The organism is Halobacillus massiliensis (genome assembly GCF_900166625.1).
Classification (GTDB): Bacteria; Bacillota; Bacilli; order Bacillales; family Halobacillaceae; genus Halobacillus_A; species Halobacillus_A massiliensis.
Map to the genome: position 1 here is coordinate 3,402,838 of NZ_LT800499.1, position 42,264 is coordinate 3,445,101.

At 41.3% G+C, this 42,264-nt stretch carries 36 protein-coding genes and 1 riboswitch (1 of these 37 only partly in view); of the genes, 16 read left to right on the forward strand and 20 right to left on the reverse strand.

Annotated elements, in window-relative coordinates; all coding sequences use genetic code 11:
• Positions 1–1,304, reverse strand: the 5' portion of a protein-coding gene (locus B7E06_RS17045; protein WP_082235135.1) for a Glu/Leu/Phe/Val family dehydrogenase. The gene continues 73 nt to the left of window position 1, outside the view; the window shows 1,304 of its 1,377 coding nt (coding positions 1–1,304); its start codon is at positions 1,302–1,304; its stop codon lies beyond the left edge, outside the window.
• Positions 1,305–1,528: 224 nt separating this feature from the next.
• Here B7E06_RS17045 and B7E06_RS17050 point away from each other — a divergent pair, with 224 nt between their 5' ends.
• Positions 1,529–2,590, forward strand: coding sequence for an NAD(P)/FAD-dependent oxidoreductase (locus B7E06_RS17050; protein ID WP_082235136.1), 1,062 nt, complete (start codon positions 1,529–1,531; stop codon positions 2,588–2,590).
• Between the two features lie 359 nt (positions 2,591–2,949).
• Here the strand turns inward: B7E06_RS17050 and B7E06_RS17055 are convergent, their stop codons facing one another.
• The 3 genes from B7E06_RS17055 to cypC all read right to left on the reverse strand — a co-directional run bounded on the left by B7E06_RS17055 (position 2,950) and on the right by cypC (position 6,259).
• Positions 2,950–3,900, reverse strand: a complete 951-nt coding sequence (locus B7E06_RS17055) for an ATP-grasp domain-containing protein (RefSeq protein WP_082235137.1) — start codon at positions 3,898–3,900, stop codon at positions 2,950–2,952.
• Positions 3,901–4,593: 693 nt separating this feature from the next.
• Positions 4,594–4,950, reverse strand: a complete 357-nt coding sequence (locus B7E06_RS17060) for a DUF2512 family protein (RefSeq protein ID WP_082235138.1) — start codon at positions 4,948–4,950, stop codon at positions 4,594–4,596.
• 64 nt (positions 4,951–5,014) lie between these two features.
• Positions 5,015–6,259 carry a CYP152 family fatty-acid peroxygenase CypC gene (gene cypC, locus B7E06_RS17065; protein ID WP_143414515.1) on the reverse strand — a complete coding sequence of 415 codons (1,245 nt, stop codon included), beginning with the start codon at positions 6,257–6,259 and terminating at the stop codon, positions 5,015–5,017.
• A gap of 158 nt (positions 6,260–6,417) precedes the next feature.
• On the opposite strand from cypC, the gene B7E06_RS17070 reads away from it, so the two are divergent.
• The gene (locus tag B7E06_RS17070) at positions 6,418–7,797 is read left to right on the forward strand and encodes a DUF2254 domain-containing protein (protein WP_082235140.1); all 1,380 of its coding nucleotides are present in this window, start codon (positions 6,418–6,420) and stop codon (positions 7,795–7,797) included.
• A gap of 279 nt (positions 7,798–8,076) precedes the next feature.
• Here the strand turns inward: B7E06_RS17070 and B7E06_RS17075 are convergent, their stop codons facing one another.
• Positions 8,077–8,700 carry a flavodoxin family protein gene (locus B7E06_RS17075; protein ID WP_082235141.1) on the reverse strand — a complete coding sequence of 208 codons (624 nt, stop codon included), beginning with the start codon at positions 8,698–8,700 and terminating at the stop codon, positions 8,077–8,079.
• A gap of 135 nt (positions 8,701–8,835) precedes the next feature.
• Between B7E06_RS17075 and B7E06_RS17080 the strand changes: the two genes are divergently transcribed.
• The 6 genes from B7E06_RS17080 to B7E06_RS17100 all read left to right on the forward strand — a co-directional run bounded on the left by B7E06_RS17080 (position 8,836) and on the right by B7E06_RS17100 (position 13,637).
• Positions 8,836–9,948 carry an oxidoreductase gene (locus B7E06_RS17080; RefSeq protein WP_082235142.1) on the forward strand — a complete coding sequence of 371 codons (1,113 nt, stop codon included), beginning with the start codon at positions 8,836–8,838 and terminating at the stop codon, positions 9,946–9,948.
• Between the two features lie 402 nt (positions 9,949–10,350).
• Positions 10,351–12,372, forward strand: coding sequence for a bifunctional metallophosphatase/5'-nucleotidase (locus B7E06_RS17085; protein ID WP_082235143.1), 2,022 nt, complete (start codon positions 10,351–10,353; stop codon positions 12,370–12,372).
• A gap of 114 nt (positions 12,373–12,486) precedes the next feature.
• Positions 12,487–12,675 carry a hypothetical protein gene (locus B7E06_RS17090; protein ID WP_082235144.1) on the forward strand — a complete coding sequence of 63 codons (189 nt, stop codon included), beginning with the start codon at positions 12,487–12,489 and terminating at the stop codon, positions 12,673–12,675.
• Between the two features lie 161 nt (positions 12,676–12,836).
• Positions 12,837–13,286, forward strand: a complete 450-nt coding sequence (locus B7E06_RS17095; RefSeq protein ID WP_082235145.1) for a sigma-70 family RNA polymerase sigma factor — start codon at positions 12,837–12,839, stop codon at positions 13,284–13,286.
• A complete protein-coding gene (locus tag B7E06_RS21605; RefSeq protein WP_143414516.1) occupies positions 13,286–13,438 on the forward strand; it encodes a YvrJ family protein in 153 nt (50 codons plus the stop codon). The genes B7E06_RS17095 and B7E06_RS21605 overlap by 1 nt, the downstream gene beginning before the upstream one ends.
• On the forward strand, positions 13,428–13,637 hold the full coding sequence (locus B7E06_RS17100) for a helix-turn-helix domain-containing protein (protein WP_179134080.1): 210 nt from the start codon (positions 13,428–13,430) through the stop codon (positions 13,635–13,637). Before B7E06_RS21605 ends, B7E06_RS17100 begins: the two co-directional genes overlap by 11 nt.
• Positions 13,638–13,672: 35 nt before the next feature.
• On the opposite strand, the gene B7E06_RS17105 is transcribed toward B7E06_RS17100, so the two are convergent.
• Positions 13,673–15,121 carry a carbon starvation CstA family protein gene (locus B7E06_RS17105; protein ID WP_082235147.1) on the reverse strand — a complete coding sequence of 483 codons (1,449 nt, stop codon included), beginning with the start codon at positions 15,119–15,121 and terminating at the stop codon, positions 13,673–13,675.
• A 969-nt stretch (positions 15,122–16,090) separates the two neighbouring features.
• On the opposite strand from B7E06_RS17105, the gene B7E06_RS17110 reads away from it, so the two are divergent.
• Together B7E06_RS17110 and B7E06_RS17115 are read left to right on the forward strand one after the other, a co-directional pair.
• On the forward strand, positions 16,091–16,900 hold the full coding sequence (locus tag B7E06_RS17110) for an alpha/beta fold hydrolase (protein ID WP_245807761.1): 810 nt from the start codon (positions 16,091–16,093) through the stop codon (positions 16,898–16,900).
• A 24-nt stretch (positions 16,901–16,924) separates the two neighbouring features.
• A complete protein-coding gene (locus tag B7E06_RS17115; protein WP_082235149.1) occupies positions 16,925–17,980 on the forward strand; it encodes an SDR family oxidoreductase in 1,056 nt (351 codons plus the stop codon).
• Positions 17,981–18,018: 38 nt separating this feature from the next.
• On the opposite strand, the gene B7E06_RS17120 is transcribed toward B7E06_RS17115, so the two are convergent.
• The 7 genes from B7E06_RS17120 to B7E06_RS17150 form a co-directional block, all read right to left on the reverse strand.
• Complete coding sequence (locus B7E06_RS17120; protein WP_082235150.1) at positions 18,019–19,194, reverse strand: MFS transporter; 1,176 nt, start codon at positions 19,192–19,194, stop codon at positions 18,019–18,021.
• Positions 19,195–19,332: 138 nt separating this feature from the next.
• The gene (locus tag B7E06_RS17125) at positions 19,333–20,058 is read right to left on the reverse strand and encodes a metallophosphoesterase family protein (RefSeq protein WP_082235151.1); all 726 of its coding nucleotides are present in this window, start codon (positions 20,056–20,058) and stop codon (positions 19,333–19,335) included.
• Between the two features lie 64 nt (positions 20,059–20,122).
• Positions 20,123–21,052, reverse strand: coding sequence for an aminoglycoside phosphotransferase family protein (locus B7E06_RS17130; protein ID WP_082235152.1), 930 nt, complete (start codon positions 21,050–21,052; stop codon positions 20,123–20,125).
• Between the two features lie 342 nt (positions 21,053–21,394).
• Positions 21,395–22,837, reverse strand: coding sequence for an NAD(P)H-binding protein (locus tag B7E06_RS17135; protein WP_245807762.1), 1,443 nt, complete (start codon positions 22,835–22,837; stop codon positions 21,395–21,397).
• A 98-nt stretch (positions 22,838–22,935) separates the two neighbouring features.
• The gene (locus B7E06_RS17140) at positions 22,936–24,516 is read right to left on the reverse strand and encodes a long-chain-fatty-acid--CoA ligase (protein WP_082235154.1); all 1,581 of its coding nucleotides are present in this window, start codon (positions 24,514–24,516) and stop codon (positions 22,936–22,938) included.
• A 136-nt stretch (positions 24,517–24,652) separates the two neighbouring features.
• Positions 24,653–24,949 carry a hypothetical protein gene (locus B7E06_RS17145; RefSeq protein WP_082235155.1) on the reverse strand — a complete coding sequence of 99 codons (297 nt, stop codon included), beginning with the start codon at positions 24,947–24,949 and terminating at the stop codon, positions 24,653–24,655.
• A 115-nt stretch (positions 24,950–25,064) separates the two neighbouring features.
• A complete protein-coding gene (locus B7E06_RS17150; RefSeq protein ID WP_082235156.1) occupies positions 25,065–25,562 on the reverse strand; it encodes a GNAT family N-acetyltransferase in 498 nt (165 codons plus the stop codon).
• Between the two features lie 179 nt (positions 25,563–25,741).
• Here B7E06_RS17150 and B7E06_RS17155 point away from each other — a divergent pair, with 179 nt between their 5' ends.
• Positions 25,742–26,122 carry a RidA family protein gene (locus B7E06_RS17155; protein WP_082235157.1) on the forward strand — a complete coding sequence of 127 codons (381 nt, stop codon included), beginning with the start codon at positions 25,742–25,744 and terminating at the stop codon, positions 26,120–26,122.
• 456 nt (positions 26,123–26,578) lie between these two features.
• On the opposite strand, the gene B7E06_RS17160 is transcribed toward B7E06_RS17155, so the two are convergent.
• Positions 26,579–26,809: an excisionase family DNA-binding protein gene (locus B7E06_RS17160; protein ID WP_082235158.1), complete on the reverse strand. Its 231-nt coding sequence runs from the start codon at positions 26,807–26,809 to the stop codon at positions 26,579–26,581.
• A gap of 73 nt (positions 26,810–26,882) precedes the next feature.
• Between B7E06_RS17160 and B7E06_RS17165 the strand changes: the two genes are divergently transcribed.
• Entirely contained in the window at positions 26,883–27,338 is a 456-nt protein-coding gene (locus B7E06_RS17165; RefSeq protein ID WP_082235159.1) for a hypothetical protein, read from the forward strand.
• A gap of 27 nt (positions 27,339–27,365) precedes the next feature.
• Here the strand turns inward: B7E06_RS17165 and B7E06_RS17170 are convergent, their stop codons facing one another.
• Positions 27,366–28,442, reverse strand: coding sequence for a sensor histidine kinase (locus B7E06_RS17170; RefSeq protein ID WP_082235160.1), 1,077 nt, complete (start codon positions 28,440–28,442; stop codon positions 27,366–27,368).
• 140 nt (positions 28,443–28,582) lie between these two features.
• On the opposite strand from B7E06_RS17170, the gene B7E06_RS17175 reads away from it, so the two are divergent.
• Complete coding sequence (locus tag B7E06_RS17175) at positions 28,583–29,323, forward strand: spore coat protein (RefSeq protein WP_082235161.1); 741 nt, start codon at positions 28,583–28,585, stop codon at positions 29,321–29,323.
• A gap of 7 nt (positions 29,324–29,330) precedes the next feature.
• Here B7E06_RS17175 and B7E06_RS17180 read toward each other — a convergent pair whose 3' ends face one another.
• Positions 29,331–30,236 (reverse strand): CBASS cGAMP-activated phospholipase, encoded by a 906-nt coding sequence (locus tag B7E06_RS17180; RefSeq protein WP_082235162.1) that lies wholly within the window; start codon positions 30,234–30,236, stop codon positions 29,331–29,333.
• Between the two features lie 141 nt (positions 30,237–30,377).
• Here B7E06_RS17180 and B7E06_RS17185 point away from each other — a divergent pair, with 141 nt between their 5' ends.
• Positions 30,378–30,812: a universal stress protein gene (locus tag B7E06_RS17185; protein WP_082235163.1), complete on the forward strand. Its 435-nt coding sequence runs from the start codon at positions 30,378–30,380 to the stop codon at positions 30,810–30,812.
• Positions 30,813–30,860: 48 nt separating this feature from the next.
• Here the strand turns inward: B7E06_RS17185 and B7E06_RS17190 are convergent, their stop codons facing one another.
• On the reverse strand, positions 30,861–32,177 hold the full coding sequence (locus tag B7E06_RS17190) for an aspartate aminotransferase family protein (RefSeq protein WP_082235164.1): 1,317 nt from the start codon (positions 32,175–32,177) through the stop codon (positions 30,861–30,863).
• Between the two features lie 81 nt (positions 32,178–32,258).
• A complete protein-coding gene (locus B7E06_RS17195; RefSeq protein WP_082235165.1) occupies positions 32,259–33,632 on the reverse strand; it encodes a YjiH family protein in 1,374 nt (457 codons plus the stop codon).
• A 320-nt stretch (positions 33,633–33,952) separates the two neighbouring features.
• Positions 33,953–34,056: riboswitch (SAM riboswitch) on the forward strand.
• Between the two features lie 71 nt (positions 34,057–34,127).
• Between B7E06_RS17195 and B7E06_RS17200 the strand changes: the two genes are divergently transcribed.
• The gene (locus tag B7E06_RS17200) at positions 34,128–35,990 is read left to right on the forward strand and encodes a bifunctional homocysteine S-methyltransferase/methylenetetrahydrofolate reductase (RefSeq protein ID WP_082235166.1); all 1,863 of its coding nucleotides are present in this window, start codon (positions 34,128–34,130) and stop codon (positions 35,988–35,990) included.
• Positions 35,956–39,411: a methionine synthase gene (gene metH / locus B7E06_RS17205; protein ID WP_082235167.1), complete on the forward strand. Its 3,456-nt coding sequence runs from the start codon at positions 35,956–35,958 to the stop codon at positions 39,409–39,411. The genes B7E06_RS17200 and metH overlap by 35 nt, the downstream gene beginning before the upstream one ends.
• 622 nt (positions 39,412–40,033) lie before the next feature.
• On the opposite strand, the gene B7E06_RS17210 is transcribed toward metH, so the two are convergent.
• Entirely contained in the window at positions 40,034–41,335 is a 1,302-nt protein-coding gene (locus tag B7E06_RS17210) for a Zn-dependent hydrolase (protein WP_082235168.1), read from the reverse strand.
• Positions 41,332–42,264: metal-dependent hydrolase family protein (locus B7E06_RS17215; protein ID WP_082235169.1), on the reverse strand; the 933-nt coding region annotated here is incomplete at its 5' end. The genes B7E06_RS17210 and B7E06_RS17215, both read right to left, overlap by 4 nt.

The following is a 42,264-nucleotide window of genomic DNA, read 5'->3' on the forward strand; positions in this document are numbered from 1 at the left end:
AAAGGAAAAGGATCTCCAAAAAACTGTGGAAGAATTGTATCCAACGTGTTCTGCATTCTTTCAAAAAGCAATTCATAAATCTGCTCTTCTTTATAAAATTGAGTCTCTCTTCCTTGAATCCATTCCAGGTAAGAGACAATGACCCCGCCCGCATTTGCTAAAATATCGGGGATAATTAATGTCCCGCTATCACTAAGATATTTATCAGCCTCTTCGGTTATTGGAGCATTGGCCCCCTCTACAATAATAGGCGCTTTAATTTTTTTCATGTTATCTTTATGAATTTGGTTTTCAAGGGCAGCCATAATAAGGACATCTACGTTAATTTCCAGCAGCGAATCTCTTTCTTTGAGATCTGCCTTTATTTTATGTTCCGATAAGTCTTCCTTCGTTTTTGGCAAGTCTCCATCATGATCCCTGGCGAACTTTACAAGAGCCGGAATATCTAATCCATCTGAGTTATAGAGCATCACATTACTGTCACTGACTGCAACTACTTCATTTTGAAGGTAATTACATTGAAAGGCCTCAAGGGCAGCGACTGATCCTAAATTTCCGAACCCCTGGACAGCTACTTTCATTTTCTTATCTTTCAACTTTAGGGCGTTTTCTGCGAAACTGTTGTCCTGTTCCTGCAGCCATTTCTCCTGCTCGTTTAAGAAGTCGTGCATAATATAACGGAAAGTAAAGTAAACACCTTTTCCAGTAGCGCTCTTTCTTCCTAAAGAACCACCATTAATAATACTTTTACCTGTAAAACTGCCGCGATATGGTTCTCCCGGATGAGTGTTTTTATACTCTGCCATCATCCAGTCCATTTCCCGTTCTCCTGTTCCTGCATCAGGTGCTGGAATATCTTTATCCGGCCCTAATATATCGTTAAAATACTGAACATATTTCTTGCAGATGAGATTGAGTTCTTTCACAGAATACTTTTTAGGATTAATGATCACTCCGCCTTTACCTCCTCCAAAAGGAAGCTCGTGAAGTGAATTTTTTAAAGTCATCAGCCGGGCTAAATTAGAAACCTCGCTTTCATTTACACTTTCATGGAAACGTATGCCGCCTTTATAGGGACCGAGTGTATCATTATGCTGTACCCGGAAGGCAGGAATTCTGACGATTGTTCCATTCTCAAGAGCCACCCGCAAATAGGATTTATGTACATGGTTTGGGGTGGAGAGGAGAGCAACTAATGATTTAAAGGCCTGCTCACGAGTCTGGGCTTTTAAATCCGGCAGAAAGCTTTCGTCCTTTAAGAGAGATGTTAATGAATTTTCGATTACTGTATTTCGCTCACTCATGTTTTGACCTCCTAAGTCATATGTCCTATTCATACTAACCTCTTCCCTTTATTTGAAGATTCAAACTAATGTTTTGTTATTAAAAAAACTGCATTTTTCCTAGTGTTATTATTATTTTTTTGGTAGTCTATTAGTGGTAAATCATCAGTAAGCGTTTTCTATGGATAAGCCTGCTTTTAGTTTCGCATGATATAATAAAGCCCCTTAAAGGATGGTGTTTTTCAATGAAACGACTAGTCATATTAGGAGGCGGATACGGCGGGGTAAAAATGCTGTTAAGCCTGTTGGATTCAGGGATACCAAAAGATGTACATATTACATTGATTGACCGGAATCCATATCACTCCATTAAAACAGAATTCTACGCCATTGCAGCTGGGACGGAAGCAGATAAGAGCGTTCGTATGGAATTCCCTGCGCATGATCAAGTCAGGTATGTGTTTGAAGAGATTAATAAAATTGACGTAGAAAATGACCAAGTTTATATTAAGGATTTTAAAGAAACGGTACCGTTCGATTACTTACTGATCGGCCTGGGCTGTGAGGACAACTATCACGGCATTGACGGAGCTGACGAATTTACGGAAAGTGTGCAGACCTTCTATAAAGCAAGAAAAGCAGGTCTTGCTGTAGGTAACTTGAAAGCTTATGGCAAAGTAACAGTGGTAGGGGCCGGATTAAGCGGGATTGAAGTCGCTTCTGAAATCCGCGAAAGCCGTTCTGATTTGAACATCCGCTTATTAGACAGAGGAGCAACAGTACTGCGAGCTTTTGATAAAAAAATTCAAAATTATGTGGAAGAGTGGTTCGCGAGCAATGATGTAGAAGTGATCCACAATGCGAATGTCGGGTATGTAGAGAAAGACGGTGTATGTAACAACGGAGTCTGCTATATTAACGACGTTACCATTTGGACAGCAGGAGTACGACCAAATTACCTCGTTCGTGAACTGCCGTTTGAAAAAGACGAACAGGATAAAATTATCGTTAATGACTTCTATCAGACCCCATCCCACACAAACGTTTATGTAGTTGGGGACTGCGCTTCCTCTGAATTCTCTCCAAGCGCTCAATTAGCGGGCCAGCAGGGAGAGCAGATCGCTGAAATACTTCACTCAATATTTAAAGGGAAAGAACCAGATAAACCAAAAGAAATCAAATTAAAAGGAACACTCGGCTCTCTTGGTAAATCAGACGGCTTTGGTAACATGATGCAGCAGCCGATGACCGGCCGCCTTCCGCGCCTGGCTAAATCTGGTGTATTATGGCTTAATAAACGACATTAAAATATGTTGAGCTTACGTATATAGTAGAGGTATAATATTAAAAAGACTGAATGCAAGAGCACTCAGTCTAAGACAACTATAGAAGCCGTGCAAATAAACGGCTGACCATATATCTATTGGAAAAAGTAACATCCTATCCTTTACCAGGGGCCTGGACGGTTACTTTTTTCTTGTTTCTTTAATGATCGCAATTACGATCTTGATGACCCCTATCAAGACTAAATTTGAAGTTAAAAGGATCATCAGCACTTCATAGTTTGACAAACAACCACCTCCCCTCCTAGGGAGATGGCCAGCCGTCATAACGGCTTTTTATTTTATAGCTGTAATTCTATTTTACAATGGTAGAAGCTGTAAATCTATCGGACAGCCGCTTGTTTTTCAAGCTCTTGATTTAAATAGAGCGCTAGTTCTTTCATTCCATATACCCCTGCCAAACGCTCGGCATCAGAATTGTAATTCGTGTTTGTATTGACATCATAGGTATATAAATTCCCTTCCTTATCCTGTATAGCTTCGATTCCTGCCACTTGGATTCCATTCTCTTTAAGAAATTTCTCATACTTCTTTATCAGCGGGTTATAATAGCCGTCGAGAATTTGAAATTTCGCTCCCTTTGCCATTTCCGGCTTATCTGTCGGGCAGTAAGAATCATCAATCGTGCAAGCATCGGCCGGGCACAGTTCAAATCCTTCCGATGTGTCTACTTTCACAGCATAGACAAATCGGCCGCCGATAAATTCATGACGGACTATATAAGGTTCAGGTGCCTGAATGTACTGCTGAATCAATGTGATTCCATCCACCGGCTCTTCATAAGATTCACCCTTCACATATTCCTCTAAAGCTTTTAATGAATGAAACAGCTGAACTCCTTGTCCTTTTCCAGCTCGATTATGCTTCGTAATAAAAGAGGATTCATTTAATTGTTCGGCGGCTTTTAAAATGTGCTTTCTACCGACAGCACTGACTGTCTTTGGTGTCAAAATCCCTTCGCTGTTTAGCGCCATATACTGATTAACTTTACTAACTTCCAGACGGAGGGCACGGCTTCCATTAACAACTACGCGGTTATGACGTTCAAGCCAGGCGAGCACGGCTTCTGTGAATTCAGGAGCAAAGCGATGGTCTCTCGTATGGGAAGACGCGCTGATACGATTATAAAAAATCCCTTCGGGCGGCTTACTATTTAAATCAATCGTTCCTTCATCCAGATGCCACAGCTCATAAGGAAGTTCCAGTTCTTCCAGCCATGATGTCAGATGAGAAGTCCAGTCATCATTTTCATGAATAACATAAATTTTCGACATATCGTGTTCCCCTCTCCAAGATGAGATATTCGTTGGGTTCATTGTAACACATAAAACCGAGTGATCTTCTATGATTTAAAGTGGGAGTGAGATGACTGTTCCGTTTATAATAAAAGGAGAAACGAAGCTGAGAATTAGCTCGCTTTCCGAGGGAAGCTGATGAGCTAGCTCGTTCCACTCACGGATCTCACCTTAGCTCTATCTCCCTGCAGGAGTCTCGCCATTTCCCAGCCTCTTTAAATTTAATGGGAGAAACGGAACACTGTAGTTTCAATAACCATTTTCCAAGAAATAGTCTTCTCTAACTAAATGTTTCCGTTTCTCCTAATTAACGTAAAGGGCCGGGGGAAACGGCGAGACTCCTATGGGAGGATAGAACAAGGTGAGACCCCGAGGCCTAAAAGCCCGAGGAAGCTCACCGTTCGCCCATGGAAAGCGAGTTGTTTCCCCAGGCCCGGTTCTCTTATTTCAGGCATACGGAACCAGATTCTCTTGTTAGTAAGAACAAAGAAGCCTTTATCAGAGTCCAGACCATGATTGTTTACCCTGAAGGTGCTCGCATTCACACATGGAAAGTGAATTGTTCCCCCGCCCGGTTCTACTTTTGAAAGCAGACGAAACTCCTATATCTGAACAAGCAATAAATAATAGATGATTTACAACCATCAAAAAACCCAGACAGCTGTCTGGGTTTTAAGCAGTCGTTTCTGAAAGCTTTCTGTTAGTGATTAAATGAAGATGAAGAAAATATTCGCTAACTCCAATAACAGCTGAAACAATGAGGGCGCCTGCAAAGCTTACATAAGCGCCGCTAAACAAGTTCGAAAGCCCCCAAACGAGAAATAGAGTCACAATAAAATCAAGAAATACGCTCGACCACAGATTTCCTTTTCTCAGTAATACATATTCCATTCCTACTCCAATGATAAGCAGCACAACCGCAAGCACTATTGGCTGCCATAGAGCTGTATAGTTTACAGTGTCTAAGAAATACATCGACAAAATAAGCACGCTTGGCAAGGTGAATATTTTAACTAAAATACTTGTCATGACATTTCCTGCCTTTCTGAAAAATAATAGCGTCTGTTAGTATTTGTAACAGACGCTAAACTATTCAGACCCCTTTAATATTGGTTAAGACCACACCGCTTTTAGGAATGGCAGGTATCCGGCTCACATCATATTCGAGATCCTGATTTTCAGCAATTTTGTACTCTATATCATTGGTTAAAAACTTGGCACTGGATTTAATGGCTTCCACAGTGATCCATTCCCCCGGGCATCTGTGTCCTTTAAAATGCTCTCCACCTCCTTGCGGGACTAAATCATAAAGGCTCCCGTTCCATCCGTAGAACCTTTCAGGATAAAATTCATAAGGTGATTCCCAGAGCGTTTTATCGTGATTGACGCCATGCAGATCAATGAAAACCATCTGACCTTTTTTGAAAGGGTAGTCATTCCAAATGAAATCGCGGCGGGCAATCGCCCCAAGAAAAGGAGCAAAAGGAAAGTAGCGCCGCACTTCCTGTGCAAACATCCCTATATATTCATCATCAGCTACCTTTAACTTATCTGTCAGCTCCGGCTCTTCAAGTAATGCCAGAGCCGCATACGTAATGTATAGCGAAACAGCGACAGTCGGTCGCAGCACGTTCAATAACTCGATCGCAGCCATCCGGGCATCAAGAGGTTCTCCTTCTAAGTTTCTGTGAAAGGCCATCTCATAAGCCGCACTTCCTTTTGGTGCTTCGATTTTGCCTTCCCGTATGTTTAAGATGGTCTCTTCTATCCAATTTTCGGTCTTTTTCCTGTCCATTCTTCCCTGCCAGTGACGAGGTCCTACTCCACCAAAAGAATCGACAAGGGCCCAGAGCTGTTCCGCTCGCTTTTTAACTTCTTTTTCTTGTAAAGGTACACCGGACCATTCACAAATTGACCGGCAGAGCACTTCCTTAGCCTCATCCATAAGAACGATGGATCCCTCCCATTGTTTAGCCTGCTGCTGCCATGTTTTTGTTACAATTTCGCCAAAAATTTTTATCCTTTCTTTTGTCATAAGACTCATAAAAAGTAATTTTCGGTGTTCATGAGTGTTTCCATCCATTGTTTGAATGGCATGTTTCCCAAAAAGGGACTTTTGAATTCTCTTAGGAATCGCTTTCTCTCTCTGAAACTTTTCGTTATCATAAAACAACCGGGCTCCTTCTTCGCCCGTCAGGCAAATTACTTTCTTCCCTAAAACTCTTGTCTGAAAAATATCTGTTTCCAGCTGTTCAAAGCGCTTAGGTAAAAATGTATACCCCTCACGAAGGATGTTCATGGTCTGATCCATTCCTGCGTCTTTTGGTATTGTCTTCATTCTTCCCTTCCTTTCTATCACCAATTATTATCTACTTATTTTCCTTCCCATACGTTTTCCTAAACTTTCCTATTAGAAAAAGAATGAGTTTACGACGTCTCGATGAGGGTTAAACTGACTTTATCCAACAATGAATTCACCAGCACGGAGGTCAGCTTATGAAGGAAAAGCTATTAAACATATTGCCCGTTCACATGCGTAAATATTTTCAAATGTCCAGTCGCCAGCGTAAGTACGAGCTGCAAATGACATTATGGTCCGTTCCGCTTATTTATATAGGCGGGACGATTCTTATTGTTATATTTACTTTATTTTTAGATCTACAAGTAAACATGTCCCGTTATGTCCACACGTGGTTAAGTGCCAGCGGAGCGGCCACCCAGACACTCGTCAGTACGTTAATCGGCGGTATTCTGACATTAAGTGCATTTACACTCAACTCTCTGCTCATTGTATTAACCAACTTCAGCGCTCAGTTCTCACCGAGAATGATGTTTAATTTTATTTCGGATAAAACCACTCAGCATATGCTGGGAATTTTTCATGGCAGCTTTATTTATGTATTATTTATCTTTCTTTTCCTGACAAATAATGAAAATGAATACTATTCAGCAATTCCAATCATGGCCGTCTTTTTAGCTGCCTTGACACTGGTAACCTTTATCTTCTTTATCAATCACGCGTCAAGCTGGATGCAAGTCCATAACTTTACGTATTCGATGAAAAACACTTCAAAACAGATCATTAAAGAAACATTAAAATATGAACTGGAAGAATTTCGCGGATCTCATTCAGGTGATATTATGAGTGAGTATTATTCTTCCAAGAAAGTTGCGGTCATTCCAAAATCAAGCTATATTCAAATGATTCATTTTAAAGATATGATTGATCAGGCCCAAAAAGATGATGTAATCGTCAAGCTCTATAGAAAAATAGGAGATTTCAGCTTAAAGAACAACCGCTTATTCGCAATCTGGGGCCCTGGTACAGAAAAAGTATCCACAGATAAATATTTAAAGATGATAGAATTTGGTCATAAAAAAACAGAAATCCAGGAGATGAAAATGGGGCTCACGAAACTGAGTGAGGTCGCCGTTAAAGCTCTGGGTGCCTCAGATCCGGAAACGGCTCTGACTACTCTTCATCATATTTCCGATATTTTATTAACCATTAATGATGATATCAGCCCTACTCCATATCTTCTGGATAGTGAGCAGCAGACACGTGTGATCATGGAAGTTGAAGACTTTGAGTATTATCTCCACAAAGGGCTTGGTAAGATTCGCCATTATATGGAGAGTGATTATACGATGATTACAGAACTCATTTCAGTCATCAACCTGATGGCCGAATCCATCTCTGAGGATAAATTTGATATTTTATGGGACTTTGCGAGTAACACTGCCGACCATACGTTAGATCACTTTATATATGATATTGACCGTAAGTATTTGCTTGAAGAGCTTCATGAACTGGCTCTCCTCACTGGTCATGAAAAAGATTTTTATTTAGTAGAAGAAAAGCTGATGAATCAGTAAAATTCAAAGGACAAACTGTTAGGAGATCCTTAGCTTTCAAAGGGCGAAAGGTGAGCTTCCTGTGGTATTTGCTTTCCTGAAGGCATGGTTTTTTATTTCTCACAGAAGACTCTAGTTCCCTGTATCTGAATTTGGAGGATAGGGCCAGGGGAAAGACTCGCTTTCCATGGGCGAACGGTGAGATCCGCGAGTGTAACGAGCTAGCTCACCGAAATTCCGCTAAAAAGCGAGCGACCCCCCAGCCGCTTTTCTCCGTTATGATTAGACTCCTAACCTTAATTACATGGTATTCCCTACTGCCGGAATCGAGTTTTCTTTAAAGATTCGTGCAAGGTGCATTGTATTATAAGCAAGCATTTCCACATGTTTCTTAGTAAACTCATTCTCCTGTCCGCCTTCATCCATATAAGAAGGTCCCGGGCCCGCTTCACCAACCCAGTAAGTATCCACATTTGGCGGAATGACAAACCCAATATGCGAAAGGGCATATAACATGGAGGAAGCCGCATTTTTAGCTCCATCTTCATTTCCTGTGACGACTGCCCCTCCTACTTTATTGTAAAAGATGGACTGATCTTTATCATTTGTCTCACTACTGCTGCCGTACAGCCTTTCGATCGCTACAGTAATCTGACTGCTTTTTTCTCCAAGCCACACAGGAGAACAGAGAATAACGATATCTGCATCCACTACTTTCTCTAATAGAAGCGGCCACTCATCTCCCTCGCCCATATCTTTATCGATGCCATACGGGATATGATAATCGGCCAATCTTACAATTTCACTCTCTACCCCTTCTTTTGAATAAATATCGATCACTTCCTGAGCGAGTCCTTCCGTATTGGAGGTACTCTCAGAAGATTTTAAAGAACCATTTAAGAAAAGTGCTTTAATATCAGCCACGTATATTTCTCCTTTCTTTGCTAGATATAGTTTTTATTCCCTGCTCTCACTCACAAAAACATATCAGCCATTTTTAATTTAGGACACGCAGGGTATGGAACACATATGGTGATTTATTAGAAGGAGGAAAATGAAATGAACTATAATCAGCTATTTTCTGAAAGTAAACTTAATCAAAGCGAGTTATCAAATCGTTTGATTGTTGCCCCGATGACTAGAATCAGTGCGGAAGATGACGGAAGGGCCAACATTACGATGAAAAAATATTATGAGAGATTTGCTATAGGAGGCTTCAGTGCCGTTATTTCGGAAGGTATCTATCCAGATGACGCTTACAGCCAGGGGTACTATAACCAGCCAGGCTTAGCGAATGGCAGTCATACCGAGTCATGGAAGCCGATTGTAGAAGTTGTTCAGGATAAAGGGGCTCTCTTTATCGCTCAGATCATGCACGCCGGCGGTCAAAGTCAGGGGAACAGCTATACAGACGAAACGATTGCTCCATCCCCTGTAACACCGAAAGGAGAGCAGCTTGGGTTTTACGGCGGAGAAGGCTCTTTTTCCCAACCAAGAGGAATGACTATAGAAGAGATTGAAAAAGCGAAAGAATCGTTTAAGGAAAGTGCCTTAAGGGCGAAAGAGGCTGGTTTTGATGGAGTAGAAATCCACGGAGCCAACGGTTATCTGCTTGACCAGTTTTTAACCGATTATTTAAATAATCGTGAAGACCAATACGGCGGTACAGTTAACAACCGTGTACGCTTAATGACAGAAGTGATTGAGCTTGTTAGAGAAGCTGTTGGAGAAGACTTTATTTTAGGTGTTCGGCTTTCACAGGCCAAAGTATCTGACAGTTCTCACAAATGGGAAAAAGGGGAAAGTGAAGCAGAACAGATTTTTAAAGCAATCGGAGATACTCCGCTTGACTATATTCATGTAACAGATCAGGATGCTTTAGAGTCTTCATTTGGTGCTGGAACTAAAACATTGGCACAGGCAGCCAGGAACTTCAGCGGCCACCCCGTTATTGCGAATGGACAGCTGGGTAACCCAGATAAAGCCGAACAACTGTTAAAAGAAGAACATGCGGATTTCGTGGCTCTGGGAACAAGCGCTCTCGCCAATCCCGATTTCCCAAATAAGGCAAAATTCGGAATGGACATGGAAGAATTCGATTTTAAAAAGACTCTCCTTCCAAAGGCCTATATTAAAGAACATGAAGTGGAAAAAGAACTTGTACAATACTAGAAAACTCTATATTAAAGGCAGGGGCGAAGTCCGCTCCTGCCTTACTTTTAGTAAAAAGTCTTTCCATAACCTACTTAAATATCTTCCTTATAAATTTATTTGAAAGTTTGCTGGTAATTCTACGCGCAATTCTTTGCTTTATCCTGCCCTTTCTTACAGCATCGACATCGTTCCATATTCTTAAAAACTTATATAAGCCTGATTTAGCCCCCATAATCCTCCTCCTATCTTTTGAAGCTTAGTATTGTTTATCCTTTTCTTCACTTCTCCTAACTGGTACTAATGACACTATTAGACAAATTTCCTATGACAATAAAATTAGATAGATTGATTGATACATAGATTGTCAACTTTTTGTTACATTTGTAATAGTTAAATAATATTTTAAAAGGAGAGGAATTTATGAAAAGAAAGCAGCTTTTGACCGCTTTAGCAGCTCCAATATTGGCATTGTCTTTATTTCAGGCAGATAAGGCAAGTGCGGATACAAATCTTGATACGATAAACATGACGAATACGGAACTGATGATTGAGCAAAACATAATGAATGAAAATGTACATAATAACTCAGAAATTACGAGAAAAGAAATCAAACAGATGCTTCAGCGTGCAGGGGAAATGAAAGGAGTTCATCCTAAAGATATCTTCTTCTCTGATAACTCCGGCAAAGGAAAAGGAGCCAATCCAAACGCTCAAATCACAAAATTAGATATGGCTAAAGTTTTTACACTTGCTATGAATGATGGGAAAACTCCCAAAGTCGATACTGAAGTATTAAATAATTTTAGCGATGTAGAATCTATTCCTGAAAAAGCAAAACCTTATGTAGCTTATGCTGTCCTGGCCGGTGCTTTTGATATTGATTTTGAAGAGGATTTTAACCCGAATGAACCAATGTCCCGTGAAGAAATCGCCAAATCTTTCAAACCGCTGGTTTTTGACGTTATTGATATTTTATCTACGAATGATGTTCATGGAAATCTAGAGCAAAATACGAGTGAGCAAGGCGGTATGCCTTTAGTAGGCGGCATTGTAGATGACTTCCGCTCGGTCAATGACGATGGTACCATTGTTGTTGACGCAGGAGATTCGATGCAGGGTACTTTAATATCAAACGCATTTGAAGGGTTGTCCACAATTGAAACGATGAATGCGATTGATTATGATGTCAGTGCTATAGGAAACCATGAGTTTGACTGGGGAATTGATGTATTAAGAGATCGTATAGAAGATGCTGAATTTCCATTTTTAGCAGCAAATATATTTGAGGAAGAAACGGGAGATCGTCCAGAATGGGCAGAGCCTTATACTATGATTGAAATCGGCGATTATAAAGTAGGAATTTTAGGTTTTTCAACTACAGAAACACCTGAGTCCACCCTTTCTACACATGTGGAAGGATTAGAGTTTTTAGATCCAGCTCCTATTTCTGAAGAACTGTCTGCTGAACTGAAGGAAAAAGGAGCAGACATCGTCATGGTCAATTCTCACCTGCCAGGCTGGCAAGAGCCATCTGGTCAAATTATGGGTGAATTAGCTGATTTTGCAGCAGCTGAGAATGGCATTGTAGATGCTCTCGTTGGGGGGCATTCCCATGAAAGAGTTGCCGGCCATGTGAACGAAATTCCTGTCGTTGAGGCCGAAAGATATACGAGAGCCATGGGTCATATTCAGCTCTTCGTCGATCGAAAAACTAAAGAAGTCTACCATTCTGAAGTGGACTTACTGGAAACATATGCTCCATTAGCAGGAGAAAATAAAGAAGTGCGTCAGATCGTAAATAACTACAATGCCCAAGTGGAAGAAGTTAAAAATGAAGTAGTCGCGACTACTGAAGGCCCAATTACAAGAGATCGTAAATATGGAAACCTTGGAGTCAGCAAGCTTGGCAACATGATTACGGATGCTATGCGTGAAAGAGCTGAAGCCGATATTGCCTTCCAGAACAGCGGCGGTATCCGAACAGATATTGACGCCGGCGAAATTACTTACGGTGAAGTGTTTGAAGTTCTTCCTTTTGATAATTATAATGTCACCGCAGAAATGACAGGAGAACAAATAAAAGATATTTTAGAAGGTCCGGCTGAGGACGATTGGAACTTTATGCAAATCCAATTCTCCGGAATGAACGTCGTTTACGATCCTTCCCAATCTGACGGAGAACGCGTTACTTCTATTGAATTATGGGACGGCACACCTGTTTATGAAAAAGGAGAAACTATTGACGGAACCTTTACTGTCGTTACTAACAACTTCTTATCTACAGGTTCAGGTGACGGTTATTATACCTTTGGTGAAGTAGAATGGGAAGCTGATCCTGACTTCCAGCGCGAATTGTTTGCGGATTACTTAAGAGAGATTCGTGACCGTGGAGAAACAATCAATCCAGATGAACTCTTTGACGGAAGACTCATCCAGGAATAATTGAAAAACCGGCCGTGCCCATAAGCACAGCCGGTTTTTTTGTTTAATAACTTTCATTGTTTAAAGCTAACAGTTGAGTTATGGTAAGGAATATATTCAATAAAGGAGTTTATTATGAAGAAGTGGCAAGTTTACGTGTACCCTCCATTAACAGGAGTGCTTACTGTCATATTATATCTGCTTTTGCAGACCGCCCGAAATGCGGTTTTCCAGTGGCCTGCCGCGATTGGCCTTTTTATGGGGATTACATTCATGCAAATCATCCTCTATCGCCGGGCATATAAAAAAACACAAAGTTCTTAATTTTGCTGACTTCACTTTTAGACGAGGACTTAGAAAGTGCTTTTTACATATCCTTTTTTAATAAAAGGGTATTTTTTTAAACAAAAATGCGAACACTAGTTCGTAAGTAGGTTGTGAAATTTTGACAAAACCCCTTATTCTTAAGTAAGGAGGGTTGGAAGATGAAAAAGCCTTACCAAAACAAAAGCCCGCTTTATAGAACTGATAAACATGTAACCTTATCGCCTTCGCCCCGTCAAGATAAGGTTGAAGCCAAATTTGTCACCTATTTAAATACAGCTTTATGGCGGGCTGCCAAAGATCAGCAAAAAAAGATGGGAACATGGAAAGATATACACTTACAGAACGAATATCAAATAGACAGTTGTTCCGCTGTGTATGAAGAAGCAGTTTCCTATGAAACATTGTTTGAAATGGTTGAGAGTAAAAAATTATACCACGGCCTTAAACAGCTTTCACACAGACAAAAGTTTATTATGTATAAGCATGCGGTTGAACTTTACACATTTAAAGAGATTGCTGACCAGCTGGGGGTTTCTCAGCAATCTGTTTCTAAGTCTTATCAGCGCGCACGTTTGAAACTTAAAAATACTCAAGGAGGCCAATTATAATGCAACTTGACTTATGGGTTTCTGCTGTGGAGAGTTTCGGGTTTCCCATTGGTGTCGCTTCATTCATTTTATACAGATTGGACAAAAGCATTAACCGGATGGAGGATGCTGTAAAAGAGTTAATTCATGAGGAGCAGGAAGATGAAAAATAAATTATATGACTTGCTGCTGCTGGCTCAAAAAGAAGATGAACAAGCCATCAGTCAGCTCATCGAACGTTTTGAACCTAAAATTAAAAAACTGAGCTCTGCTTTCCCTGCAGAAGACCGGGAAGATATTGAACAGGAACTTCGCATTCAGGTCATGCACGCTGTTGAAAAGTTCCGCATGGAAGAAGACTCAATAAAATAAGCTGCCTTTTTAGTTCAAAGGCAGCTTACAACATATTAACTGGCTCTAAATACCGGTTTCTTGCCGTATTTCTTATGGGAGTTGTTTTGCACAAGCTTCTTAATAAACCATGCAAGAACAACAAGCCATATAACCGCACCGATCCACATAGACACATCATATGGCAGTCCAAAACCTTCAGGAGCATAGAAGATATATGCGCTCACCACTCCTGTCATGAACAAGGCAGGAATACTGCAGATCCAGTGAAACTTCTGCTTTTCCAGCAGATAAATGGCGGCCGTCCAAAGCATTACTGTCGCAACAACCTGGTTGGACCATCCTACGTATCTCCACAGGAAGGTATAATCAATTGTTGAAAGATAAAAAGCCGGACCACCAAGAACTAATAAGATTAGTCCATTCTTCAGCTTACCTGTCGAAGGATTGGATCCTTTTTTCGTCAAAAGCTCACTCAGCATCATTCGTGAGGAACGAAGAGCTGTATCTCCTGTTGTGATCGGAAGGATAATTACGCCTAGAACAGCTAGAATTCCACCGAACGCGCCCAATGTTGTAGAACTGATTTCATTAACAACTCCAGCAGGTCCTCCCGCGTCTAATGCAGATTGAAGGCCTCCGGTGCTGCCGAAGAATGCCATACCTGCAGCGGCCCAGATCAGGGCAATAACACCTTCACCAATCATCGCACCATAAAACACTTTGCGTCCTTCGCTTTCCTTCTTCAGCGTCCGTGCAAGTATCGGGCTTTGTGTACTATGAAATCCAGAAATCGCCCCACAGGATATCGTCACCATTATAAGCGGCCAAATCGGCAGCTCTCCTGGGTGCAGATTGCTTAATGTAAGATTAGGAACGGTATTGTCGAAGAAAAACAGACCAATTCCAATGGAAACAGCCATAAATATTAAGATTGCTCCAAGCACCGGATAGATACGTCCGATAATTTTATGGACAGGAAGCATTGTAGCTATTAAGAAATAAACAAAGATAATAACTAATGCTGCCATGAAACTCAAAGGTGTCAGCTGGGCTACAAGCTCAGCAGGTCCTGCCGTAAAAGCAGCGGCCACAAGGACCATTAAAGCAATAGAAAAGATATTAATAAAGGTTTGCATATTTTTCCCAAGAAATTTACCAACAATCGTTGGAAATTGAGCACCTTTATATCTTACAGACATCATACCACTGAAATAATCATGAACTCCACCAGCAAAAATACAGCCGATTACAATCCAGATAAATGCTACGGGTCCATAAAGGGCTCCCATAACCGCCCCGAAAATCGGACCAAGCCCAGCGATATTAAGTAATTGAATAAGGCTCGCTCTCCACCAGCTGATCGGTGTAAAGTCAAAGCCATCATTTTGGGAATAAGCAGGAGTCTGATTACGATCGTCAATGCCAAAAATCCGTTCGACCACCTTCGCGTAAATCATATAACCTGCGATAAGTAAAACAATGGATGCAACAAATGTAAGCATCGCTGAGCCTCCTCTCAATTTTAAATCGTAAGAAGTATTCTATACCTGTCCTTTCTTAATAACAACCCCGTATTCTGAAAATTATATATTTTTTCTTTTTTCTCTATATTTTGAAGCGTTTTCAATAACAGAATTATACAAAAAAGCGAGACACTGTTAAGCGCCCCGCGTTTAAAAGGCCGAAGAAAAAGAAGGAGCTGTTCCGTTTTAGCGTGGAGAATATGTGCTGAGAGATAGCTCGCCTCCACCTGGGAGCCGGTGAGTGAGATCGTTCCATTCGTCGATCTCAGCTTGACTCTATATAACTCCGGAAGTTTGACGGATCAGTTCCTTTTTTTGAATAAATAAAAGAAGCGAGGCTCCTAATGAGCCTCGCTTCTTTACATATATGTAACCTGCCACCCCATTAGGAAATGGTTAAGTTCCCGCAGTCGTATTTTACGATGGGATGGCATTACTAATAAAATAGCATATCTGCTGAACGCAAAGCAAGTTGATGGAAAATACTCTTAAAACAGATTGGTCTTCCCCCTCCCTTTTTGCTAACATAGCTTACGCTTCAGCAACATTTTCCCAGAAAGTATTGGGAGGTTTAGAGACCGGCCAAATAATGGTAATGTACAAATAACATTATCTCATTTATTAAAAAAGGAGAGAATGTAACCCATGCAAAGTCGAATAGTCAAAATTCTAGTGTGGATCCCCATTATCATCGTAGTAATTACAATAGCGCTATTGGCTCTCTCTGTTGCAGGATATGTTGGACGATAAATACTTAAAATCCCTCAAAATTTCCACCCCTATCCAATTTTTTCGTCTGGTTGTCACAAAGTTCACAAAAAATACATGAATTCACCTATTAATACTAGCACCAAGTCCCTCTATGCTTTACTATGAGGGGAGGCAGATCTCTCTGTCGAAGTTTGAAGAAATTACTTCTTAAGTATGAGCATACAGGAGGGCTCCCTCGTGTTAGATTATAAAATCTATAATAATGATGAAAATCAACAATACCTTGTGCTGCTTCATGGTATAGGCGGCAACTCTAATATTTTTGTAAGACAATTGAAGTTTTATAAAGAGCATTTTAACGTAATTACACTCCATCTTCCTGGGCATGGAAATTCTTTTGGTATAGATAAATATGGGAACTCTTTTAGCGAAGAAGCTGTAGTCGAAGATATTATCGCTACATTAGATGGATTAAATATTGAAAAAGCCCATTTCATAGGAGTTTCTTTAGGATCTGTAATGATTCATTATTTAATGAAATCACATCCTGATCGTGTGATCAGTGCTGTTCTAACCGGTGCCATTACTGAATTTAACTTCGTTTCTAAAGTCCTTCTTTTCCTTGGAAAAATGATAAAATCTATCACTCCTCATTTGTGGTTATATCACCTGTTTGCATTTATTATTATGCCTAAAGCCAATCATAAACAATCCAGGGACACGTTTGTCAGAGAAGCACGGAAAATGAAACGTGAAGACTTTATTGGCTGGTTTGATATTGCTCATCGTGTTGGTAAAAGTTATGACCTGGTCCCAAAGCTTGCCCAAAAAATTCCTAAGCTTTATGTTTCAGGAAGTGAAGACCACCTCTTTTTATCCAATCTAAAAAAAGATATTAAACAGGATATAAATGCCAGCTTAGAACTTATTGAAAAATGCGGCCACGTTTGTAATATTGAAAAGTATAGAGAATTTAATCGGATCACTCTCGACTTTCTTAAAGGGAATCGGAAACATAGTGTGAAGCCGGCCAAACAGATCTCTTAGAAACGCCGAAACGGAGTGAAGGATTTGAATATATTTTTAACCGGATCGACTGGTTTTCTAGGTGGGAAATTAATTCATAACTTAATGAAAGATAAGGAGCATCATGTGTTCCTGCTCGTCCGAAACTTAGGAAAAGCCAATCAGCTTAAAAAAACTTTTTCATCAGAGAAACAGCAGCGAATTCACATTATTGAAGGAGATATTACTTCTCCCTATTGTGGACTATCGGAAGAAATTTTCAGTCAGCTTAGAGGCAAAATCGATTGTTTTTATCACTCAGCAGCGCTTGTAAAATTCGATCACGACCTTAGTGAGGAGCTTTTTGCGATCAATTATACAGGCACTCTTAATACGTTAGAGCTGGCGAAAGAACTTGGTGTCAAAAAGTTTTTCTATATAAGTACTGCTTATACTGTAGGAAAAAACAGTCATGGAATCGAAGAGCTTTATCCGCTGGATGCTGAGTATCACAATCCTTATGAAGCCAGCAAAGTGAAGTCGGAGCATCTTGTCTTTTCATATAGTGACCAGATGGATGTTTCTATTTTCCGTCCGGCTATAATTGTAGGGGATTCTGAAACAGGTGAAGCAGATTCAGAATTCACCCTGTATGGTTTCATGAGAGCCCTGGATATTTTTAAGCGCCGGATGATGAGAAAAAAAGATGCTGATCAAAACGAGAAATATCGAGTCATTGCCAATCAGGAAGGAACATCAAATTTTGTTCCTGTTGATTACGTAGCAGACGTGCTGAGCCTGGCTGTCACAAAAGCTGAGCCTCATACAATTTATAACATTACGAACCCTGAACCGCCGACAAACTTTGAAATTATGAACATGTTTAAAGAAGCTCTTCAATTTGATCAGCTTGACCTCGTAAACAGCCAGGGCAAATATGAACTGAGTGAAGAAGAGAAGCAGTTAAACGGCATGGTTGATATTTTTCGTGTATATTTAGCGGGAAATATAGCTTTTAAAGATCACAATACTCAGAGATTAATAGAGGGTACAGAAGTAGAACACCTTCGCCTTTCTTCTGAAACTATCCAAATGATTATCAATGCTTACTTTACAAATTAAAGAAACCTCTGAAGATTAAACTCTTCAGAGGTTTTTTTCTAGGCTGCCGCTTTTTGACTGGATTTTTCACTATTTAAGAAAAGGGACACTATAAACATTAATGCTAGGAAAATAAGAACAACACTAAACCCTCCTGTGTGGCCAAAAGCTTCCGAAGCCATTCCTACAATATAACCAGCGATTCCTCCACCAATTCCAGAGGCAATATAAATTAATCCAAGCGCGGAACCGCTATTCTTAGAAAGCTGAGTACCGAATGCCGTGGCCGTAGGGAATAGAGTCGAGAAGAATAGCCCTGCACCGGCAAACAAATAAGGAACGCTGTTGGCGAACAGAAAACTGATTCCTACCATAATTACTGATCCAGCTGAGAATGTTATTAATATTATCCGTTCGTTTATCCAATTGGACAGATAAGCCACTCCGAGGCGTCCAGCCATAAAGAATACAGAAAACAGGGAAAGAATGGTGGCTACCATATCCTCTTTTTCACTTTCTGAGATGCCGCCAAGTTCAAGCGATTTCAGATAGCTTGGGAAAAAGTTGGTGAACGATACCTCTGAAGATACTTGAAGCATTAAGAACACCATCAAAAAGACGAACTGAGCATCTTTCAACATAGGAATAAAAGCCTTAAGGTTGACTTTCTCTACCTTTCCTACCGGGAAGGCGACAGAAGTGATATAAATAATTACTCCTACAATTAAAACAGCGATTCCTACGTAAAATACTCTCCAGGATGCAAACTGAAACAGATAATTTAGAATCTGAGGAAAGAGAACCATTCCCAGTCCGTATACACCCATTGCGTAGTTAAACATCTGACGCTGCTTCTCAGGATAAGCGGCCGGTACGATCGCATTTGAAGCAACACCTAGCGCACCAAGTCCAAAACCAATAATCATATAAAAGCCTAAGAAAAACATAATATTTGGTGCTGCACCGGTTCCGACAAATCCACCAGCCATAATTATGGCACTTATGATGGTCATCGTCCGTAAGCCTTTTTTATCTGTATAATAGCCGATGATTACACTGGCTAATGTAAAGCCTAGCTGGAAGATGAAAACGATAAATCCAAACTCGCCCATGTCGAGTCCCAGGTCTGTTTCCACCTGATCCAGGACAATGCCTTTAGTGTTCGTTACTCCTCCAGATATAAACTGAGTAAACATGAGTATGACTAACGCATGAATACTTTTTCCTTTTGACATGATAAGGACCTCCTGCAATGTATATAAATTAGTACATTTCCGGAGATACCCTGGCCTTAACCCAGTCAAACATATGCAAACGATAACAAATAAAAATAAAAAAATCAGGCCTTACAGCCTGATTAATCTTAAATTCGCTTATTTAATTGTAGAAGCATTCATAAGAAGCTCTCTCAACAGTTTCTTTTGCGGATAGTCCGAAGATTTCACTTCTTCTACTGTTTCTTCCAGGTTGTAACTCGTACGAATAATTGAAACTTGAACCCCTTCCTCTTCAATGTCTACTACAGCATATGACGGCTGAGCAAGCCCATCAAAAGGGAGACCTACACTTCCTGTATTAATAATAATCTTTCCCTCAATATGACGAATGAATGGCTGATGAATATGACCATAAATATATATATCAGCTTCATCATTTTTCATTAACTTCTCCTTCATGGATTCATCTGAGAAGGAAGGTTGAACGACTTCAAATAAATTATCGGGTAGAGCATGAAAAGCGTGGATATGCACTCCGTCAAAGTCTTCATCTATTTCAGTCGGCAGCTGATCTAAATAATATACAGACTCACTTTTCATTTTATTCGTCGTCCATTCTTTCTCTTCATTCATTAGATCCAGTGAATCATCAGGGACTTCACCTTGCTGTACGCCACGTACAACCCACTCATCAGCATTTCCTTTAATCACTTCAGCCTCAAGTTCACGAATTATTTGTATAGAGCGTTCAGGCTCAAGACCTCTGAATGCAAGATCCCCAAGGATAAACAACTTGTCTATTTTTCTATTTTTGAGATCTTGAAGTACCGCTTCCAAAGCGCTTGCGTTTCCATGTATATCTGAAATAAAAGCTAGTCTCATAATCGGCTCCTTCATTTATGATTGTTCTTCTGGAGTATGATTACCCATTTCACCTTTTCGTAAACTAATTTAGTCTTCGTGCTATTGTTCGAGAAAAGTTATCATAATAAAGTTTCTGGAAAATATAAATACCTTCATAGAAGGTGCTGTTGTAGTCGCCTGATTGTTTATTTATCGTCCAGCAAGTGGCAAGAACTGTATGAGCAAAACCCCATAGTAGGAGACGCTCTTTGTTTAGCCCAAGTTTTTCTATAAAAATTTCAATCCTGCGGCTGATAACCTTAAACTTCCCCTCTTCCGGCAGGCAATTCAGCAAATATTGTATAATGTCATACTCCACTTCACCGACAAGTCCTTTAGGGTCAATTGCTGTCCATGAGCTTCCACTCTGTAATATATTATAGTGGTGAAAATCCCCATGTAAAACTACCCTTTTACTCATAGATTGATTTAAATAGGTGAATACTTGCAGTGCTTCAAGAATAAGTCCAGCGGAGATTGGACCAAGACCGTAGGGATTCTTCTTATAGAATTTTGTTAAATTCTTCTCCCTTTCTCTTGTAGAAGGAAGATGACACTTTTCTGGTTTAACACCTAATCGACTTAATACTTCTGAAGCAATAGAAACTGCTTCTGTATCATTTTGAATTTTTGCGAGGTTATGTCCAGGAGTAATTTTATCCAGAATTAATATTCGTCTCTTTTGATCATGATCAATCAGATTTACAATTCCTTTAGATTTTAACGTTTGCAAGGTTTCCCTTTCGTTCTTATACCCATCTTCAGGGAGCCATAGCTTAACGACGACTTCGCTTCCGTCTTTTCGTACTGCAGGTGCCACATAATTATAGGAAAGTGTATAGGGGAACCCGATGGTGAGGTTCCAACGGCTTTCACAATAACTTAACAGCTCAGGAAGCTCTTTCAGCCATTTTTCCCCTTCCTGCCCACAGGCTAATTTTACATTCTTCACAAATTGCTCCTGAAGCTTCATTTATCTTCTCCTCACTAACTCTAGTACTGGCTGCATACCGGGCTTACAAATCTTTTTTGAAAAATCCCTTTTCATGACTGATCAATTCTTTGGCTTTTAAGATAGGTCTGTTCCCTTTACTTTTTATTAGAGAAAAGCGGCTGGGATATGCTCGCTTTCCGCGGGGAGCCGGGGAGCTAGCTCGTTCCACTCGCGGATCTCACCATGGCTCTATCTCCCTGCAGGAGTCTCACAATTTCCCAGCCGCTTTATCATTATTAGTGGAAACGGAACATTTAATCCTTTTGGAAACTTAAATGTTCCGAACCCTTCACTTTCCTCAAACGCAAAACCACCAAGTGTTTAACTAGTTTGTAGTCTCTTCTCTCTAATATCGCGCTTCTTAGGGGTGCTGCTCATTTCCTGAAGGTGTTTTCGGTATAAATACATGACCATCAGGTGGACTTTCGCCTGTGTATATTTATAAATAAACCATGGCAGGGATGGAAGATAGTCATGAACGGCTACAATACACTGGTTTGTATTAGGAATCTGTCTGAACTCAAGGCGTCCCCTTGTGTTTTTCTTTGAGTTAAAAAATAATCCGCCAGTTATATAATATAACGACCGTCTTGTTGTACTTCGCTGCTTAGAATAAGACAGTTTTAGCAAAGGGAGAGGTGGGACTGCCAGTCTGATCTTATAGTTATTTTTATTATCACTATTTGTTTTAATCACAGGAGAAAACTTATCCGCCAGCCATTCCACGTAGTGCTGAGCTGCCCATTGTGCGCTTTTGCCTTGCGGAAGTTCAATTCTCTGCACGGACCTTACATCTTGTTTCACTTTAGGTGCTTTAAGTTTCTTTGCACTTGATTCCTGCTTTTCTTTTTCTTCAGCTAACGACCATTCTGCAGCATCTTTAAACATGGTTCTTCCGTAACTCACTTCAGCATCCATATTTTCTTTCTCAGCTGTCATTGGATGAATCAGGCTTTCTATTAACGGATACACCTGTTCCCTGGGGGTCTGTGTAGTAAGACTAACCCATAGTCTTGATAATTTTATCGTAATAAATGGAACGTCAAAAAGTTTCGGCTTTTTTCCCATGGCTTCCGCTGTCTGCAGCATCATATCTTTATATGTCATAACTTCCGGACCGCCGACATCCAATGACCTGCCTGAAAGCTTATCGTTCCCGATGCTTTTATTGAGCGCTTCCAGAACATCTGGCAGAGCGATTGGATGTGTCTTAATTCTCGTCCATTTTGGCAGAGCCATCACCGGGAGTCTTCGGACAAGCTTTGCTAAAATCGGGAATGAAGACCCTTTCGGTCCAACGATCAGTCCAGCTCTAATCGTTGTCACCGGTACACCGTAAGATCGTAAAACTTCTTCTACTTCCAGACGGCTTCTTAAATGACGGGAAAGCTTCCCATTCTTAGGAATAATACCGCTTAAGTAAATGATTTGTTTTACACCATTTTTTCTCGCGGCCTGTGCAAAGTTATCAGCAAGAATGACATCCATATCTTCAAATGTTCCCTGAGTCAGCTTAGCTGACGGCATCATGGAATGCACGAGATATACAGCAATATCGGCTCCTTTCAACCCTTTTTCCGCATCGGCCAGTGAATATAAATCACATGAACGCCATTTCACATGGGGACTGTCTTCTTTTTCATCCCCATTCCTGGACAGTGCAATTACCTCTGCATTTACTGTGATCTTTTCTAACAGATTGCTTCCTATATAGCCGCTTGCGCCTGTTAAAGCAATCACCGGACGTTTCCTATTTTTATTCAATTGATCAAGCCTCCTTACATTCTCCATTCCCTCATGGTAAGTCTTTTAACGCTTGAGTAAATAAAAAAGCTGCCGAAATTCAGCAGCTTTTCCTTTTATTATTTCACCATCTTATCCTCGCCTTTCCACAATTCTTTTCTAAGCTTAACTTTTTGAATTTTACCTGAAGCGGTCTTAGGTAATTCTTTCACAAAGGAAAAACTTTTCGGTACTTTAAAATGAGCGAGTTTTTCCCGGCAATAGAAGGTCAGTTCTTCTTCAGACAGCGAATGTCCTTCACGGATAACAATCACCCCATGCGGAACTTCCCCCCATTTTTCGTGCGGTGCTGCAATCACAGCTGTTTCTAAAACAGACGGATGGTCATAGAGAACGCCTTCCACTTCAATAGAAGAAATATTTTCCCCGCCGCTGATAATAACATCTTTCTTACGGTCCACAATTTCAATAAAGCCTCTTTCATCTACAACAGCCATATCTCCGGTAAACAGCCAGCCATCCCGGATGGTCTCATTTGTCGCCTCGGGATTTTTATAATATCCTTCCATTACATTGTTGGAACGAGTGGCAATTTCCCCGATTGTTTTTCCATCGTGAGGAACTTCTTCTCCTAACTCGTCCAGGACTTTGACCGTGGAACCTATCATGGAATACCCGGTTTTTGCTTTAAGCCTATACTGTTCTTCCTTAGGTAAGCCTGTCTCTGAAGAGCGGGGAATCGTTGTTGTAATTAGCGGGGTTATCTCCGTCATTCCATACACTTGAATGAATTCCCAGCCTAAATCTTCTTCAACTTTTCTTACAAAAGCCGGAGGAGGTGCTGACCCGGCAATAACTACTCGAACGTCCTGTTCTATTTCTGGTTGTTCAACTTCATACTGCTCAAAGAGCATATTTAAAACAGTAGGAGCCATATGCATAACACTGACTTTATGATCTTTTACTTTTTCTAAAATAAGTTGAGGATCTGTTTTGTGCAGCATTACCTGAGTGGCTCCATTCATCGTGTAATAAAATGGAGACCCCCATCCATTCACATGGAACATCGGCAGGACGTGGAGTAACGTATCTGAATCTGACACTCGTAAATGGTGCATCGTTGATAAAGCGTGCAGATAATTAGAACGGTGGGAAAGTAAAACGCCTTTAGGATTTCCTGTCGTTCCGCTCGTATAAAGAAGGCTGGCGATATCTGTTTCCTCCAATGGTACTCTGCTCACTGGTTCTGAAGAAAACTGTTTTCTCCAGTTGTCATAGTTTTCATAACCGTCTTTTGCTTCCCCATGGATAATTACTTTTTCAAGTAAAGGGATATCAGAAATCACCGATTCAACAAGCGGGTAAAGATCTTTATCTACAAATAATACTTTACTTTCACTATGAGTCAGAATAAACTTGTAGTCTTCTGGTTTCAGCCTAGTGTTTAAGGGGGTCATTATGCCGCCTACTTGAAAGACGCCATAAAAACCTTCTAGCATCTCCATCGTATTTGGAGCTAAATAAGCGACTTTATCCCCTTTATTAATACCGAGTTCATCCAGCCCACGAGAAAGCTGATTCACCCGGTCATTGAGCTGTTTGTATGTTATTGTCTGATCATCACCAATAATGGCGGCTTTCCCACCGTATAAGTCTACTGCCCTGTCCAGACAATCTGTTAATACTAATGGCACATGCATCGTTTACCATCCCCTCCCAGTAAAGCGGTTACATTTAAGTTTATAGAAAATTCTGTTATATATCAAACTATTGTTACATAACAGTCCTTCTTTATAAAAAAATGCAGGAAACTGAAAGTTCCCTGCATGCCTTATCCTACATTCCGCCAATCCCGACAGCAATAAGCATAATATAAACCATTACGAGAAAAGCGCCAAAGTTAAGTATAATGAACAGCCATTTTAAAAATCCGGTTCCCTTAAAAGCAATAAGACCTGCCGCTAATGGGAAAAGAATCATGAGTATAACAGCAACTCTTCCAATACCCCAATAGTTGAAACCAGCCACCATTAGAGAAAACATAATGAGAAAGATGACAAATAAAACGAGTGAAATTATATTAAATTTTTTTCTTCGCTGTGTATCATCATTAAAGCTATATCCGTTTAACATAGTTACCCCCCTAAAACAAACTGCCTTTTTTATTATAAGGGTATTCTCTCATTTCAAAAAGTGTAGATTTACGTAAATCTGCAGCTAATTTTTGTAAAGTAAAAACTATGGATGACTAGCTTTGGATAATCTTGCACATATAATATTCATCGATAAACGATTGATTGATTTTAAGAGAATCTTTTTTAATCCCTTCAATTTCAAATCCTGCTTTTTTATATAGATGAACAGCTGAAGTATTTTTAACAGCGGTCGTTAATTCCAGACGATGAATATTTTTTGATACTGCCCAGCTTTCCACAGAATCGAATAGCTGAGTTCCGATTCCACGGCCACGGTATTCCTTAAGCACACCAGCCACCAAGTAGACAGAATGCCGATTGCGTACAGCCTGGCCTCCCAACCCCATAATATAACCCGCAAGTTTATGATCCATCTCGGCTGCAATAATTACACAATTAGGCAGGTTGAGGATTTTGCTGATCTTCTCTTCCTCTGACTGGAAATCTCTCTCGCCAGGTTCCATTAACATATATTCAGAATCTCTTTCTACTGCATCGATAAGCTGAAGAAATTCAGGTAAATCTGCAGTAGTGATTCTTCTAGTTGTCATAAACCTCCCCCCTCTCTTCTTACTCTATTTCTTCATAGATAAACAGAATTCCTCTCCTTTTTACAAACAAATACAAAGGTTGTCAGGATCCTCAAATATTTCCTGGGAAATGATAAACTTTTCGATTTTTCATGGACATGATAGGATGAGAATATTACATAAGAAGGAGATGGATAATTATGTTCAAACCACTATCTACAAATCAAGCACCAGCAGCTATTGGACCATATTCCCAAGCAGTTGAGGTTGACAATCTTCTATTTATTTCGGGCCAGATTCCTCTTAATCCTGAAACGATGGAATTTGTATCTGAGGATGTGAAAGAGCAGACAGAGCAGGTTATGAAAAACATCGGGGCGATTCTTAAGGAAGCTGGGCTGGATTATAAAAATATTGTGAAAGCTGGTATTTTCCTTGATTCTATGGATGACTTTGCGGTTGTTAATGAGGTTTATGCAAGCTTCCTGAGTGAGCCTTACCCGGCACGAGCAGCCGTTGAAGTTGCCAAGCTGCCAAAAGGCGCTAAAGTTGAAATTGAAGTCATCGCTGTGAAGGGATAATCATTCTCGCAGAGAAGCTGTTTATTACTTCACAGAGAAAGGATAGTTCCGTTTATCACGATTAGAGAGAAAGGGGCTTGGAAATCCCTCGCTTTCCGCGGGGAGCCGGTGAGCTAGCTCGCTGCACTCGCGGATCTCACCTTGGCTCTATCTCCCTGCAGGAGTCTCGCAATTTCCCAGCCCCTTGACCTTAAGTGGTGTACACGGAATGCCAAGCTTTTTCGTAAAGTTTTTGATCTAAACAATAAAAGTTTCGTTTTTCCTTATTTTCATAAAGGGCCGGGGGAAACGGCGAGACTCCTATGGGAGAGAAGAACAGGGTGAGATCCCGGAGGGCTACAAGCCCGAGGAAGCTCACCGTTCGCCCATGGAAAGCGAGCTGTTTCCCCAGGCTCGATTCTCTTTTAAGGTAAACGAAACAGTCATTTCCCTGTTCTAAACAAGATTAACACCAACTTAATCCTCATCCCTAATGTCACGGTCCTTAGGCAATGGTTCGCTTAAATAGTCGTTTATCATTTCCCGGTACTTTTCAATCTGCTGGAAATACGTATCAAACTGCTGCTTGTTGATCAGCTCCTGCTCTCCATCATGAACCGCACGAATCTTGCCTGTTTGTATTAAACGTTCCACATAAGTGACAGGCACATCAAGGTACTCGGCCGTTTCATTTATTGTTAAATACATCTCCACTCTCCTTTCTCCCCATTTCCGCTCCGCCTATGCTATAATAAATCAATTACAAGCGTTGGAGGTTACTATGCTTACTTTTGAAGAAAAACTACGTATTATCGAAGAATTCCCGGAACTCACAAAAAAGGATATCTCACTTGGGCGAGTGAATTTTCACTTCGAAGAGAGCCTTTATGATAAGAAAAATGTTGTCTACCATCTTCATCCCAACGGTAACGGTTTTGTATATGGTGCCGAAATAGAGGGAGTTGAAGTCGATGACCGCGGTATGGTCAATATTCGTGATTATGATGAGCACCAGCTTCGCGCTCTTATAAGAGACGCGATTGATTCACTATCCATGACTCCTGCAGAGAAAGACCCCGTGATGGAGGAATGGCTGAACCGATCCGGTCAGTCCCTCGTATTAATGCGGGAAGAGGATGGCTATAATGTCTATGCTGAAGAATCACTGGAAGGCGCGTTTAATTCTTATAAAGAAGCAGCCAACTTCCTGGAACAGGAAGGATTCAGACGTATTTAAAAGGAGCCCTTTTTAAGGCTCCTTTTCTTATTGATCAGCGGGCAGTGTAAAGCTGATCGTCGTTCCATTCCCTATTCGGCTGGATGCTTTCATCTTTCCATCATGTTCTTCAATAATCCTCTTGGAAACAGGCAGTCCAAGCCCGCTTCCTCCTTCAATGAACTTTTTCGTTTCTTCCGCTTGATAAAACAACTCAAAGATATGAGGAAGGTCTTTATCCAAAGTCCCCGGCCCATTGTCTGTAACTTCTACCGTTATCTCACCTTTCTTTTCTTTAAGCAGTATATCTATTTCTTTCTCTTGTTTATCCATGAACTTCAGACTGTTAGTGATGACATGGACCATCACTCTTCTTAATTGTTCCGTATCTACCTTTGCAAAGTATGGCTTAACTTTATCAGCTTTAAAGGTGAAGACAATTTCTTCCCATTCTGATTCGAATTCAGCCATAACTTCTATAAGAAACTCACGCATATCAACCCTCTTATATTGAAAAGCCAATCGTCCCATGTCTAATTGGGAATGCTGAAACAATTCCTCAATCATCCGCTCAATGACGAGGGTTTTCATATGAATGTTAGCGATAGGTGTCTTCATCTGCTCAGGAAGGGGGCGCTCTTGTGAGCGGATTTCCTCCACCTGTTCCTTCATATAAGTTACGGGTGCTCTTAAATCATTAGACAAATTGGCAATCAGTTTTTGCCGATTTTCCAAATATTTTTCCTGTTCTTCATGAGATTCTATCAGTCGCAGCCTCATATCTTCAAAGGAAGCAGACAGCTTTCCTATTTCATCTTTCCTCATCCGCACAAGTGGCGTGTCCAGCTTTCCTGCACTAATTTCTTTCGAAGCTTCGGTCAGCTTTTTCATCGGTGTAAGCATATTTCTCACCACATAATAGATAAACAAACCATTTGTAATAAGCAATAACAGCAGCCATCCGGTAAGGTGGATGAGTGTAAAAGTAAGCTGCTGATTTTCTGCAGCGTTCTCACTGAAATCAAGCATATATAAAAGAAGGTAGCCTTCAATTATTAAGAATAATAAACTTGGTAAAATGACGATCGCAACGTTCGACCGCATAAACCTTTTCCGAATCGACATGGTTCCCGCTCCTTTTTTTTCCTAATGCTTTTAGCATATACCAAAATAAAGGGAACCGTCTAGCGATTATTAATTGTTTATAATTCCAACGCATATAATGCTTTAAGCCCTAACTAAGGATATTGGAGAGGTGGGAATCTATGTATTCATTTGACCAAAGATCATCTTTTCGCCAGCCGACAATCGTTGCATTTGCTCAGGGAGATGTAAACGGGGATGGAATTCTCGATAATGTTTATCTCACCGGTCAAAAACCAAATGGTACAGAAAATCCATTTACTACGGAAATAACGCTTGTGGTACAGGATGGGAAAACAAAGGAGTTCTACAGGGTACCTTTAGCTTCCAATGCAGGGTATGAGCCGGCTCTCTTTCTTGGAGACTTCACCGGTGACCGAGTGGATGACATACTCATCAGCATTAATTCTGGAGGAAGCGGTGGTTTTTACTTTTATTATATATATTCTTTTCTTAACAATGAAGCTCATGAAATTTTCAACTATGAAACCTTTAATGACCAGTACTTATATGATGTGATGTACGAAAACAATTATAAAGTTCTCGTCACCAACCAGACGCTGAATACTTCATTTATAATTGATATAAGCAATCGCGGAGAAGACTATCTATCTGAAATCTATTCTGCTGGTGGAAAATTAAAGGCCCCGGTTCAAGGGTTTGTTTCAGGTTTGAATACGGCTTATCCTATTGATTTTAACGGAGACGGGGTCTATGAGCTCTTTGCTTTCCAAAGGATTGCCGGGCGATATAATGCCGATGGTTTAGGTGTTGTGCAAACCCCCTTAACATGGAACGGCAAAGAGTTTGTCATATATAATGACTTTCAGTATGTGGCGATACTCGGCACTTCCAATCCATAGTTTTTAATTAAGAAACTATAAATTTGATAATTTCCTCCCTGTGGTTGAAATATATCTGTCTGCCAATGTCGATCATTTCCTCGATTCTTTCAATCTCATCAAATGAAATTTCGTCAGTCAGCTCTTTATTTATCCTCAAATAATTTTGGTTGAGCAGAAGTCTGGAATGATAAGAGACAGATTCCGATGACAGGTTTAACGCTAAGTCAAGCAGTTTAGGTTTTGCTGTAATCGAAGGAAATTTCAAAGGCATCCACTGACGCAGCCCCCAGTATTTCCCTTGATTGTGTGAAAACTCAATCTGCTGCTTTCCCGTTCCAAAGGAAAGGATTTTAATATCATTAAGTGACTTTTGAAAGTAATGAAGGGCTTCTGTTATACAGACAAGTGAGGGATTATTTGCCCATAATCCTCCATCTACAGAAAGGTACTGTTTTCCAACGTTATTGGGCGGAAAGTATACGGGGGCAGAGCATGAAGAGAGCACTGCATCCCACAATTTTACGGGTTTTAAGCCGCCTTCTAAATCTTTAGACCTGTGGATATAAGGATTTCCATGAGTAAGGTCAACGGCCGGTATTAGCAGCGGTTTATCTACGTCTGTCATTAATCTTTCTCCAAACACCCTTTTCAATAGCTCCCTTAATTCCACGTCTTTATATACACTCTTTAGCAGGCCCACACGTGCCTGCCTTTTAAAAATCTTCCTCGCGTCATACTTATAGTATTTTAAAACATCATTCATCGGATGTCCCAAAGCGATCGAGGCCCCTATAATGGAACCTGTGCTCGTGCCAGCCACTACGTCAAAATACTTACCGATCGGCTGTTTAAGTTCTTCTTCAATTTTTACCATTACAACGATCGGAATAATTCCTCGAATTCCCCCGCCATCCACACATAGCATTTTCATATTTTTCACCCGGCCGCACAGATTTTCGTATAGTTTGTCCGTGAATTTAGTGATTCATGCATAACTCACTTTTATTCCGGGAATATAGATAATATAAGCTTAGCCTCAGGGCAATGATACACTTCAAGGAGGTTTTATCCCATGAGAGAAAAGATCATGGCAGCCTATGATGGTTCAGAGGTTAGTAAAAAAGCTATACAAGAAGCACTGAGCAGAGAAGCATCCAGTGAAAATACTGAGGTTCACATTGTATCAGTCGTAAATGGTTCAGGTCCGTATACAAATGCTGTAATAGCGGAAGACTTTAACCATGAGATTCTAAAAGATGTGGAAGAAGATTTAAACAAGATAAAAAGAGATTTTCATCCGGTTCACACTCCCATTATAACGGAAGTATTGATTGAGCCCAGTGAGAGTAATGCAGGAAGACGTCTCTGTGAATATGCAGATAAGCACGATATTGATTTAGTGATTGTTGGGAACAGAGGTCTTGGAAAAGTGAAAAACTTTCTCCTTGGAAGCGTAAGTAAAGATGTTGTACAGAATACGAAATGCCCTGTTCTCGTTATGAAATAATGATAAAAGAAGCCGGACTGAGAATTCTCTCAGTCCGGCTTCTTTATTTTACTGAACTGCTCCAATTTCTTCTTCGTAGGCTTCTAACGCCTTCTCAAACATCTGCAGGCCGCTGTCAATTTGCTGCTTGCTTACGGTAAGAGGCGGGATCATACGGATGATTTCCGTTTGATTTCCTCCAAAGTAGAATAATACGCCGTTTTCAAGTGCGGCATCAAGTATTTTGAAAAGCCCGTCACTGTTAGGATCTCCTGTCACGGGATCGATAATTTCAATTCCTATCATTAATCCTACAGCCCTCACTCGGCCAATGACCGGGTGGTTCTCTTTAATCTCCTGAAGCCTTTCAGCTGCATAAGCACCAACATCCTTAGCATTTTGCAGCAGACGCTCCTCTTCGATGACATCTAACACGGCATTTGCGGCGGCACAGGCAATTGGATTTCCTCCAAACGTAGTGGCATGACTGCCTAAGGGCCATTGTTTCATCAATTCTTTTGAGGCAACTGTGGCGCTGAGCGGCATTCCGTTCGCAATTCCTTTGGCGATCGCCATAATATCAGGAGTGACTTCAAATGTTTGTGAGGCAAACCAATCACCAGTACGACCGAAGCCTGTCTGAACTTCATCAAAAATGAGGAAAATATTGTGCTCGTCACACAGTTCTCTCAATTTTTTCAACCAAGCTTTAGGAGGAACTACATAGCCGCCTTCTCCCAGGACAGGCTCTACCAGCACACCCGCTACTTCATCAGGGGTGACCTGATGGGCAAATAACCGGTCAAAGTCTTTCTCCAGCTGATCCACTACATACTCTTCAGGATCTGCCCCCTCTGGAGCTTCATCCACTTGTGCGTAAGGAATTTGATAAGACCCTGTAGGATTTAAAAACTTTCTATATTTACTTTTCGAGCTCGTTACACTGAGAGCGCCCATTGAGCGGCCGTGAAACCCGCCGATAAAAGAGATGATATAAGGCCTCTGCGTAACATGTCTTGCCAGTTTAAGAGCTCCTTCAACAGCTTCCGCGCCGCTATTTCCAAAAAAGAAACAGTCAAGGTTTCCCGGCATAATTTCTGCCAGCCTGTCAGCTAGTTTTAAAATCGATTCATAAATAATTACACCAGAAGGACCATGGCCGAGCTGGTCAGCTTCTTTTTTAATGGCCTCCACGACTTTAGGATGTCTATGCCCTACATTTGTTGTAGCAATTCCTGAAGTAAAATCTAAATATTTATTTCCATCGGCTCCATAATAATAGCAGCCTTCCTCTTTAACGACAGGCAGATTCGGATGATCTTTCGCCATGCTCGGTGCCAGTCGATCAGACATATTTTGTACAAGGTGACTCCATTCGTATCCCATAAACAAACCCTCCTGCAGCTTTTCCAAAAAATCTATTTTCGTAGATGATGTTACTTAAATTTGTTTCTACCTTAACCTTAATTAAAAGAAGAATAAATGAGCCATTAAAGCTGCGATTGGCAGCGTAATTAGAGTACGCTGTAAGAAGATAATGAATAATTCCAGCAGATTAATCGGGATTTTTGATTTAATAAGCAATATCCCAATCTCAGACATATAAATCAGCTGAGTGAGTGACATTACTCCAATAATAAAACGGGTAAGTTCGGACTCTATCCCCGCCCCAACAACAGCTGGCAGAAACATATCGGCAAACCCGACAATCATCGCGGGTGCAGCCGCATTTGCTTCAGGGATCTGCAATAAATTCAGCAGCGGAATAAGCGGATAAGATAAAAATGTAAAAACCGGTGTGAATTCCGCAATAATCAGTGCGATCGTACCAAGTGCCATAACAAGCGGAATTAATCCAAACCAAATATCGGCTACGTTAAATATTCCGCGATTCACCACATCACGCGCACTTTTTACTGTGTCTGCCTTTTTCACCGCCTGATCTACTGCCCATTTAAAGTCTGAAATTCCTGCAGGCACCTTTTCATCAATTTGCTTTCCTACAGGCTCATAATAGGTGTCTTTCTTTTTAGATAAAGGCGGAATGCGCGGACAAATAACGGCAGCGACTATTCCACAAACGGCGACCGTAAAGTAAAACTGGACAAAAAGATGGTCAATGCCGATAAATCTCGCGATAACAAGACTGAATGCAATCGATGCAATCGAAAAGTTTGTCGCCACAACGGCAGCTTCTCTTTTCGTATAATACCCTCCATCATACTGCTGGGTCGTCAGCAGAACGCCGACAGTTCCGCTTCCCATCCAGGAAGCCAGTGCATCTACAGAGGAACGGCCCGGGAGTTTAAAGATAGGCTGCATCACTTTTCGAACCATTGCCCCAATAAAGTCCATTAGCCCAAATTCCAACAGCAGCGGCATAAAAAGGCTGGCAAATAAAAACCAAACCATAAGGACAGGCACAAGGTCGTAGAGAACAACTTGTCCAGTAAGTTCAGAAGATATCACAGAAGGACCGCTTCCTGTTAAAGTAAGTGTGGCAAATACGGCCCCTGTAAAACGTAGAATGACCCAGAACAGCCCTATATTAAATAATGAAGATAAAAAAGGTTGTTTCCGCACAGCCGGCATAAACTTAATGAGTATACTCCCCACCGCAGAAATCCACAGCACACATGTCATAAATAAAGGAATAATATCCGCTATGGCCGCCTGCAGGCCGTCTGCTAATATTCCAAGACCTATTGTAACAGAGCCTTGAAACGAAACAGGTACGAGAAAGAGAAGAATTCCCGCTAAGGAAGGCAGTAAAAATTTTAAAAGCTGTTTCTTCGTATATTGTTCTGTAACCTCTTGTGTCTCTTGCTTTCTTAATTCCAAGAATACTCCCCCTACTCCAATGAATAGAATATTTTATAAGTACAATGTCTTACATTTAAAAAACCGACTTTTTAATAATACATATTTATGTATAAAAATTCAATCAGAATTTTGTCGATTGATACAAGCTTTTGACAAGTATATCAGAAACCATTTTAAAAATCTTAATATTTTGAAAAAACCTGCTTAGAATGATTCAAAAGGTTTGGCTTCCTTTCTCCATTTAAAAAGGTAAAAATTTAGAATTTTCCCTTGATTCCCATTTCATTTTCATGTAGTGTAAATCGCAACGATAATTATAATTTCATACCGATTAAATTTTCTTATCCAGAGAGGCGTAGGGACTGGCCCGTTGAAACCTCAGCAACCACTGCTCAGCAGTATGGTGCTAAATCCAGCAAGTGTAAAACTTGGAAGATAAGAAGGAGAATTGTACATACAAAAGTCTTCTTCTTATAAGAAGGCTTTTTTTTTATTAAGTAAGGAGGACGATTCATGAACTTAAAACAAGCCCTGCAAAATCAGACATTAGTGGGTGATGGGGCGATGGGAACACTTTTATACTCTTATGGAATCGATCAATGTTTTGAAGAGTTAAACCTCTCCCACCCGTCAGGCGTTCTCGATGTTCACCGAGCATATGTGGAGGCGGGAGCTGATGTCATTCAGACGAATACATATGGTGCCAATTATGTAAAACTGGCGCGATATGGCTTAGAAGATAAAGTAAAGGAAATCAATACGACTGCTGTAAAGCTTGCGAAGCAGGCGGCCACTGAAAACAATTACATCGTCGGAACGATTGGAGGCATCCGGTCTTTTAAAAAACAGGCGGTTTCTATAGAAGAGATTAAGCGCAGCTTTCGAGAACAGCTTTATACCCTTTTATTTGAAGGCGTAGACGGGCTCCTGCTTGAAACATATTATGACTTGGAAGAGTTAACAACCGTGCTTCAGATCGCCAGAAAGGAAACAAACCTGCCGATTATCGCCCAGGTTTCCATGCATGAACCTGGAGTCCTGCAGGATGGAACGTCTTTGCCTGATGCTCTTCAGACATTGGAAAAGCTTGGGGCAGATGTAGTAGGCGTAAACTGCCGTCTTGGGCCATACCATATGACCCAGTCACTGGAAAATGTGCCGCTCCCTAAACAATCGGTGCTGTCCGCCTATCCAAATGCCAGTCTGCCTTCTTATCAGGATGGAAGATTGGTGTATAAAACTGATGCGGACTATTTCAAAACGAGTGCCCGCTCGCTTCATGAGCAGGGAGCTCATTTAATCGGAGGCTGTTGTGGCACAAGCCCTGAGCATATCGCAGCGATTGCTGAAGAAATTAAAGGAAAAGAACCAATTGCTCATAAAGTTGTACCAAGACAGACTCCGGAAAAAGTCATTGAAGTTAAGCATACCGAACCACACCTGCATGAGATTGTTGCTAAACGTCCATCCATTATAGTGGAACTGGATCCACCAAAAAAGCTGAATACTGATAAATATCTGCGCGGCGCTAAAGCTTTACACGATGCAGGAGTGGACTCTGTAACACTCGCAGATAACTCGCTCGCTTCACCAAGAATCTGTAATACAGCGATGGCTTCTATTATTAAGCAGAAGTTTGATATTAACCCGCTAGTACACATTGCCTGTCGCGACCGCAATCAGATCGGGCTGCAATCCCACTTAATGGGACTTCATACACTGGGCATTACCGAAGTGCTGACGATTACAGGAGATCCAACAAAAATCGGTGATTTCCCTGGAGCCACGTCCGTTTATGACTTTTCATCCCTGGATCTTATTCAGTCCATTAAACAGTTGAACAAAGGCCAGTCTTTTTCGGGAAAATCTTTAGGGATGAACACGAACTTTTCGGTAGCAGCTGCCTTTAATCCTAATGTAAGGAACTTAAACAGGGCTGTCGGCCGATTAGAGAAAAAAATCAAGTGCGGGGCAGACTACTTTATCAGCCAGCCTGTATACAGTGAAGAACAGCTGATTGAGATTCGTGAGGCGACAAAGCATATTTCCGCTCCGATTTATATCGGGATTATGCCTTTAATTAGTGCCCGTAATGCTGAATTCCTGCATAATGAAGTGCCGGGTATCAGCTTATCAGATAACATTAGAAAACGAATGGAAACAGTCAGCCATGATCCATCCCTCGCCCAGCAGGAAGGGATCGCCATTGCAAAATCATTAATAGATACCGCGATTGAGCTCTTTAACGGCATTTACTTAATCACCCCGTTTCTGCGCTATGAAATTACGGCAGAGCTGACCCGTTACTTTAAAGAAAAAACGAAAGGAAGGATTGCAGCAGATGAGCACACAATTTCACCAACAACTATCCAATAAGATCCTCGTTCTTGATGGAGCAATGGGAACGATGCTGCAAAACGCCGATTTAACAGCAGATGACTTTGGCGGCGAGCTGTATGACGGCTGTAATGAATATTTGAATATCACAGCTCCCTACGTTATTGAGCGCATTCATAAGGAATATTTAGAAGCAGGAGCCGACATTATTGAAACGAATACGTTCGGTGCAACAGACCTAGTATTAGATGAGTACGAATTAGGTTACATGGCGGAAGAGATTAACGAAAAAGCTGCCAGAATTGCTAAAGAAGCAGCCGCTCAGTTCTCGACGGATGATCATCCTCGTTTTGTTGCCGGAGCCATGGGCCCAACGACAAAAACCCTATCTGTAACAGGCGGTACAACGTTTGATCATTTAACTAAGGCTTATGAGGAACAAGCCAGAGGACTGATAAAAGGCGGAGTCGATTTTCTTTTACTAGAAACATCGCAGGATATGCTTAATGTAAAAGCAGCTTATATTGGAATTACACGAGCTTTTAACTCCCAGAATATCGAACTCCCACTCATTGTCTCTGGCACCATTGAACCTATGGGCACAACGCTTGCTGGTCAGAGTATCGAAGCTTTTTACTTATCACTTGAGCATATGAAACCGGCTGTCGTCGGACTGAACTGTGCAACCGGACCGGAATTCATGCGTGATCATTTACGGTCCTTATCAGATTTAGCGACAACCTCCGTCAGCTGTTATCCGAATGCCGGCCTTCCAGATGAAGAAGGAAACTATCACGAAACGGCTGAATCTCTTGCTGAGAAGATTGCCGGGTTCGCTGAAAAAGGTTGGCTGAACCTTGTCGGCGGCTGCTGCGGTACGACCCCGGAGCATATTAAAGCTCTTAAAGAAGCAGTGAAGGATTTCCCTCCAAGGAAAGCCCCTGCCTCTCACCCGCATGCGGTTTCCGGTATTGAGCCTTTTATCTATGAAGACCAAAGCGACCGGCCGATCCTGATTGGTGAACGAACCAATGTCATTGGCTCAAGAAAGTTCAAGCGGCTGATTGCTGAAGAAAAATTTGAAGAGGCATCAGAAATTGCCCGAGCCCAGGTAAAAAAAGGAGCACAGGTTATCGATATTTGTCTAGCTGATCCGGATCGTGATGAAACAGCAGACATGGAAGAATTCATGAAGCAGGTCATCAACAAAGTAAAAGTACCGCTTATTATCGATTCAACAGATGTGGAGGTTATCGAAAAAGCACTCAAATATTCTCAAGGAAAAGTAATTATTAATTCGATTAACCTTGAAGACGGAGAAGAGCGTTTTGAAGAAATTGTCCCCCTCATTCACCAATACGGTGCAGCGGTAGTCGTTGGAACAATTGACGAAGAAGGTATGGCCGTATCGGCAGAGAGAAAGCTGGAAATTGCTGTTCGTTCCCGTGATATCTTAGTTGATAAGTATGGACTGAACGAAAGTGACTTAATCTTTGATCCACTCGTTTTCCCTATTGGAACAGGAGATGAACAGTATATCGGGTCAGCTGAAGCAACCATAGAAGGCATCCGTCTAATTAAGGAAAATCTGCCGAAATGCCAGACGGTTCTTGGAGTCAGTAACGTCTCGTTCGGTCTGCCTCCGGTAGGCAGAGAAGTGCTGAACGCTGTTTATCTTTACCACTGTACGAAAGCGGGTCTTGATTATGCGATTGTAAATACTGAAAAGCTGGAGAGATATGCGTCGATCGCCCAGGAAGAAATCGACCAGGCAAATAAGCTTCTATTTGATACAACGGATGCTACGCTTGCTGATTTTACCGCTTTTTATAGAGGAAAGAAAAAAGAAGTGAAAGTTCCTACATCGACAATGACTCTCCAGGAAAGACTCGCTCACTATGTCGTAGAAGGAACAAAAGAAGGCTTAATTCCCGATCTAAATGAAGCGCTGGAGGCTTATGACACACCGCTTGAAATTATTAATGGACCCCTGATGGACGGAATGGCAGAAGTCGGGCGGCTGTTTAATGATAACCAGCTGATTGTCGCAGAAGTGCTGCAGAGTGCTGAAGTTATGAAAACTTCTGTCGCCCACCTTGAACCGCATATGGAGAAGGATGATACTTCAAATAAGAAAGGCAAAATTCTATTAGCGACCGTAAAGGGCGATGTCCACGATATCGGCAAGAATCTTGTAGATATCATCCTCAGCAACAATGGATTTGAAGTTGTAGATTTAGGAATCAAAGTTACATCTACAGATTTGATCGCGCAAATCAAAGAAGAAAATCCTGATTTTGTCGGTCTTTCCGGCCTGCTTGTAAAATCGGCTCAGCAAATGGTGCTGACTGCACAGGATCTAAAACAGCAGGAGATCAATATTCCCATTTTAGTAGGCGGTGCTGCGCTATCCAGGAAGTTTACAAATACAAAGATTGCGCCTCAGTATGATGGCACTGTATTTTACGCAAAAGATGCCATGGACGGTCTTTCCCTGTCCAATCGATTGAGTAAAAAAGAGGAACGCGAACTTCTCATTAAGGAACAGCAGGAAAACCAAGAGAAAGCAATCGCTTTAGGTGCTGAGCAGCAGGCGGCAAAACAGGCGTCCAGCACAGCCGTTCTGGAAAAGCCTGTTTCCACAGTTTCTAAGGAAGTTCAAGTGTATACACCCCATGACTTTAAGCAGCACCTGATTCGGAATTATTCAGTGGCCCATATCGAGCCTTATATTAATATGCAGATGCTGATCAGCCACCACCTTGGATTAAAAGGGAGATTTTCTAAGCTGCTTGAAGATAAAAATGAAAAAGCCGTCCAGTTAAAGGGTGTTGTCGACGAACTGCTTGATAAAGCCCAGAAGGAGAGATTGATCCAGCCTTCCGCTCTTTATCAATTTTTCCCGGCACAGTCAGACGGAGATGATGTGATTATTTATGATCCGGATGACGAGAAAACCGTGATTGAGCGATTTAGCTTCCCCAGGCAGCAGCGCTCCCCTTATCTCTGCCTGGCGGATTACCTGCGCTCGGTTACCAGTGGTGAAATGGACTATGTCGGTTTCTTCTCAGTGACGGCCGGAAAAGGTATTCGTGAACAGGCCGTAAAACTGAAGGAACAAGGGGAATATTTGAAGAGCCATGCCCTGCAGGCTCTAGCTCTTGAGACCGCAGAAGGCCTGGCCGAGCATATTCACCAGCTGATGCGTGACAAATGGGGCTTCCCTGACTCTACAGACTTTACGATGCAGGAACGCTTTTCTGCTAAATATCAGGGTCAGCGTTTCTCCTTCGGCTACCCGGCCTGCCCTGATCTTGAGGATCAACGTAAATTGTTCAAGCTGATCCGGCCAGAACAGATTGGTATAGAACTGACGGAAGAATGTATGATGGAACCGGAAGCTTCGGTAACAGCCATGGTCTTCGCCCATCCAGAAGCCAGGTATTTTAACGTTCATTGATCTTTTGGGGTCAGGCATTGGGATCGGTCCCTGGTGTTTATAAAAAGAAAGCCAGCTCACGAGTGTGAGCTGGCTTTTCTGTTTCTTTGATTCTCGCATAAATGGGAAGAGAGTTCCGTTTACCTTAATATAGAAAATTGGGCCTGGGGAAACAACTCGCTTTCCATGGGCAAACACTGAGATATCTCAGGCTAGAGCTCTCAAGGGTCTCACCTGTTCTTTGCTCCCAAGGAGGCTTCTTTAATTTTCGCATAAATGGGAAGAGAATTCCGTTTACCTTGATATAGAGAATCGGGCCTGAGGAAACAACTCGCTTTCCATGGGCGAACGGTGAGCTTCCTCAGGCTAAAGCCTTCCGGGATCTCACCCTGTTCTTCTCTCCCATAGGAGTCTCGCCGTTTCCCCCGGCCCTTTATTTTTTTGGAGTAACGGAACGTTGGGTAGGTGGATTAAAGAGCGTATTTAAATTATAGCGTTCCTTTTTCCCTACTAGAGATAAAATTGTTTCCCAGCCGCTTTTTGCTACTTTTGGTAAACGGAACAGCCTATTTCCTTCTCAAAATGTAATAGACCAAGAAAAACAAAGAAACGCAAAAATAATAAACACAATAACTAAACTTTTTTACTCTTTTGTCAGTGATTCTATATACTCTCTTAATACATGGATAGTTCTCACGCAGTCATTTAATGTAGACCACTCTTCAGGGTTATGACTGATCCCCTTCTGGCTTCTTACAAATAACATTGAAACAGGGAGATGATGGCCGACAATTAACGCATCATGGCCCGCTCCGCTCGGTATTAGTTTTGGTTCGATGGAGTGGTTCTGCAAATGTTTCTCTAAGCGATCAATATATTCATCTTGTATAGGAACAGGAGTCACCCTGATGGTTTGCTTATAATTTAAAGAAACGCCATAATTCTCCGCCGTATTTCCTGCTTCTTTAATAATTAAATCAGCAAGCTCATCCCGTGTATCTTCGCTAATATCTCTTATATCTACGATAAGTTTTACCTCTCCCGGTATAACGTTAGGACCATTTGGAGATACGTTTAGCTTGCCTACCGTAGCGACAGCTGTATCGCTTACTCTTTTAGGCAGTGCATGGATTTTACTGATAAACTCTCCAGCTGCTACTAAAGCGTCTCTACGATCATTCATAGGAGTATTCCCAGCATGTCCGGCTTCCCCTTCAAATGACATATCCAGCCATAGAGGTCCGGCAATTCCTGATACAATTCCAGTCGGTTGACCATATTGTTCTAGAAGCTTCCCTTGTTCAATATGCACTTCTACAAAATGACTAATTTCATTGAGGTCTCTATTTATTTCAAAAAAGGCGCTTGCTGACAGCCCAGCTTCATCTAATACTTTTTCAAACGGTTTATTTTTTTGGTCCATTAATGTGTACTGAACATCCTTTTCAATTTCCCCAGTCATTGCCCGGCTGCCTGTAAGTCCACTGTTAAACCTTGAGCCTTCTTCATCTGTAAAAATGACTACTTCATAGGATCTCTCCGGCTGAAACCCTTCTTTATTCCATGCTTCAACAATTTCCAGGGCAGAAAGCACTCCAAGCGGGCCGTCAAAATGGCCTCCGTTTGGCACACTGTCCACATGAGAGCCGCTTAAAACGGAAGGAAGCTTTGGATTCTTTCCTTCTAGTCTCCCAAAGACATTTCCTGCTCCATCTTCATATATCTCGAGTCGTGCTTTTTTCATCCAGCCTTTTACTAAGTCTTTAGCTCGTTTCTCTTCATTGGAAAAACCGGTTCGGTGACTCCCTCCATCAGATGTTAATCCTATTTTAGAAATTTCATGTAGGCGTGCAGCCAGCCTTTCTCCATCAATTCCATCACGGCTTAATTTTTCATCATATTCTTTTAACAAATTCGCTGACAAGTTCCATTCCAATTGCCTCACCCCAGTAGATTTTTATAAACTTTTCCATCCTTCATTACAAAAGAAATATTTCGAGAATTCTCTAGGGAGCGGACATTCTTTATAGGGTTTGTCTCTGTTATAATAAGATCCGCATATTTCCCTTCTTCTATTGTTCCAACCTTGTCATCCCATCCTAAACATTCTGCTGCAGTTTTCGTTGAAGCAACAATAGCTTCCATAGGAGACATCCCTATGTCACACATAAGCCCAAGTTCTCTGAGGTTTGTCCCATGTTCCATTACCCCAGCATCCGTTCCCATGGCAATCTTTACACCTGCTTCATACGCCTTTGCAATAGAGGCTTTATGGGCTTCTATAACTTCTTTTGATTTTTCAATCGCATATGGTGCCATTCTGTCGTCTTTTTCCCCTGATTCAAGCACAGAAACAGGCGCTAATAATGTAGGAACTAGAAATGTTCCGTTTTCTAACATTAGTTCTATTGTTTCTTCATCAATATAGATGCCATGTTCAATCGAATAGATACCTGCTCTGATTGCATTCTTAATTCCTTCCGCTCCTTGGGCATGCGCCATAACTTTTACACCATTTCGGTAAAAGGCTTCTTCAACCATTACTTTTAGTTCTTCATAAGAAAATTGTGTAAATTCCGGATGATCGGTCGGACTTGTTACTCCCCCTGTTGCATGTACTTTTATAACGTCAGCTCCTGCCCGGAGCATTTTTCTAACAGTCTTCCTTACTTCTTCCACTCCATCACAAATACCACTTGGCATGCCAGGATATGTTTGGAGAGTGGTATCTACACCAGACCTTGTCCAGTTATCTCCATGGCCTCCCGTAATCGTAAGAGGGTTTACACTGATCTGCATCCTTGGTCCGTCAATCAATCCGTCCTCAACAGCTTTCTTTGTACCCATATCCGTAAACCCTGCATCTCTGACAGA

Excerpts from the sequence above, each read along its gene's own strand:
- B7E06_RS17050 (WP_082235136.1), top strand. The coding sequence starts at position 1,529 with ATGAAACGACTAGTCATATTAGGAGGCGGATACGGCGGGGTAAAAATG.
- B7E06_RS17055 (WP_082235137.1), bottom strand. The coding sequence starts at position 3,900 with ATGTCGAAAATTTATGTTATTCATGAAAATGATGACTGGACTTCTCAT.
- B7E06_RS17060 (WP_082235138.1), bottom strand. The coding sequence starts at position 4,950 with ATGACAAGTATTTTAGTTAAAATATTCACCTTGCCAAGCGTGCTTATT.
- cypC (WP_143414515.1), bottom strand. The coding sequence starts at position 6,259 with ATGAAGACAATACCAAAAGACGCAGGAATGGATCAGACCATGAACATC.
- B7E06_RS17070 (WP_082235140.1), top strand. The coding sequence starts at position 6,418 with ATGAAGGAAAAGCTATTAAACATATTGCCCGTTCACATGCGTAAATAT.
- B7E06_RS17080 (WP_082235142.1), top strand. The coding sequence starts at position 8,836 with ATGAACTATAATCAGCTATTTTCTGAAAGTAAACTTAATCAAAGCGAG.
- B7E06_RS17085 (WP_082235143.1), top strand. The coding sequence starts at position 10,351 with ATGAAAAGAAAGCAGCTTTTGACCGCTTTAGCAGCTCCAATATTGGCA.
- B7E06_RS17090 (WP_082235144.1), top strand. The coding sequence starts at position 12,487 with ATGAAGAAGTGGCAAGTTTACGTGTACCCTCCATTAACAGGAGTGCTT.
- B7E06_RS17095 (WP_082235145.1), top strand. The coding sequence starts at position 12,837 with ATGAAAAAGCCTTACCAAAACAAAAGCCCGCTTTATAGAACTGATAAA.
- B7E06_RS21605 (WP_143414516.1), top strand. The coding sequence starts at position 13,286 with ATGCAACTTGACTTATGGGTTTCTGCTGTGGAGAGTTTCGGGTTTCCC.
- B7E06_RS17100 (WP_179134080.1), top strand. The coding sequence starts at position 13,428 with ATGAAAAATAAATTATATGACTTGCTGCTGCTGGCTCAAAAAGAAGAT.
- B7E06_RS17105 (WP_082235147.1), bottom strand. The coding sequence starts at position 15,121 with ATGCTTACATTTGTTGCATCCATTGTTTTACTTATCGCAGGTTATATG.
- B7E06_RS17120 (WP_082235150.1), bottom strand. The coding sequence starts at position 19,194 with ATGTCAAAAGGAAAAAGTATTCATGCGTTAGTCATACTCATGTTTACT.
- B7E06_RS17125 (WP_082235151.1), bottom strand. The coding sequence starts at position 20,058 with ATGAGACTAGCTTTTATTTCAGATATACATGGAAACGCAAGCGCTTTG.
- B7E06_RS17130 (WP_082235152.1), bottom strand. The coding sequence starts at position 21,052 with ATGAAGCTTCAGGAGCAATTTGTGAAGAATGTAAAATTAGCCTGTGGG.
- B7E06_RS17140 (WP_082235154.1), bottom strand. The coding sequence starts at position 24,516 with ATGCATGTGCCATTAGTATTAACAGATTGTCTGGACAGGGCAGTAGAC.
- B7E06_RS17145 (WP_082235155.1), bottom strand. The coding sequence starts at position 24,949 with ATGTTAAACGGATATAGCTTTAATGATGATACACAGCGAAGAAAAAAA.
- B7E06_RS17150 (WP_082235156.1), bottom strand. The coding sequence starts at position 25,562 with ATGACAACTAGAAGAATCACTACTGCAGATTTACCTGAATTTCTTCAG.
- B7E06_RS17155 (WP_082235157.1), top strand. The coding sequence starts at position 25,742 with ATGTTCAAACCACTATCTACAAATCAAGCACCAGCAGCTATTGGACCA.
- B7E06_RS17160 (WP_082235158.1), bottom strand. The coding sequence starts at position 26,809 with ATGTATTTAACAATAAATGAAACGGCCGAGTACCTTGATGTGCCTGTC.
- B7E06_RS17165 (WP_082235159.1), top strand. The coding sequence starts at position 26,883 with ATGCTTACTTTTGAAGAAAAACTACGTATTATCGAAGAATTCCCGGAA.
- B7E06_RS17170 (WP_082235160.1), bottom strand. The coding sequence starts at position 28,442 with ATGTCGATTCGGAAAAGGTTTATGCGGTCGAACGTTGCGATCGTCATT.
- B7E06_RS17175 (WP_082235161.1), top strand. The coding sequence starts at position 28,583 with ATGTATTCATTTGACCAAAGATCATCTTTTCGCCAGCCGACAATCGTT.
- B7E06_RS17180 (WP_082235162.1), bottom strand. The coding sequence starts at position 30,236 with ATGAAAATGCTATGTGTGGATGGCGGGGGAATTCGAGGAATTATTCCG.
- B7E06_RS17185 (WP_082235163.1), top strand. The coding sequence starts at position 30,378 with ATGAGAGAAAAGATCATGGCAGCCTATGATGGTTCAGAGGTTAGTAAA.
- B7E06_RS17190 (WP_082235164.1), bottom strand. The coding sequence starts at position 32,177 with ATGGGATACGAATGGAGTCACCTTGTACAAAATATGTCTGATCGACTG.
- B7E06_RS17200 (WP_082235166.1), top strand. The coding sequence starts at position 34,128 with ATGAACTTAAAACAAGCCCTGCAAAATCAGACATTAGTGGGTGATGGG.
- metH (WP_082235167.1), top strand. The coding sequence starts at position 35,956 with ATGAGCACACAATTTCACCAACAACTATCCAATAAGATCCTCGTTCTT.